52 protein-coding genes and 3 tRNA genes (1 of these 55 running past the window's edge) are annotated in these 57671 nt (G+C 59.7%); 28 read left to right on the top strand and 27 right to left on the bottom strand.

Annotated features, from left to right (window positions below):
• The 4 genes from Q0J85_RS07475 to Q0J85_RS07460 form a co-directional block, all read left to right on the top strand.
• Positions 1-370 carry part of the coding region annotated (locus Q0J85_RS07475; protein WP_294479836.1) for a hypothetical protein on the top strand (this coding region is incomplete at its 5' end). Its footprint begins 62 nt before the window's first position, so 370 of the 432 annotated nt are shown.
• Positions 371-385: 15 nt separating this feature from the next.
• On the top strand, positions 386-1150 hold the full coding sequence (locus tag Q0J85_RS07470; RefSeq protein WP_294479834.1) for a type II secretion system protein: 765 nt from the start codon (positions 386-388) through the stop codon (positions 1148-1150).
• A gap of 10 nt (positions 1151-1160) precedes the next feature.
• Positions 1161-1922 (top strand): type II secretion system protein, encoded by a 762-nt coding sequence (locus tag Q0J85_RS07465; RefSeq protein WP_294479830.1) that lies wholly within the window; start codon positions 1161-1163, stop codon positions 1920-1922.
• 15 nt (positions 1923-1937) lie between these two features.
• Complete coding sequence (locus tag Q0J85_RS07460) at positions 1938-3110, top strand: SGNH/GDSL hydrolase family protein (RefSeq protein WP_294479827.1); 1173 nt, start codon at positions 1938-1940, stop codon at positions 3108-3110.
• 26 nt (positions 3111-3136) lie between these two features.
• Here the strand turns inward: Q0J85_RS07460 and Q0J85_RS07455 are convergent, their stop codons facing one another.
• From Q0J85_RS07455 to Q0J85_RS07395, 13 genes are all read right to left on the bottom strand, one after another.
• The gene (locus tag Q0J85_RS07455) at positions 3137-4144 is read right to left on the bottom strand and encodes an ABC transporter permease (RefSeq protein WP_294479824.1); all 1008 of its coding nucleotides are present in this window, start codon (positions 4142-4144) and stop codon (positions 3137-3139) included.
• Between the two features lie 60 nt (positions 4145-4204).
• The gene (locus tag Q0J85_RS07450) at positions 4205-5689 is read right to left on the bottom strand and encodes a sugar ABC transporter ATP-binding protein (protein WP_294479821.1); all 1485 of its coding nucleotides are present in this window, start codon (positions 5687-5689) and stop codon (positions 4205-4207) included.
• A 16-nt stretch (positions 5690-5705) separates the two neighbouring features.
• Positions 5706-6686, bottom strand: a complete 981-nt coding sequence (locus tag Q0J85_RS07445) for a substrate-binding domain-containing protein (protein ID WP_294479819.1) — start codon at positions 6684-6686, stop codon at positions 5706-5708.
• A 129-nt stretch (positions 6687-6815) separates the two neighbouring features.
• Positions 6816-7139, bottom strand: coding sequence for a 50S ribosome-binding protein YggL (locus Q0J85_RS07440; RefSeq protein WP_294479817.1), 324 nt, complete (start codon positions 7137-7139; stop codon positions 6816-6818).
• Positions 7140-7160: 21 nt separating this feature from the next.
• Positions 7161-8939 (bottom strand): ABC transporter ATP-binding protein, encoded by a 1779-nt coding sequence (locus Q0J85_RS07435; RefSeq protein WP_294479815.1) that lies wholly within the window; start codon positions 8937-8939, stop codon positions 7161-7163.
• Between the two features lie 184 nt (positions 8940-9123).
• The gene (locus Q0J85_RS07430) at positions 9124-10224 is read right to left on the bottom strand and encodes an ABC transporter ATP-binding protein (RefSeq protein WP_294479813.1); all 1101 of its coding nucleotides are present in this window, start codon (positions 10222-10224) and stop codon (positions 9124-9126) included.
• Between the two features lie 221 nt (positions 10225-10445).
• On the bottom strand, positions 10446-10736 hold the full coding sequence (locus tag Q0J85_RS07425) for a hypothetical protein (protein ID WP_294479810.1): 291 nt from the start codon (positions 10734-10736) through the stop codon (positions 10446-10448).
• Between the two features lie 110 nt (positions 10737-10846).
• Complete coding sequence (locus Q0J85_RS07420) at positions 10847-12697, bottom strand: glycosyltransferase family 39 protein (protein ID WP_294479808.1); 1851 nt, start codon at positions 12695-12697, stop codon at positions 10847-10849.
• A complete protein-coding gene (gene frr, locus Q0J85_RS07415; RefSeq protein WP_294479804.1) occupies positions 12697-13263 on the bottom strand; it encodes a ribosome recycling factor in 567 nt (188 codons plus the stop codon). The genes Q0J85_RS07420 and frr overlap by 1 nt, the downstream gene beginning before the upstream one ends.
• A gap of 160 nt (positions 13264-13423) precedes the next feature.
• The gene (locus Q0J85_RS07410; protein WP_294479802.1) at positions 13424-13552 is read right to left on the bottom strand and encodes a hypothetical protein; all 129 of its coding nucleotides are present in this window, start codon (positions 13550-13552) and stop codon (positions 13424-13426) included.
• Positions 13546-13839, bottom strand: a complete 294-nt coding sequence (locus tag Q0J85_RS07405) for a hypothetical protein (RefSeq protein WP_294479800.1) — start codon at positions 13837-13839, stop codon at positions 13546-13548. Before Q0J85_RS07405 ends, Q0J85_RS07410 begins: the two co-directional genes overlap by 7 nt.
• Positions 13840-13901: 62 nt before the next feature.
• Complete coding sequence (locus tag Q0J85_RS07400) at positions 13902-15602, bottom strand: hypothetical protein (RefSeq protein WP_294479798.1); 1701 nt, start codon at positions 15600-15602, stop codon at positions 13902-13904.
• Positions 15563-16132, bottom strand: coding sequence for a cupin domain-containing protein (locus Q0J85_RS07395; RefSeq protein WP_294479796.1), 570 nt, complete (start codon positions 16130-16132; stop codon positions 15563-15565). The genes Q0J85_RS07400 and Q0J85_RS07395 overlap by 40 nt, the downstream gene beginning before the upstream one ends.
• Before the next feature lie 100 nt (positions 16133-16232).
• Between Q0J85_RS07395 and Q0J85_RS07390 the strand changes: the two genes are divergently transcribed.
• Entirely contained in the window at positions 16233-17315 is a 1083-nt protein-coding gene (locus tag Q0J85_RS07390) for a Gfo/Idh/MocA family oxidoreductase (RefSeq protein WP_294479793.1), read from the top strand.
• 28 nt (positions 17316-17343) lie between these two features.
• Positions 17344-18327, top strand: coding sequence for an alcohol dehydrogenase catalytic domain-containing protein (locus Q0J85_RS07385; RefSeq protein ID WP_294479791.1), 984 nt, complete (start codon positions 17344-17346; stop codon positions 18325-18327).
• 30 nt (positions 18328-18357) lie between these two features.
• Here the strand turns inward: Q0J85_RS07385 and Q0J85_RS07380 are convergent, their stop codons facing one another.
• Positions 18358-18975 (bottom strand): hypothetical protein, encoded by a 618-nt coding sequence (locus Q0J85_RS07380; RefSeq protein WP_294479788.1) that lies wholly within the window; start codon positions 18973-18975, stop codon positions 18358-18360.
• A 189-nt stretch (positions 18976-19164) separates the two neighbouring features.
• Between Q0J85_RS07380 and Q0J85_RS07375 the strand changes: the two genes are divergently transcribed.
• The 5 genes from Q0J85_RS07375 (at position 19165) to Q0J85_RS07355 (ending at position 24936) form a co-directional block, all read left to right on the top strand.
• Positions 19165-19827, top strand: a complete 663-nt coding sequence (locus tag Q0J85_RS07375) for a FadR/GntR family transcriptional regulator (RefSeq protein ID WP_294479786.1) — start codon at positions 19165-19167, stop codon at positions 19825-19827.
• A 4-nt stretch (positions 19828-19831) separates the two neighbouring features.
• Positions 19832-20587 (top strand): aldolase/citrate lyase family protein, encoded by a 756-nt coding sequence (locus tag Q0J85_RS07370; RefSeq protein WP_294479784.1) that lies wholly within the window; start codon positions 19832-19834, stop codon positions 20585-20587.
• Positions 20588-20615: 28 nt separating this feature from the next.
• Positions 20616-22403: an exo-alpha-sialidase gene (locus Q0J85_RS07365; protein WP_294479782.1), complete on the top strand. Its 1788-nt coding sequence runs from the start codon at positions 20616-20618 to the stop codon at positions 22401-22403.
• 178 nt (positions 22404-22581) lie between these two features.
• Positions 22582-23544, top strand: coding sequence for a hypothetical protein (locus Q0J85_RS07360; protein WP_294479780.1), 963 nt, complete (start codon positions 22582-22584; stop codon positions 23542-23544).
• Between the two features lie 294 nt (positions 23545-23838).
• Positions 23839-24936 (top strand): ADP-ribosylglycohydrolase family protein, encoded by a 1098-nt coding sequence (locus Q0J85_RS07355; RefSeq protein ID WP_294479777.1) that lies wholly within the window; start codon positions 23839-23841, stop codon positions 24934-24936.
• Between the two features lie 55 nt (positions 24937-24991).
• Here Q0J85_RS07355 and Q0J85_RS07350 read toward each other — a convergent pair whose 3' ends face one another.
• Both Q0J85_RS07350 and Q0J85_RS07345 read right to left on the bottom strand, forming a co-directional pair.
• A complete protein-coding gene (locus tag Q0J85_RS07350; RefSeq protein ID WP_294479775.1) occupies positions 24992-26140 on the bottom strand; it encodes a hypothetical protein in 1149 nt (382 codons plus the stop codon).
• A gap of 14 nt (positions 26141-26154) precedes the next feature.
• Positions 26155-26514 (bottom strand): hypothetical protein, encoded by a 360-nt coding sequence (locus tag Q0J85_RS07345; RefSeq protein ID WP_294479773.1) that lies wholly within the window; start codon positions 26512-26514, stop codon positions 26155-26157.
• 358 nt (positions 26515-26872) lie between these two features.
• Between Q0J85_RS07345 and Q0J85_RS07340 the strand changes: the two genes are divergently transcribed.
• The 6 genes from Q0J85_RS07340 to Q0J85_RS07315 all read left to right on the top strand — a co-directional run bounded on the left by Q0J85_RS07340 (position 26873) and on the right by Q0J85_RS07315 (position 33362).
• Positions 26873-29065 (top strand): AAA family ATPase, encoded by a 2193-nt coding sequence (locus tag Q0J85_RS07340; RefSeq protein ID WP_294479771.1) that lies wholly within the window; start codon positions 26873-26875, stop codon positions 29063-29065.
• A 68-nt stretch (positions 29066-29133) separates the two neighbouring features.
• Positions 29134-29358 carry a hypothetical protein gene (locus tag Q0J85_RS07335; protein ID WP_294479769.1) on the top strand — a complete coding sequence of 75 codons (225 nt, stop codon included), beginning with the start codon at positions 29134-29136 and terminating at the stop codon, positions 29356-29358.
• 163 nt (positions 29359-29521) lie between these two features.
• Entirely contained in the window at positions 29522-30556 is a 1035-nt protein-coding gene (locus Q0J85_RS07330; protein WP_294479765.1) for a CpXC domain-containing protein, read from the top strand.
• A gap of 181 nt (positions 30557-30737) precedes the next feature.
• Positions 30738-32579, top strand: a complete 1842-nt coding sequence (locus tag Q0J85_RS07325; protein ID WP_294479763.1) for a polysaccharide deacetylase family protein — start codon at positions 30738-30740, stop codon at positions 32577-32579.
• A 27-nt stretch (positions 32580-32606) separates the two neighbouring features.
• The gene (locus Q0J85_RS07320; RefSeq protein WP_294479759.1) at positions 32607-32966 is read left to right on the top strand and encodes a zinc-ribbon domain-containing protein; all 360 of its coding nucleotides are present in this window, start codon (positions 32607-32609) and stop codon (positions 32964-32966) included.
• A 42-nt stretch (positions 32967-33008) separates the two neighbouring features.
• Complete coding sequence (locus Q0J85_RS07315) at positions 33009-33362, top strand: CD225/dispanin family protein (protein ID WP_294479756.1); 354 nt, start codon at positions 33009-33011, stop codon at positions 33360-33362.
• A 62-nt stretch (positions 33363-33424) separates the two neighbouring features.
• Here the strand turns inward: Q0J85_RS07315 and Q0J85_RS07310 are convergent, their stop codons facing one another.
• Together Q0J85_RS07310 and Q0J85_RS07305 are read right to left on the bottom strand one after the other, a co-directional pair.
• Positions 33425-33916 (bottom strand): pyridoxamine 5'-phosphate oxidase family protein, encoded by a 492-nt coding sequence (locus Q0J85_RS07310; protein WP_294479749.1) that lies wholly within the window; start codon positions 33914-33916, stop codon positions 33425-33427.
• Positions 33916-35079, bottom strand: coding sequence for a Gfo/Idh/MocA family oxidoreductase (locus tag Q0J85_RS07305; protein ID WP_294479747.1), 1164 nt, complete (start codon positions 35077-35079; stop codon positions 33916-33918). The genes Q0J85_RS07310 and Q0J85_RS07305 overlap by 1 nt, the downstream gene beginning before the upstream one ends.
• A gap of 149 nt (positions 35080-35228) precedes the next feature.
• Here Q0J85_RS07305 and bioB point away from each other — a divergent pair, with 149 nt between their 5' ends.
• From bioB to bioA, 6 genes are read left to right on the top strand one after another with little or no spacing between them, the layout of a single operon-like run.
• Positions 35229-36209 (top strand): biotin synthase BioB, encoded by a 981-nt coding sequence (bioB, locus tag Q0J85_RS07300; protein ID WP_294479744.1) that lies wholly within the window; start codon positions 35229-35231, stop codon positions 36207-36209.
• 12 nt (positions 36210-36221) lie between these two features.
• A complete protein-coding gene (locus tag Q0J85_RS07295) occupies positions 36222-37376 on the top strand; it encodes an 8-amino-7-oxononanoate synthase (protein ID WP_294479742.1) in 1155 nt (384 codons plus the stop codon).
• Positions 37373-38032: a pimeloyl-ACP methyl esterase BioG family protein gene (locus tag Q0J85_RS07290; protein ID WP_294479740.1), complete on the top strand. Its 660-nt coding sequence runs from the start codon at positions 37373-37375 to the stop codon at positions 38030-38032. The genes Q0J85_RS07295 and Q0J85_RS07290 overlap by 4 nt, the downstream gene beginning before the upstream one ends.
• Positions 38013-38783 (top strand): malonyl-ACP O-methyltransferase BioC, encoded by a 771-nt coding sequence (bioC, locus tag Q0J85_RS07285; protein ID WP_294479739.1) that lies wholly within the window; start codon positions 38013-38015, stop codon positions 38781-38783. Before Q0J85_RS07290 ends, bioC begins: the two co-directional genes overlap by 20 nt.
• Positions 38780-39469 (top strand): dethiobiotin synthase, encoded by a 690-nt coding sequence (gene bioD, locus Q0J85_RS07280; RefSeq protein WP_294479738.1) that lies wholly within the window; start codon positions 38780-38782, stop codon positions 39467-39469. Before bioC ends, bioD begins: the two co-directional genes overlap by 4 nt.
• Positions 39466-40734 carry an adenosylmethionine--8-amino-7-oxononanoate transaminase gene (gene bioA / locus Q0J85_RS07275; protein WP_294479734.1) on the top strand — a complete coding sequence of 423 codons (1269 nt, stop codon included), beginning with the start codon at positions 39466-39468 and terminating at the stop codon, positions 40732-40734. The genes bioD and bioA overlap by 4 nt, the downstream gene beginning before the upstream one ends.
• Positions 40735-40737: 3 nt before the next feature.
• On the opposite strand, the gene Q0J85_RS07270 is transcribed toward bioA, so the two are convergent.
• From Q0J85_RS07270 to Q0J85_RS07240, 7 genes are all read right to left on the bottom strand, one after another.
• A complete protein-coding gene (locus tag Q0J85_RS07270) occupies positions 40738-41742 on the bottom strand; it encodes a glutamate--tRNA ligase family protein (RefSeq protein WP_294479732.1) in 1005 nt (334 codons plus the stop codon).
• Positions 41743-41755: 13 nt separating this feature from the next.
• On the bottom strand, positions 41756-43984 hold the full coding sequence (gene priA, locus Q0J85_RS07265) for a primosomal protein N' (RefSeq protein ID WP_294479729.1): 2229 nt from the start codon (positions 43982-43984) through the stop codon (positions 41756-41758).
• Between the two features lie 126 nt (positions 43985-44110).
• Positions 44111-44491 (bottom strand): hypothetical protein, encoded by a 381-nt coding sequence (locus Q0J85_RS07260; protein WP_294479726.1) that lies wholly within the window; start codon positions 44489-44491, stop codon positions 44111-44113.
• A 43-nt stretch (positions 44492-44534) separates the two neighbouring features.
• Entirely contained in the window at positions 44535-44936 is a 402-nt protein-coding gene (locus tag Q0J85_RS07255; protein ID WP_294479723.1) for a hypothetical protein, read from the bottom strand.
• Positions 44937-45091: 155 nt separating this feature from the next.
• On the bottom strand, positions 45092-47962 hold the full coding sequence (uvrA, locus tag Q0J85_RS07250) for an excinuclease ABC subunit UvrA (protein WP_294479721.1): 2871 nt from the start codon (positions 47960-47962) through the stop codon (positions 45092-45094).
• A gap of 83 nt (positions 47963-48045) precedes the next feature.
• A complete protein-coding gene (locus Q0J85_RS07245; RefSeq protein ID WP_294479719.1) occupies positions 48046-49113 on the bottom strand; it encodes a hypothetical protein in 1068 nt (355 codons plus the stop codon).
• A 64-nt stretch (positions 49114-49177) separates the two neighbouring features.
• Positions 49178-50011, bottom strand: coding sequence for an AraC family transcriptional regulator (locus Q0J85_RS07240; protein ID WP_294479716.1), 834 nt, complete (start codon positions 50009-50011; stop codon positions 49178-49180).
• Positions 50012-50120: 109 nt separating this feature from the next.
• Between Q0J85_RS07240 and Q0J85_RS07235 the strand changes: the two genes are divergently transcribed.
• A complete protein-coding gene (locus Q0J85_RS07235) occupies positions 50121-53267 on the top strand; it encodes a glycoside hydrolase family 2 TIM barrel-domain containing protein (RefSeq protein WP_294479713.1) in 3147 nt (1048 codons plus the stop codon).
• A gap of 96 nt (positions 53268-53363) precedes the next feature.
• On the opposite strand, the gene Q0J85_RS07230 is transcribed toward Q0J85_RS07235, so the two are convergent.
• On the bottom strand, positions 53364-54443 hold the full coding sequence (locus Q0J85_RS07230) for a glycoside hydrolase family 172 protein (RefSeq protein WP_294479710.1): 1080 nt from the start codon (positions 54441-54443) through the stop codon (positions 53364-53366).
• Between the two features lie 106 nt (positions 54444-54549).
• On the opposite strand from Q0J85_RS07230, the gene Q0J85_RS07225 reads away from it, so the two are divergent.
• Entirely contained in the window at positions 54550-55377 is an 828-nt protein-coding gene (locus Q0J85_RS07225) for an AraC family transcriptional regulator (protein ID WP_294479707.1), read from the top strand.
• Here Q0J85_RS07225 and recJ read toward each other — a convergent pair.
• A complete protein-coding gene (recJ, locus tag Q0J85_RS07220; RefSeq protein WP_294479704.1) occupies positions 55371-57074 on the bottom strand; it encodes a single-stranded-DNA-specific exonuclease RecJ in 1704 nt (567 codons plus the stop codon). The genes Q0J85_RS07225 and recJ overlap by 7 nt on opposite strands.
• A 185-nt stretch (positions 57075-57259) precedes the next feature.
• Here recJ and Q0J85_RS07215 point away from each other — a divergent pair.
• The 3 genes from Q0J85_RS07215 to Q0J85_RS07205 all read left to right on the top strand — a co-directional run bounded on the left by Q0J85_RS07215 (position 57260) and on the right by Q0J85_RS07205 (position 57542).
• Positions 57260-57345 (top strand) — tRNA-Leu (locus tag Q0J85_RS07215).
• 36 nt (positions 57346-57381) lie between these two features.
• Positions 57382-57455: transfer RNA gene (locus Q0J85_RS07210), tRNA-Gly, on the top strand.
• 2 nt (positions 57456-57457) lie between these two features.
• Positions 57458-57542: transfer RNA gene (locus Q0J85_RS07205), tRNA-Tyr, on the top strand.
• Positions 57543-57671 lie beyond the last annotated feature (129 nt).

Here is a 57671-nt window from a genome sequence, read left to right as displayed (position 1 = left end):
CGTCCGGGCGTTCCCCGGCTATCAGGAGATCCCCAATCAGGAAGTCCCCTGCTGCGTCTACGTCGTCACCGCAGACGGCATCACCGTCGCCCACAACGGCGACAATCAGAACCCGCAACCCTATGAGCTGCTTGAAAAAGCCCGGATCAAACCGGATGTGATGCTGGTCAACAGCTGGTCCGGATTCGCCCCCTGTCTCAAGGCGGGTCAACCGAAGCTCGCTCTCATCGGGCACGAGCACGAACTCAAACACAAGGTCTCGGGACGCGATCCCTGGGCCACGGTTTTCAAACGTATCACCGACGCCGGGCTCGCCACGCCGATCCGCGTGATCGATTGCGGCGAAAGCGTCAGTTACTCCAACAAATAAAGGAAAAGAGATGAAATGAAGAAACGTCGTTTTACATTAGTCGAACTTCTCATTGTCATTGCGATCATCGCAATTCTGGCCGGACTCCTGATGCCGGCACTCGGGATGGCGCGGGAAAAGGCGCGGGACACGGTCTGCAAGAGTCAGCTGCGTCAGCTCCATCAGGCGATGAACTTCTATTCCCGCGACAACGACGGCTGGGCGTGTCCCGCGCGCTTGAACGACAGCTCCGCCAGCGATGTGGTGGACTGGACGCACGCACTTTCCGTCTACGCCCCCGCCCGCGCTCTCTACTTCTGCCCGGTCGAAAAAGAGAGCGGCCCGAACGACTGGGTCGAGGAAAAACTGACCGGAAACCGTTCCGTAAGCTACGGCTTGAATTATTTCGCCTACGGTCTGGGCCCCTCGACCGACAAAAGCAATCTCCGGCAGCCGGCCAGAATGAGCGATCTGGCAGATGCGGCCAGACTCGGCGGCGGCAAAGGCATCATCATGTTCTCCGACTCCGCCCCGAAAACCGAAGCCGATTCCGCCCAATACGGTTACATGCTCAGCCCCTATGAAACGGTCCTCAATCACCACGTCTACACCGGACCCGGATCGGCCATCGCTCTGTTTAAACCCCGGCACCGGGAGGCCGTCAACAACGTCTACCACGACGGCCATGTCGACCAGGTCCCGGCGACGGCATTGATCGACCCCGATGAAAAATACGCGATTCCTTTCTCCATCCGCGGCTACTGGTATGTTTCGGTCAGTCCGCTTGAACTTGCAAAGTAAAGGATTTCCTATGAAACTTCAGAAATTTACATTGATCGAACTCCTTGTTGTTGTAGCGATCATCGCAGTTCTTCTGGCGATGCTGCTGCCGGCGCTGGCGAAAGCGGAAACCCGGGGCAAAGACGCAACCTGCCGCAACAATCTCAAACAACAGGGACTTGCGTTCCACATGTACATCACGGACAACGCCGACTGGGTGGCCCCGGTTCGAGTCAACGCAAACGGCGGCTCCGGCTCCAATGTCCGTGACTGGGCACATCTGATGCAGGAGGCGTATCTGCAGCAGAAACAGCTGTTCTTCTGCCCGCTGGAGAGCCGCTGCGAGTGGACCGAATCAGGCTCGACGGGCAACCGCAGCATCGGTTACGGGCTGAACTACTATTTGTGGGGGCTCACGACCGACCGTTCCAGCGCCAATTTGCGCCATCCCGTGAAATTCACGGTCGCCTCCCGGTACATCCGCGGCAACGGCGGCATCGTTCTGGGAGATTCGGCCGTGCTGAAACGCTGGAACGGAGTTTACGGCGGCGGCGCGGCCCAGTACGGTTACATGATCGACACCTACAACCACGAAAAAGCCATCATCCGCAGAGACGGACGCGACATGAACGGCGGTGCGACCTATGCACTCGTCGACCCCCGACATGACAACGCGGTGAACTATCTGCTTTCCGACGGTCACGTCGTCCGCAAGAGCGTGGCGCAGATCCGGGAAGATGACGGGTTCGCCCTCCCCTATTCGGTGCGCGGAAAATTCTACACCGCATTCTGACCCGGGAGTCACGCGATGAAATTCAATCCGTTGAACGCACTGTTCGGAAGCGTCGTCGCGGCGCTTTTCTGCGGCATAAGTCTGTTCGCGGCGGAGTCCGCGCTCGACCTCGACCCGAATATGAAACTCAAACCGGAAAACACCGACGGCCTGAAATATCTGATCCCGGCGGAAAAGCCGTTGCGTTTAAGCGGCTTCTGCTGGTACGACACGGATCATGTCTACCGGCGACTGCCGCTCAGACCGGACGGGAAACTCAGCCGCGGCGTGGAACTGCTCGCGTGGAACACCGCCGGAGGACAGGTTGCGTTCCGCTCCGATACCGGCCGGATCGTTCTGAAAGTGAAAATGCGTTCCAACAACGTCATGTATCACATGGCCCAGACCGGAACCGCCGGATTCGATCTCTATGCCGGCCCCCCCGGCAGACAGCGTTTTTTCGGGGTCACCCGCTTCCCGGCAGGCGCGAAAGAGTATACGGCCCGGCTCTTTCAGGGGGAACGCCGCATGCGCGACTTCACGATCAACTTCCCCTTGTATGCCGGAGTTGACCAGGTGTTCATCGGTGTCGACGCCGATGCGGAAGTGGAAGCCCCGCCCGCCTGGGAAGACGATCGTCCGATCGTGATCTACGGAACTTCCATCACACAGGGAGGATGTGCCTCCCGCCCCGGCATGGCCTACACCAACCTGCTGAGCCGCCGCCTGAATCGCCCGGTGGTCAATCTCGGATTTTCGGGCAACGGCAAAGGCGAACCGGAAGTCGCCGCCGAAATCGCAAAAATAGAAAATCCTGCCTGCTTCATACTCGATTACGAGGCGAATGTCCACCAGGCAAAACGGATGCGGAATACCCTCACCCCGTTCATCGGCATTCTGCGGAAAAACCATCCGGACGTGCCGATTCTGATTCTGAGCAAGGTGCGTTACGCATACGAGGGGCGCGATCTCGAACGGGGAAACGATCTTCCCCGCCCGAAATCAGTTCAGGCAATCCAGGCGGAGGAACACGCTGCATTTGAAAAGCTCAGTCGAGAAGACGCCAATCTCCACTTCCTGTCCGGGGACGACCTGCTCGGAGCGGATTTCGACGAATGTTCCGTGGACGGTGTTCATCCGACCGATCTGGGATTCTACCGCATGGCGGAAAAGCTCGAACCGGCAATTCGGCAACTTCTGCGGAAATAGTCTCCGGATCTCCCGGGAGAACCCGATCAGTTTCCGGTATTTTCCCGGGCGATGTCGGCGTGCTGCGACTCCCATCGGTCTCCCGCCAGCGCCGCGAGCACCAGAACGCCGACCGTCACCATCTGCCAGTAGATCGAGATGTCCAGCATCGTCATTCCACTGCGCAGTACGCCGACCAGCAGCACCCCGATGAGACTGCCCGCCATCGTGCCGCGTCCGCCCGAGGGAGAGGCTCCGCCGATCAGCACCGCGGCAATCACATCGAGCTCCAGCCCGATCCCCGCCGAAAACGGATACGCTCCGCTCGCGCGGCTCATCCGGATCAGCCCGGCGACACCGACCAGCACGCCGCAGAGCGTGTAAACCACAACCCGCAAACGGGTGATGTCGATCCCGACATGCAGCGCGGTCCTCGGACTCGAGCCGAGCGCCCGGATATACCGCCCGAACGTCGTATACTGCAGCAGGAATCCCCCGGCCAGCAACACGGCGAAAAACAGCACCACAGCCGCGGGAATTCCGAGCACGTTCCCGACATCGAGCCAGTTGCAGTCGGAGGTCATCGCCGGGCGGCCGTCATTGATGAGCAGCGAACCGCCGCGAAACACCACCATCGTCCCGAGAGTTGCGAGGAACGGAGCGATTTTCAGCCGCGCGATCAGCTCCCCGTTCAGAAATCCGCAGAAACCCGCTACGGCAATTCCGCAGAGCGCCCCGCCCAGCATCGGCAGAAGCCCCAGCGAAACATATTCGCCGTTCGCAATCATCGCCATGTCCGCTCCCGAGAAAAGCAACATCGACACGGCCGTCACCATCGCCGACAGCGACAGCATCGCCCCTACCGAGAGATCGATTCCGCCGATGATGATCACGAACGTCATTCCCACTGCGGCGATTCCCGTCACCGACGACACCCGCAGGATGTTCACCAGATTCCGGAGCGCCAGAAAACGCTCCGGCGCCAGCGCACTGAACAGCGCGAACACGAACACCAGCGCGCAAAATGGAAACAGTTGTCTGCTGTAAAATTTCATTCTCCCCTGCCCCGGTTGTATGATTGATCGTTCTGCGTCCTCATCCGTTTTCTCCCTGCCTTACAATCCATCCACTGCGGCGAGTCCCATGACCTCTTCGCGCGAGACCTCTTTCGTTTTCAGATCCCCGACCATCCTGCCGTTGCGCATGACGAGAATCCGGTCAGTCATGCCGAACAGTTCCGACAGATTCGAGGAAATCAGCAGAATCGTCCGTCCACGCCGCACAAAATGGGTCATCAACTCGTAAATCTCCCGGCGCGATTCGACGTCGACCCCGCGCGTCGGCTCATCCAGCACCAGAAGCCGGATATCCGACATCAGCCAGCGCCCGATCAGAATCTTGCGCATCGTACCGGCCGGCAGGCGACCGGCGGGTGTCCGCGGCGACGGCCACTCCAGCCGGAGGTATCTCCCGATCCCCTCCCCCAGACGCAGCTCCCGGCGGCGGGGAATCCAGCAGCGCATTCCGAACCTCCGGTAATTCGGCAGAAGCAGATTCGCCGCCCCCGACAGCGATGGGATGATTCCGCTGTAAGAACGATCGTCCGGAACCAGCGCGATCCGGTGCGCAACGGCACCAACCGGCGAATCGAGCGCCACTTTGTTCCCGTCGAGAAAGAATTCCCCCTCCGCAAGCGGTGTCGCCCCGGTGATCAGCTCCGCGGTTTCACTCCGCCCCGAACCGACCAGACCGGCCAGTCCGACGATTTCGCCGCGATGCAGCCGGAACGACACCTTGCGAACCCGCCCGGCCCGGTCGGAGATCTCCCTCGCCTCGAAAAACACCTCCCCGGGAATGTTGTTCCGCTCCGGGAACAGCTCCTCCGGAGCGCTCCCGGTCATCAACCGGACCACCCGGTCCGCATTCACCGCCGATCGAGCCCCCGAATAGACGTTCACGCCGTCGCGCAGAACCGTCACCTCGTCGGCAATTCTCAGGACTTCGTCGAGCCGGTGCGAGATGTACACGATCGTCATTCCGGAGTTGCGCAATCCCCGGATGATCGCGAACAGCTCCTGCGTCTCGCGCGGGGAGAGCGACGCGGTCGGCTCGTCCATGATCAGGACCTGCGCGCGGCGGTTCAGGGCTTTCAGCACTTCAACCTGCTGCCGTTTCGCCGGCGTCAGCTCCGCGACGATCGTATCGGGCTTGAGCATGAAGCCGTGACTGTCGATCATGTCATCGGTCTCATGGCGCATCCGCTCCGAGTCGAGCATCCGGGGAATTTTCCCGCCGAGCAGCCGCTCCGCCCCGAGAAAGATGTTTTCCGCAACCGTCAGATCCGGCGCGAGATCGGACTCCTGATACAGCATCGAAATCCCCGCGCGAACCGCCTCCGCCGGTGACGAAAACGCGACCTCCCTCCCCTGCACCTCGATCCGTCCGGAATCGGGGCGGTAGACCCCCGCGAGAATTTTCGAGAGCACCGATTTGCCGGCGCCGTTCTCCCCGCAGAGCGCATGCACCGTTCCGGGGCGCGCGGCAAACGAAACGTCGCGCAGCGCACAGACCGCACCGAACCGTTTCGATATGTCAACCATCTCAAATCCGTACATCTCACAACCCCAGTGCCGCCGGAAATTTTCGTTTCATCCGCTCGAGATTCCTCCGGGTCACGACAAACACCGGAATCGCCGTAAACACCTCGCCCTGGCGATTTTCGAGTGCATCGAGCGCGCGGCGGACACCGCGGCGGCCGATCTCGAACGGATTCTGCACGATCAGCGCCTCAATCCCGCCGTCAGCCAGACTCCCGACCAGCAATGCGGAAGAATCAAATCCGACGAATTTCACTTTCCGGGCATGGTACTCTCTCTGCAAGGCCCGGCAGACCCCCTCCGAAGTCTCGAGATTGACCGCAAATACGGCTGCGGTATCCGGATGGCGGGCCAGAAGTTCGGCCGTCTGCGCCCGGTAATCCATCAGAGAGGTTTCGGCATAGGGCGACTGCACAACCCGGATTTCCGGATAGTCGTCCGCCATGGCCGCGGCGAATCCCCGCGCCCGTTCCTCGGTCGACTCGGAATTTCTCAGATGATTGATGACCAGAACCTTTCCTCTGCCGTCGATCGCCGTGGCCAGAAGCCGGGCCGCAAGCTCCCCCGCCCGATAGTTGTCCGTCGCGACCAGCGGGAGCTGCCCCGTTTCCGCAAGCGGAGAATCGATCAATACACATGGAATCCGGGCAGCCGCCTCTTCGACCGGACGGCTCAATGCCAGAGAGTCGTTCGGCGCAATCACGACCGCGGCGGAACGACGCGCGAGCGCATGCTCGAGAAAGATGATCTGGCTGATATGATCACTCTCCAGGGCCGGACCGTTCCATACCACCCGGTACGGCGTTCCCTGGGCCCCCGCGAGCGCGCCGAGACGAACCTGATTCCACCAGGAGTTCTCCACCGCTTTCGGAATCACCGCGATGATGCGTTCCGACGACGGCTCACTCCCCCGCAGACTCGCGAGTTTGCGCACGAGCCCCGCGGAAAACAGCGCCGCGGATAAAAGCAGAATTCCGATGGCAATCCAACCGCGTCTCATCTTTTCCGCCCCCCCCTCCCGTCCATACAGTAACGCCGTACCGGGGAAATAGCAAATCCATTCGGCAGGATTTTCGGTCAAAAAAAAAGCCGGAGCCATTTTCAGCCCCGGCGGAAATCTCGATTCCGGTTACAGATTGTTGTGCCAGGCGTCGACGAGTTCCCCCGCCTCGACGTTCCGGATTCCCGGCAGCCCCTTGACGAACTCGACCGCCTGATTCCGGCGATTCTCCTCATCCGTACCCGGACGCCCGGTGTTGAGCAGCACATCGAAATCACTGAAATCAAAATATCCCGACACATCCATCCCGAGCTCTTCAAACTTGTCCATCAACTGATCGGCAAAGTTGCAGAGCGACTCCATATCCGGCTTCTCCTCGTACTCGGCGGTCAGGACAAATCCAAGTTCCCGGAACTCCCCGCGGTGGGTTTTCTTACGCAGACGTTTTTTCATGATTTCTTCTCCATTCTGCCGCTATTGAGCGGCGGTAAATTTGCGGTTCATCTCCGCATAAATTCCATTGAGTGCAACAAGCTCCCGATGATTTCCGATCTCGGCGATCCGGCCGTTCTGCATCACCACAATGCGATCCGCGTCGCGGACGGTCGAAAGACGGTGCGCCACGATGAAGGTCGTACGCCCCTTGACCAGATGATCGAGAGCACTCTTGATCTGGCTCTCGGATTCGACGTCGAGCGCGCTGGTCGCCTCGTCGAGAATCAGCACACGCGGATTGCGCAGCAGCGCCCGCGCAATCGCAATCCTCTGTTTCTGGCCGCCGGAGAGACGCGCCCCGTTCTCCCGCACCTGCGTATCGAGCCCCTCCGGCAGCGTATCGATGAAGTCCATCAAATCCGCACTGCGGACCGCGTCCATAAGCTCGAACTCCGTCGGCTGAACCCCGTAGCAGATGTTCTCGCGGATCGTCCCGTCAAAGAGCAGCGTCTCCTGCGTCACAACCGAGATGAACGTCCGGTAACTGCGCAAATCAAGCGTATTCATATCCCGCCCGTCCAGCAGCAGCCGCCCGCTCGTGGGACGCACAAACCCGATCACGAGATGTGCCATCGTCGACTTCCCGGCACCGGAAGAGCCGACCAGCGCGATGGTCTCCCCCTCCCGCACATGCAGATTGATGTTTTCCAGCGCATGCTTGTCGTTGCCGGGGTATGAAAAACAGACGTTCTCGAAAACGAAATCGCCTTTCACCTCCGTCACCTGCGGCTTGTTTTCGTTGAGCTCGATATCCGGACACTCCAGCACTTCGCCGACAGAACGGACCGACTCGAGCCCTTTCGTGATCGCCGGAATGCAGTTCATCGCCTGCATCACCATCGTCGTGATCGAGCTGAAGTAGCCGGTCAGCAGCACAATGTCGCCGACCCCGATCTTGAGCCACTCTTTCTGATAGAGGAATGCGATGAAGATCAGCGTGCACAGATTGAACAGCATCAGCAGCACCCAGTTCACCGACCCGAAGATCGAGTTGATGAGGTCAACCTGCAGTCCCGTGTGGCGGATCTGATCGAGTTTCCGGTTGACCCGGTCGATCTCGATGTCTTCGACGTGGTGCGCGCGCGTGATCGGAATCAGCCGGATCATCTCGGTCACGCGGCCGGACATGTCCTCGATGCTCTGCCGGAAAGCCCGGTTGCTGTCCCGGATTCGTTTGCGGATCGCCACGAAGAGCACCACCGCCAGCGGCACCGCCGCCAGATAGAACAGCACGAAGATCGGCGCCTTGAACAGCGTGACGATCACCGCGATCACCACCGTACAGATGATGTGCGGCGCCGTGTCGAGCAGCATCCGGGTCATGTTCTCGATGCTCTCGACATCGCGCGTGACCTTGTTCTGCAGCGACCCGATCTTCGTCTGCGTATGGTACGGAATCGACAGATGCTGAAGCCGCGTGCAGAGCGCCGAACGCAGACTCATCTCCACCGCCCGGCACGGCACACTCATCAGCCGCACGTAGAGCATGTGTGTCGGGATATTCTGCACGATCACCACAAAGCCGATCGCCAGGATCTCCCACAACCGTCCGAAAATCTGCTCCTGCGGCAGCGTCCGGTTCGTGATGAGGTTGATCACCTCCGCCGTCAAAATCGGAATCAGAAAGACCGGCGCGGCTTTCACCAGATACATGATCCAGACCAGCACAAAGCGCCCTTTCCATTCGGAATAGAAGCTGATGTAGTTCTGCAGCGGACCGCGGTTGCGGTATTGACGATGAAGCAGTTCTCTTCTCATAATTTTACCGGAAACAGTTTTCAAAAAGAGAGGATACGGCCCGGATGGCCGTATCCGCAGATCATGCACCGGGAGGAAATTCCATTACAATCCCGGTCAGGCCGCGACAGATGTGGAACTCTCTCCGAAAAAGCGAAACCGGAACTCTTTTCTCCGCGAACCGGCTCCGCCCCTCCGGCGATGCTCAGATGATGGCTTTTTCAGTTTCCCCATCGAAAACGTGGGCTTTCGGCAGCAGCACCGCCAGACTTTCGAGCTCTCCAACCCGCAGACGCTTGTGCGGATCGACGCGTGCGATGAACGTATTCTCCCCCGTGTTCAAATAGACGTAGGTTTCCGAGCCCATCGGCTCGACCACTTCGATCTTCGCATTCACACGCGGCATGCCCGGAGTCCGTTCGGCCTCATCGGTGCCGATGTCTTCCGGCCGGACACCGAACGTGACTTTCTTGTCGACGTAAGGCTCGAGTTTGGCTTTCCACTCTTCCGGAATGGCGAATTCAAAACCGGGTTCGACGAAACAGAGTTTGCCGTCTTTCTTCACGATGACGCCGTCGAAGAAGTTCATCGGCGGCGTTCCGATGAATCCGGCCACGAACTTGTTGCACGGATTGTCGTAGAGTTCAATCGGTTCGGCCACCTGCTGAATCACACCGTCTTTCATGACGCAGATGCGGTCGCCCATGGTCATGGCCTCCGTCTGGTCGTGCGTCACGTAGATCATCGTGCTCTCGAGGTGCTGGTGCAGTTTCGAGATCTCGGTGCGCATCTGAACGCGCATCTTCGCGTCGAGGTTCGACAGCGGCTCGTCGAAGAGAAACGCTTTCGGCTTGCGCACGATCGCGCGGCCGACCGCCACGCGCTGGCGCTGACCGCCGGAGAGCTGTTTCGGACGACGGTCGAGATACTCCTCAAGCCCCAGAATCTTCGCCGCTTCCATCACGCGGTACTGGATATCCTCCTTGGAGAAGTTGCGCAGCTTCAGACCGAACGCCATATTGTCGTAAACCGACATGTGCGGATAAAGCGCGTAGTTCTGAAACACCATCGCAATGTCGCGGTCTTTCGGCGCGACGTTGTTGACCACCCGGTCCCCGATTTTGATCGTTCCTTTCGAGATGTCCTCAAGTCCGGCGACCATGCGCAGCGTAGTCGACTTCCCGCAGCCCGAGGGGCCGACGAGAACCATGAACTCGCGGTCGCGGATCTCGAGATTGACATCCCGCACGGCGGTCACCGTGCCGTCGTAGATCTTGTAGACGTGCTCCAGAATCACTTCTGCCATTGTTTTACCTGCTTTCCCTTACGGTCCGCGACGCCGGAGCAGCCTCTGACGACCTGCGGGTGACTCCAGTTCCACTCGAACCGGCCCGTCTCCGGGCACATCCGGACCATTTGCCATTTTCGCAATATAGAACCGCATTCCGGGGATTGCAAGCCGCTCCGCCTTTTTTTCAGCAGAAAAAAAGCCGCCTCCGAAACCGGGGCGGCTCTGAGAGCGGGGAATCAGAACTCCTCCTCTTCCTCGTCGTCGAATTCCTCGTCGTCGAATTCCTCGTCAAGATCCTCATCGTCAAACGCATCGTCATCGAAGTCGCCGCGATCGAAGATATCATCGTCATCATCGAACTCATCATAGAGATCGTCGTTCTCGAGCTCGTCATCATAATCCGGATCCTCTCCGAGGAACGACGAGGACGCGCTGATGACAGAACCGCATTCGGGACAGCAGCCGTCCTCGGCCTCAATCGCGCTCTCGCTAACTTCAATATTGCAATAGGGACAAATTGTAGCCATACCACAGCCTCCTTCTTAGGGTCAGTTCCTCCGGTACTATATTGACTCTTTGTGATTTGTCAAATCCCAAAACGGAAAAAAACGCATTTTCTTTGCCTCCCGGCGGAGAATCAGGTTCCGGAGGTCTCATAAAGACGCATGATCCACTCTCCCGCGAGCGGCGCGCCCCCCAGTTCAGACCGCCCGTAGTCGCGCTGCGCATCGTAAAACAGCCAGTGTTCCCCCGTGAATCCGACGATTTCGATCGAAAATCCGCCATTTCGCGGAGTCACCGGGAAACGCAGCTTTACGAATCCGGGCTTCTCCGCCTGATACGTCCGCAGAACCCCGTTCACCCGATAGCGGATCCGCCCCGGTTTTCCGGTCAGAACGGTCCACTCCACTTCGCCAGGAGCAGTGAAGTTCGCAAACTGTTTATCGAGTTTCAACCCGGGTTTCATCTCGACCATCTCCCAGCCGCCGAACGTCATCGGTCCGTGGTCAAGCCGGTAGGGCGTGCCGCCGAACTTCACCTCAACCCCGTCCGGACGGAACCAGCGCGCGAGCGACGACTCCAGACGGGTCCGATAGAAGTCGTAACTCGAACTCACGATCCAGAACATCGCGATGAACACCCCTCCCCCGTAGAGCAGAAGCTGCCGCCGCTTTTCCGGCGCGTGTCTCCAGCGCCGCAGAAACCATGCGGCGAATCCACCGGCCGCCACCGCGACCAGCGGCAGAATCGGCGCCCGGAATCGCGACAGAATGTAAAAGAGCGCCGTCGCCGCCCAGTAGATCGCCACAAAATAGATGAGCAGCCAGAGTTTGACCTCTCTCCGCCGATACGCCCGCACCACCGCCAGCACGAGACCGGCCAGCCCGAACGGCAGCAGCACGAGACTCCGCCCCGGCAGCAGCCAGCGCAGAATCCGACTCGCCTCGCCCTCCCCGTAGAGCGAAACGTTGTTCGGAATCTCCCGGTAATCCCAGAAGAGCAGCAGCTTCCGGAACTGCAGTTCAAAAAACGCCCCCGGCTCCCGGCACATCATCTCGAACATCTGCTCAGGAACACTCACGCCCTCTCCGGCAAGCGCCATCATCCGACTGTACGCTTCAGGGTACTCCATCGGTCCGGCCGGCAGGCCGGGATTGCGTCCGCCCGCGGGGGCCTCCGGCGAATTCCCGAGCGCGAGCACCGCGTCCGCCGCAGTCGAGGGGCCGGAGAGCTTCCCGGTTTCGCATGTGTTGTGAATGATGAACGGCATCTGCACGAGATATGCAGCCGCCAGCAGCAGCGCGCATCCCGCGGCAACGCGCGGTAACCGGACTTTCCGCCGCAAACCGGACCAGGCCGCCGCAGCGACGATTCCCGGGAGGAACAGCACGATATTCCCGCGCGTGAGAATCGCGATTCCGGCGACGAGACCGACTGCGCTCCACCGCCGGAGAGTCCAGCATTCACACGCGCGCAGCGACAGATAAAAGAGCAGTGTCAGGTTGAACGCCTGCAGCGTCTCATTCTGATGGAACGGCGTGTACAGCAGCAGCGGCGTGGAAATCGCGACGAACCCCGCCGCCACCATTCCCGCCGTCCGGCCGAAAAGCCGCGCCGCGGCAAGTCCTGCAAACCAGCTCGTCCCCGCCCCGAGCAGAGACTGGATGAAAATCACAAACCCGGTCGAGCCGCCCGACAGCCAGTAGCAGACCGGCAGAAACACCGCATAGTAGAACGGCTGATAGTAGAACGGACCGGAATATTCCCCCGCGGCGATCTCCCGCCCGAGCTTCATGTAGGTCGCCAGATCCGTAAATACCGACGGAGTGTAAACGCTGTTGTGCCCGCCGTTCATCGCGCCGAGTTCAGCCCAGACCCCGAGCCGCAGCAGCAGCGCGCACCCCGCGATCCCGCCGAGAATCAGCAAAAAACCGCGGCCGGAACGAATCCCGGCAGCGGCACGCTGGTTGGACGAAGATTCCGCCATCAGACGGTCATGAGCTCCTTTTCCTTGTTCGCAAGCTCTTTGTCGAGAGAAGCGATGTAACGGTCGGTGAGCTTCTGGATATCGTCGAGCATCTTCTTGAGTTCATCTTCGGTAAAGACCCCGTCTTTCTGGGCCTTCTTGGCGACTTCGTTGCCGTCCCGGCGGATGTTGCGCAGCGCGACCTTCGCCTCTTCCACGAATCCTTTCGCCTGTTTCGCGAGCGCGACGCGGCGATCCTGGCTGAGCTCCGGAATCGGCAGTTTGATGTGCGTTCCGTCATTCATCGGCGTGATTCCGATATTCGAAGCGAGAATCGCTTTCTCGACCGCACCCAGCGAACTCTTGTCCCACGGCTGGATCACGAGCAGCCGCGGTTCGGGCGTGGTGATTCCGGCGAGTTCCTTGAGCCGGGTCGGGGTGCCGTAATACTCGACCGTGATGTTTTCAACCAGCGACGGAGACGCTTTCCCCGTGCGGATGGTTTTGAAATTACCGATGAGAGACTCTTCCGTCTTCATCATATGTTCTTCGAGTTCGTCCATAAGGTTGGTCGGATCAAGCTGCATGGTTCCCTCCCAAGTGTTAAATACGCTTTTTCGCTTCCGTCGGGTAAAATAGCAACCCTTTCCGTAAAATGCAAATAAGAAAACGGCCGAATCGGTGAAAATTCGACCGTTTTTTTCATTTGAACTTCCCGCGCGGCGGGGAAACCCTCCCGCCGGGAGCTCAAGGCAGCAGAATCAGACGGTCGACGCTCTGACTGTCGTTTCCGCGCAGATAGAGCCGGTCGAACTGCCTGAACTCCGCATCGCGGGCGGAAACGGCCGTCTTCCCGTCCACGCGGACCGTCAGCACCCCGTCCGCCAGCTGAAACTCGAAACGGGCGGGACATCCGAGAGCGCCGGATGACCGGACGGGCCCTCCGCCAGAACCGTACCGCCGTTCCCCCAGTCGAGGGGTTGATCTCCGTTGAGTTTGACGATCTGCACCATGCCGGTACCGCCGGCCTGATCCGGATTGACCGAATCCCAGGCGACGCCGTACCCCCGTATCCCGGCCTTATCGGTGAGCCAGACGATGATCTTGCGCTGATAGCTGCTGTGACTCACATCGAACGAGAGCCGGAAACGCCCCTGCGTCAACGTCGGAGTCAGATCCCGGTGAATCAGCGTATTGCCCAGCCGCAGCCGTCCGGAGAGCTGTTTCAGCTCGACTTCTCCACTTCGACGCCGCCTCCGCGCCAGGCGTCGGAACGCGCGCAGTTGTCGGCGATGACCGCGCCGGGGATTTCCAGTTCCGGCTCCCGGAGGGCGGCATTGCCTCCCGACCGGTCGAAAAACTCGTAATTCGGAGCGGCGTAAAGCACCGGACTGCCCCAGTTTCCGGCGGCATCGCGGGCGCGCAGCCAGAAGAAATGGGCTCCTGGCGTAGTGATGGTCTCATCCGGAAGAGTGATGTAAAAGCGTTTGATCTTCCCATCGGCGTCGACGTTCTCCGCGCGGGTGATGACCCGCTCCTCCCGGGGAGCTCCGAGCAGCGAGATCTGTCCAAGCCGGGCTCCGCCCGCCTGCAGCTTCAACGGCTGCGAGAGATCAGCCGGACGCGGCACGACTGCGACCGCGGTCTGCCAGCCGTTCCAGTTCTCCGACGGCAGCGCGGAGGAACGGGGGGATGCGGTGAAATCCAGCGTCATCTCCGGCTGAACGTTCCCTTTCGGTTCGCGCAGCAGCACCGGTTCCCGGTTTCTGAGAACGGTTTTCACGCTCTGCAGCGGCTTCTCCGGATTGAAAGCCCAGGCGACGCCGACGGCGAACTGCTCCGGCAGTTCCGTGCCGGCCGGCAACTTGAACTCGACATTCGGCTCCAGCAGCGGAACCGCGTATCCCGGCGTAAAACCGAACACGTTCGCGAGCTGCACGCCCGCCGGAAGCGGCGGAGCCTCAAGCGATCCCGAAGCCTTTTCGCCCGCGCCCCGGGGGGCTTTCCAGAAGAGATCCCCCTCCGGAACGACCTCGAGACCGGTCACCTCTCCGGCGCTGTCCCGCACCGTCACGATCAGCGACCCGCCCCGGACATGCGTACGCTCGATGCGTTCGATCAGCGGGCCGGCGCCGTCGCCGTAACCGAGCTTCTCCCAGATGGTCGGGTGCACCGCCTCTTTCGGCGGGGGCGGCGGCGGCACGAATTCGATTCCTTTGAGATGGGCGATCACTTTGCAATAGGTGTACGGGTCGCCCGCAAACCCGTCGACATCCCAGCCGGGCTCGAAGTTCGCCCCCTCCTCCCAGTCGTTCCAGCTTGAAAGCATGATGAAGTCGGGCTTTGACTTCAGGCTGTCCAGAAGCGTGGTTTCCAGCGTCCGCCCGTCCATGCCGTACTGCGCGACTCCGGTCTGGCGCCAGGGCTGCCCGGTCCCGTCGAATTTCGGATACTGCATATCCGTGATCTTCTTTCCGAATTTGCGGCCGTTTGCAAAAATCACCGCGGGATCCTGCTCCTTGAGCATCCATTCCCGCGTGGTGCGGTTGCGCCGATGAATGTTTGCGCCGTCGATGATCATCGACAGCTGCGGGACAACGCCGAATTTCGCCACCGGCCCGAACATCGCCCAGCAGACCCCGCCCGTGGCACGATCGACTTCCGCGCACATGCGCTCGAGCTCCTGCGCCGAAATCTCCCAGCCGAATGTCTGAAAATAGTAGACCGGCTTGCCGTCGATTTTGTAAAAACCGGGATGAGAACCGTATTTTTTGATGAATTCGGTGATCCGCCGGATCGACACATCGATCTTCTGCGCCGGACTGCCACCGCGGAACGCGACCTCATCCATGAAAAAGATCGGGAACTTCTCCTCGGCCGCGACGTTCAGCGCGGTCTCGATGATGTTGCGACGCTCCTCCTGCACAAAACCGATTCCCGTATTCCATTCCGGATGACCAATGCCCGGATTTCCGAAGCGAATCCCGCCGGCTCGTTCAGACGCGCCTCGACAATCGCCCGGATCAGCGGGGCGACGCCGGGAAAACGCGCCTCGTCGATCACATTCGGAAACGACTCCCCGCAGAACGACGCCGTCTCGAGCCGTTCATCCCGCTCGTTGACGTAACCCGCAAGCAGTGCCGCCGGATCGAGATTCAGAAACATCCAGCGGGTCTTCCCGCCCGGACTGCTCATCATGACATGCACTTCCCGGTTGTTGATGAGAACCGCATTCCCCGCCCGAAACGGCAGGATTTTATCCTCCACAAGAAAAAGCCCCTCCCCCGAATAGCAGAATTCCAGCTCGAGACAGTCGTGAATGTGCGGCGGAACATCCGAAACCTCCCCCCGGATATTCACGTCCACTTCCGAAACCGGAAAGTCCGACGACAGACGAATGGGGGCGAATTTCGATTCCGACTCCGGAATTGCACCGCTTTTTGATTGAAAACGCATAGTTTCTTTCCTGATTTGCGGTTGAATGTTTCTTTTCGATGTAATATAATAATAGCAAGAAAAAAATCAACCGCCGAAATCCGGCAGGGAGGATTCCGCAATGACAGTGAGGGTGGGTCTGGTCGGGGCCGGCAGCATGGCGCAATACCACATTGCCGGCTGCCGGAACGCGGGAGCGGCGATTACCGCCGTCACCGACCGGAACGAAGAGAGCGGGCGCCCTCTGGCGCAAAAGCTCAATGCCCGGTTCTTCCCCGACCTGACCGCAATGCTTGCGTCCGGGCTGGTTGATGCGGTTATCATTCTGACTCCGAACCGTTTTCATGCTCCGATGACGTTGGAGGCGCTCGCGGCCGGAGTCCATGTTTTCTGTGAAAAACCTCCCGCCATCACCGCGGAGGAAACCGTGGCGATGCGCGACGCCGCCCGCAGTGCGGACAGGACGTTAATGTTCAATCTGAACAACCGCGCCCGGGCCGATGTGCGCGCGATCGTCGATTTCCTGAAAGCGGGCAAGGCGGGGCGCGTCAATTCCGCTCAGGCGGTCTGGATCCGGCGAACCGGCATACCGGGATTCGGCGGCTGGTTCACCACCCGGGAGCTCGCGGGCGGCGGGCCGCTGATCGATCTGCTTCACATGCTGGATCTGGCGCTCTGCTTCCTCGGAGAGCCCGAGCCGGACTGCGTGCTGGCCCAAACCTTTGACGACTTCATCTCGAACCCGGATTTCAGGGGGCCGTGGGGTGCGGCCCGGATGGACGGCATCACCGATGTGGAAAACGCCTGCCACGGATTCGTCCGTTTCAAAACCGGACAGGTGCTGACGCTGCGCTGCTCCTGGGCGGAGATGATCCGGGCGGAAGAGATCTCCGTCTCCTTTCAGGGGACCCGGGCCGGGGGAATGCTCCATCGAACGTTCGAGGTCGACGGCGATGAAACAACGACCCGGGATCTGTGCGAACTCTACTGGCAGGATGGAGCCAGACCGGTCAACCGCGAAATCGAATTCGCCAGAGAAGAATCGATGGGGCGAATCGAATCCGCCGAAAATTTCATCCGCGTCCTGAAAGGCGAAGCCGAACCGCTCAATACGCCCGATGACGCGGTCAAACTCATGAAGATCATCGATGCCGCCTACCGCTCCGCCGCAACCGGAGCCCCGGTATTCGTGGAAACTGTCTGACATACCCCCCAGCAATCAGGAGATCAAAATGAAACAAGTCGTCATGGTCGGACCGCGCAAAAGCAAAGTCGTGGACGTTCCGGTTCCGGAAATCAACGACAACCAGCTGCTCGTGAGAGTCACCTACACCGGGATGTGCCATTCGGAGTGGTATCCCTGGACCATCGCCCAGCCGGGGGAACTCTTCGGCCATGAATCGGTCGGCGTGGTCGCCCGCTGCGGCCGGAACGTCACCGGATTCCGGGAGGGAGACCGGGTCACCGGCCTCGGCGGCGGCGGCCTGCGCGAATTCATCGTCATGGAGCCGGAGAAAGTCGTTCACGTGCCGGACAACCTCAAAGACGAGGACGCGATCGTCGAACCGCTCGCCTGCCTCCTGAGCGCGGCGGTCAAGATGCCGCTCACGACGCTGGGGGATTCCGTCGCGGTCGTCGGCTGCGGCTACATGGGGCTCGGGATGATCTCGCTCTTCAAGGCGATGGGATACGGCGACATCATCGGAGTGGATCTCCGCCGGGAGGCGCTGGACAACGCGCTCCGTTTCGGAGCGACGGAGGTCTATCTGCCCGGGGAACTTCCGGAAGAGTACATTCTCGACTGGAAAGCGATCGGCGCGCCCGACCTGAAACGCGACGGCCATAAGACCGACATTTTCGGGATCGGATTTCCGAACGTGATGGAGTTCACAGGAACTGAAAGCGGATTGAAACTCGCGGGCGAAATGGTCTGCGCCCACGGCAGGATGGGAATCGGCGGCTACCACAATGACTCTCTGCGCACGATCGATTACAAGCTCTGGAATTTCAAGGCGATGGATACGATCAACTGCCACGAGCGCCGGATCATGTACGAAGCCGGACTCTGCGGCCGGATCATGAAGCTGCTCTCGCGCGGAATCTGGAAGTTCACGGGCGTGACGAATCACATCTATTCCCTGGAAGAGTTCGACAAAGGCATGGAGGACATGGAGCTGCACCGGAACGGCTTCATCAAAGGCGCCGTCAAGTGCTGACCCGTCTTCCGCCGCTCCCGGGGGAGAACGTCAAAACCGCTCGTCTTCCCCGTCCGCAGCCGCCCGCCGGCGAAGCCCGCGCAGCACCATCCATGCGATTCCGAATATGGAAAGAAAACAGCACAAATAGCCGAAAGACGCCGTGACGGCGGCGATTCCCTCCGCACAACTCAGACAGCCGAAACGGTCGAAGAGCCAGTTCCAGTCGTGAATCGTTTCCCCCTCCCCTGCGAAAGGCGACACGAGAGTCAGTTCCAGTCGTCGCGCGTCCGCCATGTAGACGGAAACATCCAGTACGGAAAACCCGAACCATCCAAGCATCACCGCCAAAGGAGGGTACTCTCCGCGCCAGGCGAACTGAATCGCTCCGACAACCGGGGCAAGAACCTGAAACAACGTCCCGGCAAGCAGATGGATCGTCAGCGGGAAACGGCCCGAAGAAAAAAAGAAGTGGCCGATCTCGTGGATCGGGCCGTGAATCACCCAGAAGAGCGATGTGTAAGCGCCCCCGTCTTCCGCCGTCAGATAACGGATCGTCGCGTAGATGAAATAGCAGCCGATTCCACCATAAAGCATCGCCGCCGGACCGCTCACACTCCACGACGGTTTGCCGTCAAACCGCCCTTTCCCGCCCAAAAAATTCCACATGCCGGAAACTCCGCTCACTCTTTCCCGGCGGCCCCGTTTTCATCCGGTTCCGCTTCTGACCCGGTAACATAACATGCCCCTTGAGCAATTGCAATTCTCTCCCCCCGTGAAAAAAACAAAAAACATTCGAAACAGTGCTTGCAATTTGTTTAACAAAGTATATATTCATGTCGAACAAAGGAGATCATTATGGCCGGAATCGAACTGCTCAGACGTTTTGAAAACTACCTGATCCGGGGGAAATACCGCCCGGGAGACCGGATTCCGGGGGAGCAGGAACTTGCAACGCATTTCGGAGTTTCGCGCGGGACGATGCGGGAAGCGATCGCCTGCTGCGTAAGCCGGGGACTGCTGGAACGACGGACCAGCCGCGGAACGGTTCTGCGGCTGCCGACATCGGAGGAAATCGCCCTGGATTTCTCGTTTCAGCTGCGGCTGCTGAACTGCGGAGTAACGGAGGTCAACTCCTGCCGGAAAATGCTCGAATCGGCGATCGCCCCGGCGGTGGTGCAGTTCGCGACGCCGCAGCGAATCGATGAACTGACCAGTTTGAACCGGCAGATGCTGGCTGCCCGCTCAACGCCGCGCCAGGCGGATGAAATCGATCTGGAGTTTCATCGAATGCTCTTCGATACCGCGGGTAACCGCCTGATCAAACTCTTTGCGGAGATCGTTTCGCTGCAGTTTGAAGAGCGGTTGCGCCCCCCGTTCCGTGACAGTGACGCGGTCGCATTTTCCGCCTCGGAACACCAGCAGATGATCGACGCGATCGTCGCAAAAAAAGCCGAAACCCTCGCCGAAATCCTCTCCCGCCACACCGGGAGAATCACTGCACAGGAACATCAGGAGTAACAACATGAAAATCAACAATCTGGAACACTTTCTTTCCGTCACTGATTCGGGGAAAACCGCGACCGGAATCGTCATCACGTCGCACGACGCGTCGATTTCGGAACTCGCTGCGGACTGCGGCTGCGACTTTGTCTGGATCGACATGGAGCATTCGCCTCTGACCATCGTCGATGCGATGCACCACGTCATGGCACTCCGCGGCACGAATTGCGCCCCTTTCGTACGGGTGGCCTGGAATCTGCCTTATCTGCTCAAACCGGTACTTGATCTGGCTCCAGCAGCGGTGATTGTGCCGATGGTGAACAACGCCCGGGATGCGGAGGCGGCCGTCCGCGCCTGCCGGTATCCGGTCGACGGCGGCGAGCGCGGCTTTGCAACGCGGCGCGCCACCGGTTATGACCGCGATCCGCTCGCCGGATATCTGGAACTTTCCCGGCAAGAACCGCGGGTCTTCGTGCAGATCGAGCACCGTGAAGCCGTTCGCAATATCGACGACATTCTGAAAGTCGAAGGAATCGGAGGAGTCTGCCTCGGTCCCTGTGATCTCTCGGCCTCCTACGGAAAAACCGGTTGTTTCGACGATCCGGAGGTCTCCGATGCAATCGATCTCGTTCGGGAAAAAACGCTCGCAGCCGGAGTGCTGCTCGGAGGATTCTGCGCCGGTCCGTTCTGGAGCGACCGTTTCATGAACTGGAAGGCGATCGGCAGCGACGTGAGCATTCTCGCGGCCGCCACCCGGCGGCTGATCGGAAAAAAGTAACCATCTCAGCACAAAACGAAAAGGAACCATGATGCAGATCACACCGTTTTTCCGCACCATCCACGCACCGGTTGTAACGGGGGTTCCCCCCGCCAATCCTCACCGTGATTTCATGAAGATGCCGGATGGCGAACTGCGCCATTACGGAATGCGCGCTTTCCGTGAAAACGGAAAAATTTCGCTCACCCGTCTGGTTGCCAAAAGCGATGACTGCGGCCTCAACTGGCGCGAGGAGATTTTGACATCTCCGACCGTCGGCGCCATGGTAAAGAGTCCCTGGAGCGGGGAGTATATCACGATCCTGTACTGCAAAAGGCAGGATCCGAACAGCGAGATCATTGATCTGGACGCCTTTTACGATGCGACGGAACAATGTCCGGAAGAGGGAGTCTGGTGTTTCCGTGCAGCCACTCCGGAAGGACCGTTCCGCATGACCAGAATCTGTCCGGAAGTGCTGCATATACAGCGGCAGCCGCTGGCCTTGCGAAACCGGAAACGGTGGGTTCAGACATTCCAGTACTGGTGCGAAGACGGATTTCTGCATCCGGGGGTATTGATCTCCGATGACGACGGAGCCAGCTGGACACGGCAGATTCTGCCGTACCCCCCGCTGCACGAAATCGCCTGGCCGCACAAGGGATACCGCTGGCGGCAACCGGGTTCCGAGCCGGTCGTTGCGGAGACGCCGTCGGGCGAGCTCATCATGCTGCTCCGCACCTCGCAGGACAAACATTACTGGATGTTCTCAAGGGACGCTGGCGACACCTGGAGCGCGCCGGAACCCTCTCCTTTCTACAGTGTGGCGACCATGCCGAATCTGGTGACGCTCTCCGACGGACGCATGGTGGCGGTCTGGAACAACACCACACCGCTGCCGGAAACCGACCACCGTCAGCAGCCGATTCTGCAGCAGCATGAGATCGACGGCCTGAGCGAGGACGTGTTCACGAACCGCGACGCACTGCACGCGGCGATTTCCGAAGACGGCGGACGCAGCTGGATCGGATTCCGTGAAATTCATCTGAACGAATGCCGCAACGACGGCGACTTCCGCAGCAGCGGCGGTTCCTTTGACTCGATCGACAAGAGCGTCCACCAGAACGAGTTGATCGAACTGCCGGAAAACAAGGTGATCATCGCATTCGGTCAGCATGCACGCTGCCGGAAGTTCGTTATTTTCGACCTTGATTTTCTCTATGACCGGGAACGTTCCGACGATTTCGTAAAAGGGCTTGACAACTGGTCGCTGCAGTTGTATTACCGGAGTATATACGGCAATTACAGGGGAATTACGGGTCACTGTTCCTTCAATCGTCGCCAGGGAGCGGCGTTGATTCCGCATCCGGACGGGATTCCTCGCGAGGTGCTCCAGATCGGGCGTCATCCCGACAGCCGTCTGCTGAGTGAAAAAGAGGGGGCGGTCTGGAATTTTCCGGCCGCGCAGCAGGGGGAACTGACGTTGAAACTGCGGCTGGAACGCAACTCCGCCGGAGTCCGCATCCTGTTGACCGACCGCTGGTTCAACCCGTCAGATCCGGTGGCGGAACACTTTGCCGCATTCCGATTCGACCTCGATGACGCGGGACGGCTCAATGAAGTTCCTGCATTCAAGCCCGGCGAATGGGCGGAACTGCGCATCCGCTGGAACCAGGAGGCGGGGAAAGCGATCTGCCTGCTCAACGGAGAGGAGGTACTGCAAACTTCCGCGCAAACCGCGACGGACAACGCCGTCTGCTATCTCCATTTGCAGAGTCTGGCGGAAACCGCCGATCCATTCGGGGTTCTGCTGGAATCCGTCTCCATGCGGGCGGAATAGAGCGTATCCATGACAGGCGATGAGAGAGGGGAGTTGTTGTTTGCCCCCCTCTCTTTTTTTTGCTATATTGCGTCTATGGCTTCCACTGCACTTGCATTTAAAAAAAATGGTGCTATATTTGGAAAAGCTGTATTTTTTTCCTGAAATTCAGGAATCATTATCAAAAAAAGGAGATGCCATGAATAAACTTTTATCCACAACTCTTGTGAGTCTGCTTTGTCTCTGCTGGGCTTCAGCGGATGAGGATTACGATCTGAGAATCAACGGCGACTTCCGCGGCGCTGCGGTGAATGCCCCGCAGGCACCGGGCTGGAGCGTTTCCCCCGGAGAGGGATCGACCCGGATGATCGTCGGAGAGGATTACGATGAGTTCGCCATCGAAGTCACGGCCGGCGCCCGGAACGGTAAAACCGTTGCCTCGGATTTGCAGCCGGTTTTCGGCAATGCCGTCAAGCTGGAAACGGAACTTAAGGGGAATGGAGTCGCGACGATCGGCATCGCCGCGTACGGCGCGGATCGGAAACCTCTTTTCACCAGAACCCGGTCCTACAACGCCACCAACTGGTGGAGCACGGCGAAAACCGTCTTCTCGTTCCCGGAACCAGAAGTGAAGTTCGTTCAGGTCATTCTCTCCGCGAATCCGGGCTCCACGATTGCGTTCGCTGATGTGGAAGCCGAATTCAAGCGTTATGCCACTGTCCCGGCGCAGCCGCAGACGCAGGTTCCGGCTCAACCCGTGGCGCAGGTCCCGGCTCAACCCGTGGCGCCGGTCCCGGCTCAACCCGTGGCACAGGAACTTCCGCAGACGATTCCACCGGCGGTTGCGCTGCCGTCGCTGATCCACGAGAAAACCTACACGCTCGGCGAAATCGGTTCGACCGTCTGCCAGGCGACGATTCCGCTCGGCGGTGATCTCGACTTCAAACTCGAAGAGGATGCCGACCAGGGACGTTACTGGACGATTACGAGTTATGATCCGGCGATCTGCCGCGTCGAGATGGAGCACGACCGGGACGGAGTCTGGCCGTTCCGCCGCGACCAGGCCGAGATCGAGCTCAAAGGCATGGCGCGGGGAACCACGACGGTGCTTTTCTCCTACCCAGATGGAAAGAGCTTCCGGATTCACTTCACCGTTCGCTGAAGCTCCTCCATTCCGCCGCTCCCGGGACGAATAAGCCGCGGGAGCCGGATATTTCGACGGTCCGTTGATTCATGCAACGGGCCGTTTTATTTTTCCGACACTTACAGCGATTTCCCTGATTCGTCCCGCAAGCGGAGCGTCTTTTCCCCGCGATCCCGCGGACCGGATGTCCGCGCCTCCCCAGCCCCCACAGCACCCATCTCGTCGAACCGCACTCTACTGCGGATCAAAACTTGTATTTTTCTGAAACGGAGGTAATGTATAATATAAATAATAGACTAAGGAGCCAAAACAATGAAATCATCGTCCGAAAACTGTGATGGAAACAGGAAGAAGTCCGATCTCCCGCCGAGCGACTCACGCCGGCTCGATGCCATTCGCGGCTGTCTGATCGGCGGAGCGGTCGGCGACGCGCTCGGAGCTCCGGTTGAATTTCTGAACCGGGACGCGATTCTCCGGAATTATGGCGGCGACGGCGTGACCGGATATGTTGAATTCGGCGACGGGACCGGGGCTGTTACCGACGATACACAGATGACGCTCTTCACTGCCGAGGGGCTGCTGCGGGCGATCGTCCGACTCAACGGCAGAGGGATCTGTGATCCGGTCGCAGTCGTGAAAAATGCGTATCAGCGCTGGCTGAAGACGCAGGATGGTATGTTTTTTTCCGACCAGGCCGACCTTGACACGGGGTGGCTCATTCGAGAAAAACAGCTCCATCGGCGACGTGCTCCCGGCATGACCTGCATTCACGCGCTCGAAAATATCCCCTGCGACTGCAGAGCCCGCAACAACAGCAAGGGATGCGGAACAGTCATGCGCATGGCGCCGGTCGGAATCCTGCTCCACCCGGAAGAGGCATACGAGAACGGCTGCAAATTTTCCGCGATCACCCACGGCCACCCGACCGGAATCACCGCCGGAGGGGCGTTCGCCATGCTGATTGCGTATCTTCTGGAGGAGAAAGACCTGGAAGAATCCCTCGCTCTGGTGGAAAAGCATCTGCAAACGCAGGACGGGACGGCCGAAACCCTCGCGGCTCTGCAGACTGCCCGGACGGCACGCACGGTTGCCGAACTTGGCGAAGGATGGGTTGCGGAGGAAGCGCTCGCCATCAGTGTTCACTGTGCCTGGAACCATCAACGAGAGTTTGAAAAGGGAGTGCTCGCTGCCGTGAACATCACGGGAGACAGCGATTCCACCGGCGCAATCACCGGCAATATCCTCGGCCTCATCAACGGCGAAGAGGCCATTCCGGAGTCGTGGCGGCGGAATCTGCAGGAATACGGGATCGTCAGCCGGATGGCCGACGATCTCTTTCAGAGATTTGACGGGGATCCGAGGTATGGCGACGCCACCAGAGAGTGGTGGGAGAAATACCCCGGAATCTGATACCCCTCCCCGCGCCTGAAGAGAGGGGGCGGTCTCATCCGGTTGAAACCTTTGGTCAATCCTGCGAATCGGGATCGACATCGTGAACCGGCTCCTCATATCTGTCCGAATACGATGCCGGCCTGTAGAGAAACCGGGGGTCGTAATAGTAGGAATAAGTGAAGCAGGGGTTCTTCGGATCGTACCCATCGGCGATGGTTCCGCCCATCGGATACCAATCCCCGTCGATCCTCTCCGCATCCTCCGGAGCGATCTTCTGCTGCAGAATATGGATGAGCAGATTCGTGTACATGAGAATCCGCTTGTATCCGAGACTCCGCAGCTTGTCCGGCTGTTCGCTCTCCGCAAACAGAAATTGCAGCGCCCGCGCTTTCGCCAGGTAGTTGAATCCCCCGTAAAAGAGCAGAAAAACGGTTCTTTTCTTCAACTCGGGGAGCAGAAGAAACAGTTCGGTCGGGACCTGGTGAAACGAAAGGGATTCCTCCTGAATCAGACGCTGGAGTTCCACATCGTCCCGAGCCGCAGCGGCGTCGAACAGCTTCCGTTCCTCCCCGGACAACTCGGAGGCCGGCTCTGCCATGATTTCCTGAAGCAGCCAGATTACTTCGGATTCCGGATAATGGGCGTGGAGAAACGCGAACGCACGCTTCCGCAATGGATACGTCATCGCCACCTGAACCACCAGCGCGGCCACCCCAATCGGAGAATCAAAAAACTCCCGGGTGGCAAGGAGATCGGGACGTTCAAGCTGGAAGCCGTCCGCAATGCACTGGACCGCGAAGTCATAATCCTGTGCCAGAATGGCGCTCTCAAGCTTCCCCTCCGGAGTCAGGTTCTCCAGCACGTTCTTGAGCGGCTCGTGGTCGGACTCCGATTCCGAGCTGACCTCGAAGAGTTCCTCGCAGGAGTATTTGACGATGAGATAGTCAATCATGTTGCGGCAGAAAGTGCGGCGGCTGTCCTCATTCCAGACCGTCTCGGCAAAAGCATGAGCATAACGGTAAACCTCGGGAGGAAGTGCCGCCTGCAGGAGTTCCGCAAGGGTTTCGTCGGAAAATTCCGCCGGATGTTCATGCGCCCAGAGAAAAGCCTCATAGCCATTCAGGCGTTTTCCCTGGCCGATCAGAGCATGGATCCGCGGCAGGTCGCAATCAAAAAACGCCTGTTCGAGTTCATTCTTCGGGAGAAAGGTGAAATTGTCCATTGTATGCCCTCCTGTTATAAAAAGCGGGATTCACGAAACTGCAGCCGAACCATGACTTCCCAGACCTCATGCAGCGCCCGATGCCAGAATGAGTCCTGCCCGTCATACTCGAAGCAGGCATTCTTGAAGTTCGGATAATCGACCGACTCCTCCAGAAGAGTCATGACCTTGCGATACTCCTCCTCCGAAACCACGAGCCGGAACTCATAATCCGAATCGCTGGTCCGAATCACCGGCGCGGGGAGTTCCGCCAGACGTTTGAGCGTCTCAAGATGGGTCTGAACTCTCGCGCGGATCATGAAATCCTCGTCGGGATGGCGCTGTTCTCTCGTTCTGACGATCGAAAAGAATCCGTATTTACTGAAGATCCACATTGATTCCTCCTCCTGCTTGCGTTTTTTCGTTTCCGTTCTGCAAACCGCCGTCGGTGACGGCGTCCGGGCTGTTCGACTGACACGGCTCCCCGGTATCGGCACGGCTCGTTCTGCCGCGCGGTTTCAAGGAGCTCTGACGCAGTCGGACAAAAGCCTCGTCTTCGACTGCGCCTGTTCCGTGGCGCTGGTTTTCGTTTTTTAAGATACGACGACGACCGGGACATCTTTTGTCCGACATCATTCGGCCGGGCGCCGCCGAAAACCGGGGAGTCCCGCTTCTGTGCGATCGATGGACATTAGATGTCCCGGACCGGCATGTATCTTGATCAACGTGACAAAAAAATACAGGAGGTGCAGGATGAAACAACGATGGTACAGAGACCCGAAGATTCTCGAAATCTTTGAAAAAGCCGCGGAGATGGCACAGAAAGATAATTGCGACGAAGTGACCGAATGGCATATTCTCCTTTCGCTGCTCCGATTTGATTCGGTCTGGCAACTGTTCTCCTCCCCCGATCGTTTGAAAGAGCGGTTGCACGCCGAGACGCAGGAGCTTTCCCTGCAGCACCGGGGATCGGGAAAGAGGCCCAGGCTGCGACCGCAACTCTTCGCATCTCTGATCCTCAGTGCCAACCGTCTGTTCCGGGAGGAAGAAATCGCCCTGCCGCGGCCCGATCATCTGGTTCAGGCTCTGTATCAGGCGGGTTCGCCGCTGCTCCGGAACATTCTGCAGAGTCATGATTACACGGAACAGGCGTCTGTCCCGGAAGAATCGGTGCAGATCCCGAACCGGCATCTGCCGGAGAGTGCCGATAAAGCATTGAAACAGTTTACGGTTGAACTGGTTTCGCTGGCTGAAAAACATCCGACTCAGGTCGTCTGCGGCCGCCGGGCCGAAACCGATATCCTGCTTCGCTCCCTCGCAAGGCGGAAGAAATGCTGTCCCGTTCTGGTCGGACAGCCCGGTGTCGGCAAAACGGCGGTGGTGGAGGCGCTCGCCTGCCGGATCGCCGCCGGAGATGTTCCTCCGGCTTTCCGCTCGACGAAAATCTACTCCCTCAACACCGGGAATCTGATTGCGGGAGCGAGTTATCGCGGCCAGTACGAGGGGCGGCTCCGGACCGTCATCAATGCGGTCCGGCAGGATCCGGACGCCGTGCTGTTCGTCGATGAACTGCATGCGCTGCTGACCTCCGGGACCAACACCGGGGACGCGCTGACCGCGGGAAACATCCTGAAACCGGAACTCGCCTCGGGAGCATTGCGATTCATCGGAGCGACAACGGCGGATGAGTACCGGAAATTCATTGAGGCAGACGGCGCCATGGAGCGGCGTTTCATCCCGATCACGGTACTCGAACCGACCCGGGAGGCGTGCCTGGAGATGCTGCAGAATAGCCGTCCCGCTCTGGAAGAGCATTATCATGTGGTGTTTCCGGATTCGATTCTCCGCTCCGCGCTGGATCTGGCCTGCGCGTTTCTGCCGCAGCGCCGCCTGCCGGACAAGGTGTTCGACGTACTGGACGAGGCGGGAGCCGAGCTGCTGCTCCGGGGGGAGAATCCGGGAACGGAGCTTACGCAGGAGAATCTCGAATCCGTCGTTGCCCGGATGGCAGGACTTCCGCACCTGCCCCATGCCGCCGCCGATCGCTTTGCGCCGCTGAGACGACTGGAATCTGAGCTCAAAGCGACGATTTTCGGGCAGGATGCCGCCATCGAAGTGCTCTGCCGCGCAGTCAAGCTCGCGGAATCCGGTTTTTCATCGTTCCGTTCCGGAACGCGGGGGGCGTTTTTCTTCAACGGGTCGACCGGCGTGGGCAAGACCGAACTCGCACGGTGCCTCGCCCGAACCCTCGGAATTCCGCTCGTGAAGTTCGACATGACCGAATATGCCGACGAGAGCACCGCGTCGCGGCTGATCGGGGCCGCGCCGGGACTGGTCGGCTGTGAGGATGGCGGATTGCTGGTCAACGCAATCCGGGAGAATCCGCACTGCGTGCTGCTGCTCGACGAGATCGAAAAGGCGCATCGCCGCATTCACCAGCTGCTGCTGCAGGTCATGGACGGCGGAACTCTGACCGACAGCCGCGGCAGGACAGCGGATTGCCGGCAGCTCTATCTGATTATGACCGGCAACGTCAAAACCGGGGGCGTCGCGCCTCTCGGCTTCGGTGGAACAGAGGAGAAACGGCCGGAAAAACCGGATCTCACGAAACAGTTCGCGCCGGAATTTCGTTCCCGCTTGACGGCGGCCGTCTCTTTCGCCCCGCTCTCATCCGAAAATCTCGGGAAAATCGTCGATGCGAAATTTGAACTGCTCCAGCGCAAAGCCCGGGAACACGGCTTTACGGTCACGCTCGATTCCACCGCCCGGCGCGAACTTGTGAGGCGCACGGCGGAGCGGAATGAGGGGGCCCGGCCGATCGCAACGCTGCTTGAGGAGTTCGCGGCGCTGCCGCTGGCGGAGCTGTTGATCGACAACGCCGCGGCGCGGAAGCGGACACTTGTTTTCTCCGGGGGAGAGTTCTCCTGTGCCGAAATCGGCGGGTGAGTCCTGATCCGCGATGAAGTTCGACTCGGACGGTTCCCCGCATCATCAACGAAAAACCGGGAGGTCACATGTTGCTTTTCATTCTGCTCCTCGGGCTCATCTGGGGATTTATCTATCTGCAGTTTCTGAAATTCTGGTACTGGATGCTGCTCGATGTGATTTCCGCATTCCGGAGGAGAGAGTTCACGATCATTCACATCGGCTGGATTCTGCTGCTCTGGGGAGTGGGAGCGTTTCTGGTCTTCTTCCCCATCGCTTTCATCCAGGGGGTTCTCGAATTCTATTCGAGATGAATCGAAAGATCCGGTTGCAGACAAATCCTGCATTGTGATTTGCAATCGGGAAATTCCGGGGTATCATACAATACCCTAAGATTTTTTTTACGAACAGATTGCCGGAAGTAAAAATCCGCAGTTACCATTCAAGGCGATTGAAGCGATGTGCAAGGACGATAAAATGAGAGAGAAAACAGAAAATACCATCCGTTGCTCGAAATGCGGGAAGTTATTCCCGATCACCATCCACGCCCTGGTGGATTGGGAAAACAATCCGGAGGCAGTCAACACCATTGAGAATCTTTCATTCAATCGAGCCGTCTGTCCCCACTGCAAAAACGATGAGGGCGGTTTTACTGCGATATGCTTCAGCGGCAGAGGGAACTGGCTCGTCGTATATGACCCGAAGCATTCCGTAACGGAGTCGATCCTCGAGACCATCCGGAACTGGTTTCCGAACTTCGAGAGCTGCCGGGCCCGGCTCGTTCCGGACAACATATCCCTGCTGGAAAGCTGCATGATCTTTGAACACGACTGGAATGAATCGATGCCGACGGCATTGCGCCTGGCCAAACTCAAAGACGGTTCCTGGGAAAAGCCGATGTACCTTGTCGATGCCATCCCGGAGGGGCATATGTTCTGCTTCATTCCTGCAGACGCCCCCCATGGAATCGTGCTTCCCGAAGATAAAATCAGAGAAACCGTTTCCGGATATAATATTGCGGAATTACCGACCGGGGAATTCCTGACGCCGGAAGATATTTCCGCCATAGTGACAGGAGGCGCCGTTTCCGCCCCGCGCTCACCGAAAAAAAATGCGGAGGTTCCGGCCGCCGACACCCGGAACGCCTACCCGCAGGATGAGCCGAAAGCCGTTGACCATGCGACCGAAACCGGACGAAAAACGCTGACCAGCCTGGAACGGTTTGAAAAAGGCAGAAGTCTGCTCGCCGGAGCGGCCGATTCGAGCGCGAAGAACCGGGCCATGAATCTGTTTACCGAAGCCTTTTATCTGGGTTGCCCGGACGATGCGCTGGCCTGCGAAGCCCCGAAGCTGGGCGCGGAGTTCCAATATCTCCTCGCGCGGCTTTATTTGAACTGGGACTATCGGAGAGTCAACTTGAAACTGGCCATGAAGTTTGCGAAAATGGCCTCGGACAACGGTCGCAAGCACGCGGACGAGCTTTACCGGACTCTGAAAAAACAACTGGGCTGAAAAAACGGAGGCCGGAAACCGGAAGAGAAGTTCCGCAAATGCGTCCGCCGCGCGGATTTCCCGGGATCGTGCAGAAAAAAAAACGAATGTCACGGAAAAAAATCCCCTTGCCTGTCAGAATGAGTCATGCTATCTTATAGGGGCATCATTCCAGTGGAACTTAAGGAAGGAGATCGATTCCATGCGCCTGAAATTTACTCTGCTGTCGTCACTGCTGACCGCGACACTCGCCCTCTCGGCCAATCCGCTCTCTCTGCCGGAGTACGAGCGCGAAGTCAAACTCACATTCCCGAATGAGGAAACGGCGAAAGCGGCGAAACTTGAATTGCTGCCGCTGCCCGAGGGGAAGAGTTTCGCATTCTCGACCCGCTGGGACGACAGCAACCCGAATCACGTCCGCATGGCCGAGCTTCTCGCGAAACATGGATTCAAGGCGACGTTCTATCTCTGCTCGACGAGCCGGAAAGGTTTCTATTCGGACGTGCTGCCGCAGCTGATCCGGAAAGGGCATTCGATCGGCAACCACACGCTGAACCACCGGAATCTCGCGACGCTGATTCCGAACGAAGTCGCCCGGCAGATCCTGCAGAACCGGGTCGAGTATGAAACCCGCAGCAACCAGACGATCAACTCGTTCGTGCTCCCCTACTGCGCCTACAAAAATGCGACCGACTCGCTCTCGCCGCTGCGCATCGGCGAGGCGCTCTACCGCTCCGGCGAACTCGGCTCCCCCGAATATCATCAGAATCTCGAAAAGGAGTACGGCATGCCCGAGGGGAGCTGGGGGACGAGCCGCCTCTTCGGCATCAACGACCGCACCCCCTCGGCTGAGACATTCGACCGCGCCATCGCCGAACGGACGAAAAACATGAAGCCCGGTGAAGTCCGCCACGCCACGCTCGGACTCCACACCTGGCAGGACGATGCCGGATTCGAGACGCTCGACAAGATCTTCGCGAAGTACGCGAACCGTCCCGACTGGTGGTACTGCAATGAAAACGAATACAACGCCTACCGGTATGCGCAGCTTCATACCCGTGTGGAAAAGCGCGTCGAGGGCGCGAACGCCATCTTCAAGCTGACCGGACCGACTCCGGCGGCGCTCGGATCCGATACGCCGCTCTGGGCGAAAGTCACCCCCGCCACGGCCGACGGGCGGACCATGGTAAAACTCCCGCACACACTGCGGATGCCGGAGCAGATCGACATGATCACCAGCGACGGCGCCCGGGTGCTGCCGTCGAAGAAGTTTCCGTTTCTCGAGGCGTCGCTCGTAATGAACGTCGAAGACGAAGAGCCCGGCGTCATTCTCACGATTTCGAACCGGGGGCGGCTGCCGCTGACGAATGTGACCGTGGCGTTCCGCCTGCCGCTGCTCTTCACCTGCGACGAGCGGGTGCCGCGCAACGATCTTGAGATGATCAATCCGGAGGTCACGCGGACGGTTTCGCACTATTTCCCGGAACACCGCCGTACGGCGCTCTACCAGTGCGGGCCGCTCTTCGCCGCGGCCGAGGTGAACTTCGAGATCGACGGGAAACCGCAGCGGCTCTGGGTCTGCACGAAAACCGAGATTCCGCAGTTCGCCGAGGCGGTTCCGCGCGATACGGCGCTCGCGCTCGGTCCGCTTCCGCCGGAACAGTTCACCGAGCAGCTGCTCGCAGCGGCATCGAATCCGGAAGAGACACTCTCGAGCTGGTCGCCGCTCGCTTCGGGCAAATGGGCTCTGCCCTATATCGTGAAGATTCCGAAGAAAGAGAAACAGCAGATCGCCGTCGCGCTGACGTTCCGAGCCGACGCCGTCATCGACACCTGGAAACTCCATGTTCCGAAAAACAACGTGAAAGGTGTCTTTCTGAACGGGAAGAAAGTCGAGGACCGGACACTGCCGACCCCCATCGTCACCCGCAAGGGGCTGAATCGGCTCGTCGTGCTGTACGACACGGATCGCGGCGGTGAGCAGATGATCTCCGTCACCCGCGGCAGCAACCCGAACCTGCCGGTCGAATTCGTCCGCGAATAATCAATCAGACAGGGAGAAACACGAAATATGTTCTGCCAAAAGTGCGGGACCCAGGTACAGGACGGCAGCCGTTTCTGTCCGAAATGCGGCAGCGCGATCGGGTCTCAAACGGTCGTGGTGGTCAACGACGACAGCGGACTGGGGATATTGATCCCGCGCAACACGCTGGCGCTCTGGGCCTATTATCTCGGCATCTTCTCACCGGTCTGCGGAATCACCGCGATTCCGGCTCTCATCACTGGAATTCTCGGGCTGCGCTATGCGAAACAGCACCCGGAGGCCAGAGGCGCCATCCACGCATGGGTCGGAATCATCATGGGCGGCGGGTGTATTCTGCTGATTTTGCTGATGGTGGTGGCTGGCTCCATCGCCACGCTGAACGAATAATCGGCGACCGCCCCGGCGGGCCAAACAGGAAAGGTGTCACACATGTTCTGTACGCAATGCGGGAAAGAGATTCCGGATAATTCCCCACACTGTCCGTTTTGCAAACATTCGCCTGCCGCTCCCGCCGAAGCGCAGGCGCAGACGATCAACTCCTGGCTGGTACCCGCGATTCTCGTGACGATTCTCTGCTGTATGCCTTTCGGCATCGTGGCGCTTATCTACGCGGCCCGGGTCAGCGCCCTGGCGGCCGCCGGTAACGTCGCCGAAGCGCAAAATGTCGCCAGACAGGCCAGAAACTGGACTCTTGCCGGAGCGATCTGCGGCGCGGCCGTTTACCTCATCACCTGGTCTTTCTACATCGTCATGCTCATTTTTGCGCTGGACTCGAGTCGGTAAACACGGTTTTCAGACTCCCGGCAATCAGCCGTCCCGGCGGGGGGCGGCTTTTTCCATTCCGGTCATGCCCGCGGCGCAGGGGAGAAATTGCTCTTGCCGGAGATGGTTTCCGCAACGAGCCGCAGGATCGCGGTACGCTCGAGCATCGGCTCGGGGTAATCGAATGAGCCGGGGGCGCCGCAGTGATTCATGAGGCAGTCGAGCGCGCGTCTCTTCGCTTCCGGCGCGGTGACGAATTCGATCCGCCCGGTCGCGATCACGCTCTCATAGCGGCAGGTCGAGCGGCAAACGGGAGTCCCGAGTTCGATCCGGTTGTCCCCGACGGCACAGAGCGAAACCCGCGAATCCTCGCGCAGACAGTCGATCTTGTGCCCCTCGACCGCCGAGTGGAAGTAGAAGACAAAACGCCCGTCCTCCTCCTGCCGGAATCCGAACGAAACCGGCACCAGAGCGGGCGTTCCGCCGTCGAGAAACGCGAGTACGGCATAACCCGCCCGGCCGAGAATCCCGGCCAGGGCGGCAGCATCCGTGATTTCCCGTTCCGCACGGCGCATCAGAACGAGTTGCCCATATCGACGATGGCCTCTTTGACCTCGCGCTTCTCGTACTTGGAGTTCTTGATGAGTTCGTGCAGCATCGCATCGAACTTCCCGGTATCCATCGGAATGGAAACCTCTTCGCCTTTAAGTCCGGAGTAGAGCATCGCGTTGCCGAATTCGACCGAACGGATTCCCTCTTCGCCGCGAGCGACGAGTTCCGCTTTCGGATCGAGCACCGCTTTCACGAACGCCTCGATCACATCCTGGTGCTCATGGCCGGTATCCTTGCGGGTCGGAACAACGACTTCCCACATATCCATGCTCGGGAACGACTCCGGAGTCGTGCGGCAGAACTCGTTCACATCGACCTCGGTCCGCTTGAACCGGATCACGCCGTCCTCAAACACCATGCGGCCGCGGGTGCCGGAGATCTCAAGCCGGTTGGTGCCGGGGAATTCGCCGGTCGAAGTGATGAAGTTGCCCGTCGAACCATCCGCAAATTCACAATAGGTGTTCACATCGTCCTCGACCTCGATCTCATGGTATTTCCCGATCGAAACCGTGCTGCGCACTTTCACCGGCAACCCGAAAAACCACTGGAACAGATCGAGATGGTGCGGGCACTGATTCAGCAGCACGCCGCCGCCCTCGCCCGCCCAGGTCGCCCGCCACGAGCCGCTGTCGTAATAGCTCTGCGAACGGAACCAGTCCGTCACCGTCCAGTTCACGCGGACGATCCGGCCGAATTCGCCGTTGTCGATCATCTGCTTGATCTTCTTATGCGCCTGTCGCGTACGCTGATTGAACATCAGCGCAAACCGCAGCTCGGGATGTTTCGCATGCGCGTCGATCATCTTCTGCGCAAGACTCTTGGTCACGGCAACCGGCTTCTCGCACAGTACGTGAATCCCTTTCTCGAACGCCTGAATCGCAATCGGCGTATGGTCGTAGTGCGGCACCGAGATGATGACTGCGTCAACCGTGCCGGAGTTCAGCAGATCATCCACCGAATAAAACACCCGGCAATCTTTCGGCGCCTTCTTCGCCATCCGGTCCGCGCGCTCCCGGTCGCGGTCGCAGATGGCGGCCAGAACCGCCTCCGGAACATTCTGTACGTTCGTGATGTGCGCCGAACCCATATTGCCGACGCCGATGATGCCGATCCTGACTTTATCCATAGTTGACGCGCCTCCCGCATTACTTTGTTAAATGGGTTAACATAATATAAAATACACCCGTTCGACCGGATTGCAAGGAATCCGACTCGATTTTTTCGCCGGGCGGTGCTATATTAATCAGAATACCAACAACGATAAAGGTGAATCCAGTGCTGAATCCGATCATAGAAAATGCCTACAAGGTGCTCGACGGCGGCGCGCTGACCCGCGCGGAGGCGCTCGAAATCGCCGAAAAGATCGAGGGGGAAGAGATCCTCGACCTGATTTCACTGGCGAACAAGGTGCGCCGGAAATTCGCGCGCGAGATCACGCCGTGCTCCATTTTGAATGCCAAGTCCGGAGTCTGTTCGCAGAACTGCCGTTTCTGCGCGCAGAGCGGACATCACAACACCGGAATCGAAACCTACGATCTGCTGCCGGCGGAACAGGTGCTCGAGGCCGCGCGCCGCGCGTATGAAAACGGCGTGCGCGCATTCGGGTACGTCACGAGCGGTTTCGGATATAAGACCCCGACGCCGGAATTCCGGAAGATTCTCGATACGCTCGATCTGCTGCACCGGGAGCTGCCGGATCTGAAGATCTGCGTCTCGATCGGCATCCTCTCGCGCGAAACCGCGAAGCTGCTCGCGGAACATCACGCCTGGCGGTACAACATGAACCTGCAGACCAGTCCGAAGCGCTATGCGGAACTGATCTCCGACACGCACACGATTGAGGAGAAGATCGCGACGATCCGCTATCTGCAGGAGTTCGGCGTGACCAACTGCACCGGCGGCATCTTCGGACTCGGGGAGAACTGGGAGGATCGTGTCGATATGGCGTTTGCGATCCGCGAACTCGACGTGGAGGGGTCTCCCCTGAACGTGCTGCTGCCGATCAAGGGAACGCCGCTCGAAGGACGTGAGATCATGGCCCCCGCAGACGTCGCGAAAGCATTTGCGATTTTCCGGATCGTGAACCCGACGAAGATGATCAAGTTCGCCGCTGGACGCGAGACGGTCATGAAGGATTTCCAGGGACTTCTGATGCTCTCCGGACTCAACAGCATGATCACCGGCGGCTACCTCACAACCCGCGGCCGCAGCTTCGAGGATGATGTGAAATTCATCGAACAGCTGAACCGGTTCTGAGGAGGAATGAAGATGGGATTCCGGGAAGAACTCGCCGCCGACGCGGCGCAGCTTGAATCGGGCGGACGTCTGCGCATCCTGCGCGAGATCGCGCCGGAGGGACACGGCCTCTGCCGCTGCGACGGCAGAACGTACTGGAATTTTTCGAGCAACGACTACATGGGCATCGCGGCGGACGCGGAACTGCGGAAGAGATTCTATGCGGAATACCCCGACACCGCGACACCCGAACTCGCACTCTCAAGCGCCTCGAGCCGGCTGCTGACCGGCAACACGCCCGCCTACACGCGGCTCGAAGCGAAACTCTCGGAACGTTACAATCACCGTGCCGCGCTCGTCTTCAACAGCGGCTACCATGCGAACATCGGGATATTGCCAGCGCTCGCGTCGAAAGAGGACCTGATTCTCTCGGACAAGCTGAACCATGCGAGCATCATCGATGGAATGCGTCTCGCGGATGCGGAGTTCCGCCGGTATCCGCATCTCGACTGCGACCGGCTCGAAGCGATTCTCAGGCAGAAGCGGGCGGATTACCGGAGAGTCTTCCTCGTGACCGAATCGGTCTTCAGCATGGACGGCGACACGGCCGATCTGCGCCGCCTCGTCGAACTCAAGAAGCTGTACGACTGCATTCTTGTCGTGGATGAAGCGCACTCGGTCGGAGTGCGCGGTCCGAAAGGGACGGGTCTCGCGGCGGAACTCGGCATCGCGGATGAAATCGATGTGCTCATCGGGACGTTCGGCAAGGCGTTCGGATCGACCGGGGCCTATGCGATCATGGCGCCGGAAACCCGGACATACCTCATCAATCACATGCGGCCGCTCATCTTCACGACGGGACTGCCGCCGGCGGTGCTGAACTGGAGCTGCTTCGTGCTCGACCGCTGCGCGGAGATGGACGCCGAACGCGCGAAACTGCGCCGCATGGGCGAGACGCTGCGTCAGGCTTTCGGGGCGAACACCATCGCGGGCGACTCGCAGATCGTGCCGTTCCGGATCGGGGGCGACCGGGAGGCGGTCGAAAAAGCGAACTACTTCCTCGAGAACGGGTTTCTTGTTTTTGCGATCCGTCCGCCGACGGTTCCGCCGAACGGAGCCAGGCTGCGTTTTTCGCTTTCGGCGGCGCTGCCGGAGGAGTCGATCGAGCAACTCCGGAGGTTGATTTGAAACTCTCGTGGCTTCATCGCACCGGAGACGGCAGAAGAGTCCTGCTCTTCTTCAACGGCTGGAGCATGGACGACACGCTCTTCGAGGGATGGGAGACCTCCGGAGTCGACGTTCTGACCGTCTGCGACTACACCCATCTCGAACCGCTGCCGGAACTCGCGGGTTATGAGGAGCTGCACCTCGCGGCGTGGTCGCTCGGCGTGCGGGTTGCGGCGGAACTGCTCGAAAACAGGCCGTACCGCTTCGAGACGGCGACGGCGTTCAACGGGACGCTGCGTCCGGTCGACGCGGAGTTCGGGATCGATCCGGCCATCTTCGCCGGAACTGCCGAACACTGGGGAGACGAACGCGCGAGGGAACGATTCTACCGGCGGCTCGCCGGCAGCGCACCATTCCGGCAGCCGCGGAGAACGCCGGAGTCGCAGCAGGAGGAACTCGTTTCCCTGCAAAAACATATCGAGTCATCCCCCGTTCCGGTCAATCCGTTCCGGCGGGCGTGGATTTCGGGGCGTGACCGGATCATCCCGGCCGCGGCGCAGCGGAAATTCTGGGCGGGAGAGTCCGTTGCCGTCACGGAAAAACCGGATGCCCCGCACTTTCCGTTCGGGGAGATTCACTCGTTCGAGGAGATCATCGATGCCGGGCGCGATCGATAAAAATGCGGTCCGACAGCGTTTCCAACGCAGTCTCGAGACCTACAACCGCGCCGCGACAGTCCAGCGCGATATGGCCGGAACATTGCTCGACCTCTTCGCAGCCGCCACGCTTGAGCGGCAGTTCGAGATGATCACGGAGCTCGGGTGCGGGGCGGGGATTCTGACCGACCGTATCGCGGAACGGTTCGACTTCGCACACCTCACACTCATCGACCTCGTTCCGGAGTGCGAGGCGTTTCACCGCGGCCGGGCGAATGCGGAATTTCTCTGCGGCGACATCGAAACGATCGAACTGCCGGAGTCGGATCTCTTTCTCTCGAATGCGGTGTTTCAATGGCTCGCCGAACCGGAACAATTCTTCGGCCGGGTCGCGGAAAAGCTGCGCAACGGCGGTTATCTCGCATTCACGACATTCGGGCCGGAGACGCTGCACGAACTCTCGAGCCTGACCGGAAACGGACTGCCGTACCGGACGGCGGCGGAACTCGTCAACATCCTGGAATCGAACGGATTGCATGTCATAGCCTCGCACGAGGAACTCATCGTGCAGGAGTTCGATTCTCCGCTCGCGGCACTGCGGAGTTTGAAAGAGACCGGCGTGACCGCCGTCTCCGCGGGCCGTCCGTGGAGCCGCCGCACCCTGGCGGAATTCTCTGAAACCTACACGGACCGTTTCCGGCTGTCGAACGGAAACGTGCCGCTGACCTATCATCCGATCGCCCTCGTGGCGGGAAAGAAGCTGACAACATGAGCGTATATTTCATCTCAGGAATCGATACCGACATCGGCAAAAGCGTCGCGGTCGGCATGATGGCGCGCGACCTCCATGCCCGCGGGAAGCGGGTCATTACCATGAAACTCGTCCAGACCGGCAACGACGGATTCTCCGAGGATCTCGACAAGCACCGCGCGATGATGAACGTCCCCCGCTTTCCGGAGGACGAGGCGGGGCTGACCGCGCCGCAGATCTTCCGTTTCCCCTCGTCGCCCCACCTCGCGGCGAAACTCGAGGGACGCGAACTTGACCTCGACGCGATCCGCCGCGCCGTCGCGGAGGTGTCGAACCGCTATGAGTTCGTGCTGCTCGAGGGGGCGGGCGGACTCGCGGTTCCGCTGACTGAGGATCTGCTGACCATCGACTTCGCGGCGGAGCTCGGCTGTCCGCTGATTCTCGTCACCTCGGGGCGGCTCGGAAGTCTGAACCACACGATCCTCTCGATCGAGGCGGCGGCGAACCGGAACATGCGCATCGCCGGAGTCGTCTACAACCGCTTTCCGAAAGCCGATCCGATCATCGACGGGGACTCCCCGCGCATGATCCGCAAGTACCTGAAACGGCACGGAATGCCGGAGACGGTCGTCGACCTGCCCGAAGTGCATGAACCGCTGCCGGAGGTCGATTTCTCCGCGATCTTCACCCCGGAGGCGACGAAATGAACCGCGAAGAACTGCTCGCCGTCGATCGCAGTCATCTCTGGCATCCCTATGCGTCGATTTCCGCTCCGCCGCCGGTGAATCTCGCGGTTGCGGCACACGGAACGCACATCCGGCTCGACGACGGGTTGGAACTCATCGACGGAATCTCGAGCTGGTGGTGCATGGCGCACGGCCACAACCATCCGGCCATCGTCGCGGCGATCCGCGCGCAGGCGGAGAAGTTCGCTCAGGTCATGTTCGCGGGTTTCACGCACGAACCGGCCATCGAACTGGCCGCCGAGCTCGTCAAACACACCCCGGCGGGCGTGAACAAGATCTTCTTTGCCGATTCCGGTTCCGTCGCGGTTGAATGCGCCGCCAAGATGGCCGTGCAGTATCAGTTCGCGGCGGGACATCCGCGACGCTGCCGGCTCGCGGCGCTGCGCGGCGGATACCACGGCGACACCGCCGGAGCGATGGCGCTCTGCGACCCGGAGGGAATGCACCAGGTGTTTCACGGCTATCTGCAGCAGAATTTCTTCCTGCCGAAGCCGCGCATTCCGTTCGACGGCGAATGGGATGAGTCGGAGTTCAAGCCGATGGAGGAGCTGCTCGACCGGCATGGTGACGAGATCGCCGCGGTCTTTATCGAACCGGTCTTTCAGGGCGGGAACGCAATGTGGTTCTACCACCCGATGTATATGAAAAAGCTGCGCGAGGCGTGCAGCGAACGCGGAATCCTGCTCGCAATCGACGAAATCGCAACCGGGTTCGGACGGATCGGCCGCTACTTCGCGTGCGAATATGCGGGAGTCACGCCGGACATCATGTGCGTCGGGAAAGGGTTGACCGGCGGATCGATCACGCTCGCGGCGGCGATCGCCTCGGAACAGGTTGCGGAGACCATCTGCGCAACACCGCCCGGAAAATTCATGCACGGACCGACATTCATGGCCAATCCGGTCGCCTGCGCGGCGGGCGTCGCCTCGCTGCGGCTTTTCGATTCGTATGACTGGAAAGCGAAAGTCGATGCGATCGAGTCACAGCTCAAGCGCGAACTCGCACCGTACCGGGAACATCCGAACGTCACGGACGTGCGCGTGCTCGGCGCGATCGGCGTCGTCGAACTCAAGACGCCCCCCTCCCCCGAACGGGTTCAGAAACTCGTGCGGGAAACCGGCGTCTGGCTGCGGCCGTTCGGTCCGTGGCTCTACACGATGCCGCCTTTCGTCACGCCGCCGGAGGAGATCTCCATCATCGTCGACGCGATGGGAAAGATGCTTTAACACTCAGGGGAGCAGAAACTTCAGAGCTTTCTCATCGAGCGTCGGACGGCGATCGGAAAGCGTATCGAGCCGGAAGCGCGGCAGAATCGCGTCGACACTCAACTCCTCGCCGAACTCGGCCCAGCCGCCCCAGTAAGCGAGCAGTCCGAGAATCCGCTCCGGACGCACTCCGGCCGAGAAGAGCGCGTCGAGCGTGAGTCCGCCGGTCCGTTTCGCGAGCCGCTTTCCGTCGGAATCGACCACGACCGGCAGATGGCAGTACTCCGGCAGCGGCCGCTCCGGCGCGAGCGCTTTCCACAGCAGGATCTGCCACGGCGTGCAGGCAAGAAGATCTCCGCCGCGCACGATCTGCGTCACAGCCATGTCGATGTCATCCGCCACGACTGCAAGCTGGTAACCGATGCCGTCCGGATGGCGCGCGATCGGGAAGTCGCCGTAGGTCTCCGCGAGATTCACGCGCTGTTCGCCGCAGAGCCGGTCCCGGAACACGATCTCCCCTGCCGGCACCCGGAATCTCCACGCGGGGAGTCGCCCGCTCCCCTCAAGCACCCGCCTCGCCTCGTCATAAGAGCGGAAGCGCCCGCGGCAGCGTCCGTCGTACGGGTGAAAATCCCCCGCGTGCGGAGCCGCCCCCATGCGCTGCACGTCGCGCCGGGAACAGATGCACGGATAGACGAGCTTCTGTTCGAGCAGCCGGTCGAGCGAAGCGCGGTACAGCGCGCTGCGCCCGCTCTGGCGGTAGGGTTCATGCGGGCCGCCGACGCCGTACCCCTCATCCCAGTCGAGCCCGAGGCGGCGCAGATCGCGGCAGTTGCCGTCGATCACGGCGGGATCGCGCCCGTGTCCCTCGATGTCCTCGATCCGCATGAGAATCCGCCCTCCCCGGCTGCGCACACAGAGCCACGCAACCAGAAACGTCATCGCGTTCCCGAGGTGCAGCGGCCCGGTCGGACTCGGAGCAAACCGTCCGAGGAGGCGGCGTTGAGGAGGAATCGTTACCGTATCCATAATACACTCCCCCTCATAACAGCGACTGGGCGTCGACATCGACGTAGACGTCGATCCCTTTCGGGACGGGCCGGTGCAATGCGAGCACGCGCAGCGCCTGCTTGAGGATCTTCATCCTGCGGCCGCGAATCACGAGCATGTAGCGGAATTTCCCCTTGATCCGCTCGATCGGCGCAGGCGACGGGCCGGCGATCCGGATCTCGTCGTGAACGTAATGATTCACCTCGGCCGTGAACGCGGACGCATACTCCGCGAGCTTCGACTCGTCCTCCCCGCGGAAAAACACCGTGATGAGATGCGTGTAGGGGGGATAGTCCAGCAGCTCGCGGAACTCGAGATCGAACTTGGAAAACCCGTCGTAATCGCGGTTTGCGGCGTAAAGGATCGTCTCGTTTTCCGGATTGTGCGTCTGGATGATGACCTCGCCCCGGATGTCGCCGCGCCCCGCCCGGCCCGCAACCTGCGTAATCAACTGAAACGTCCGCTCGTTCGCCCGGAAGTCCGGCATCGTGAGCCCGAGGTCGGCATTGATGATTCCGACCAGCGTCACGTTCGGGAAGTGCAGCCCCTTGGCGATCATCTGCGTGCCGATGAGAATATCAAGTTCGCCGCGGCGGAACCGCTCGAGCACAATCTCATAGTCATCGGCGCCGCGCATCGTGTCGGAATCCATGCGCGCAATCCGGGCCGGGTGAAATACCGCTCCGGCGACCGCCTCGATCTTCTCCGTTCCGACTCCGGCATAGCGGATCTTCTCCGACCCGCACTGCGGACACACCTTGTAGGCAGGGATCACCCCGCCGCACAAGTGGCAGCTCAGCAGTTCCCGCTGCTTTGAATAGGTGTAACTCACGGAACAGTCCGGGCAGCGCGCTTCAAAGCCGCACTCCCCGCAAATCATGACCCGCGCATAACCGCGCCGGTTCAGAAAGAGGATGCTCTGCTCCCCGCGGTTCATCCGGTCGCGCACCGCCTCGATCAGCATACGCGAGAAGAACGTGCTCTTGCCCGGCTCCGGAGGCCCGTCGAGCCGCTGATCGACGATGCGGATGTGCGGAGGGAGTTTGTTGTCGACCTGTGCGGCCATGCGGGCGAGCAGGAATTTCCCGGTTTCAGCATTGTACATGCTCTCGGCCGAGGGGGTCGCCGAACCGAGGATGACCGCCGCCCCCTCGAGCTTGCCGCGCATGACGGCGACATCGCGCGCGGAGTAGCGCGGCGCCTCGGATTGTTTGTAACTCGACTCGTGCTCCTCGTCGACAATGATGAGCCCGAGGTCGCGGAACGGCGCAAACAACGCCGACCGCGCGCCGACCGCGATCTTCACTTCGCCGTCGTTGATCCGGTTCCACTCGTCGAACCGCTCCCCGTCGGAGAGTCGGCTGTGCAGAATGCTCACCGCATCGCCGAACCGCGCCCGGAATCGGCGAACCGTCTGCGGAGTGAGCGAGATCTCCGGCACAAGCACGATCGAAGATTTCCCGCGCTCCAACGCCATTGCGATCGACTGCAGGTAAACTTCAGTTTTGCCGGAATTGGTCACACCGAGCAGCAGCAGAACATGACCAGCCGTTTCCCTGTCGAGCATCTGCCGGATCGTCGCAAGCGCTTTCGCCTGATCGGGCGACGGCTTGAGCGCAGTGGTCGGAATCACCTGTCCCGCCCCGAACGCATCGCGCCGCACGAGCTCCTCCACCGTCTCGACGAGCCCTTTCCGGACCAGCGTCTGCAAGGAGGAGTTCGAGAATGCCGGAACCGACATTTTCAGCGATTCGATCGTCTGAGCGCCGTCCGAAAGCAGCGATTTGAGCAGATCGACCCGCAGCGCGGCCGATGGTTTCGCGGCGTTGACCGCCACGAAAGTCGAGGCGGCCTCGCGGTCGGCGATCCGGTAAAGTTTCCGTTTTTTCGGCTTGACTTTGCCGCTGCGCACCGCGGCCGGCAGCAGCGTGCGGATCGCCTGTTCCTGGCTGCAGCAATAGTAATCGGCCATCCAGCGGCCGAGCGTCACAAGCTGTTCCGGCACATGCGCCCGGTCGCCGCAGATTCCGAGAATCGGCTTGAGTTTCCCGGCGTAATCGCTCGCATCGGCCAGGCTGAGCACATAACCGTCCCGCCGGGAGCGGCCGAAAGGGACCGACACCATCGTGCCGACCTTGACCCGCCCCTCGAGTTCCGCCGGAATCTCGTAGTCGAACTCCTTGTCCAGTGCAAGGTCGACGATCACTTTCGCCACAGCCATTCCCGTCTCCGTCTCCGTTACCTGAAATCGTGGTAATATACCGGGTCATCCGCCCGAATGCAACAGTTGAAAATAAAAAAAACCGCCCCCCGGAGAGAGCGGCTTTCCATCCGGAATTCCGGAGTCTTACTTCACGGCGTTCGCGGAGACGTTGATCGAACGGGTGTAGAAGATGAACCCGCCGACCGAATACTGCGACGCGAGGTCGAGCGTCCGGCTCGCCTTGAGCTCCCGACTCTTCGCCGTGACCATCGGAATCATCGACTCGACGTTCACCGTATCCTCGAGCACGGCAATGCTGCCCGGGTTCTCGGTCGAACCGGCAAAGAGCGGAATCGAAAAGAGGTAGATTCCCCAGTTCTGCGCGTTCAAATGCGCAACCGGCGTTCCGGAGAGCGAAACCCGCTGACCGTTCAAATTCGGATTCTGAACCGCTTCAACGCTGGCGCAACCCGCAAACAGCAGAGCAACGGCAGCAACAGAAAGGAAAAGTGCAATCTTTTTCATGAGTACATTCCTGTAAATTTAATGTTATGCATGCCGGAAGCGCTTACTTCACCGCGTTGCCGGAGACCGTGACCGTCTTCCAGTAGAGGATAAACGGGAACGGAACCGGAATGTTCGTGCTGCCCGCCGACGAAACGAGATCGACCGTTTCAGATGCACGCATCGCTTTCGCCTGACCCGTAACCATCTCCGTCACCGCGGTCACATTGCAGGAGTCCTCGCCGAACGCGATGGTTCCCGGATTCTCGGTCGAACCGACGATAAGCGGAATCCACAGCAAATAGAGCCCGCTGCTGTAACCGGAGATGTGCGCCACCCCCGTTCCGGAAGCGGTGATCTTCTGCCCGTTGAATTTCGACGAGTCGGCAGTCTGCAGCGACGAACAGCCGGCGAACAGGACGGCCACGCCTGCCAGAGCAAACAGAAACGCGATTTTTTTCTTCATTTCCCTGATCCTTCTTTTACTGATAAAACGGAGACCTGGAGCTACGCCCCACCCGGGTACGGCTCCTGCCGGAATCCACCACTGAGGCTGAATATACCATCGTGAGCTCAAAATGCAAGCCGTCTCCCGGCCGACACCCCGAAAAAAACGCAGAATCACTTCCCGATTCCGAGGTAAGGCTTCAGATACCGCCCGGTGTGAGAGCGTTTTACCCTCGCGACCTCCTCCGGCGTACCGCTGGCGATGACCCGCCCGCCATGGTCTCCTCCCTCCGGTCCCATGTCGATGATGTGGTCCGCCGTTTTGATCACGTCGAGATTATGCTCGATCACGATGACGGTGTTGCCCATGTCGCGCAGACGGCAGAGCACCTTGAGCAGTTGATCGATGTCCGCGAGATGCAGCCCCGTGGTCGGTTCGTCGAGGATGTAGACCGTATGGCCGCGTGGAATCCGTGCAAGTTCCGCAGCGAGTTTAACCCGCTGCGCCTCTCCGCCCGAGAGCGTCGTCGCGGGCTGTCCGAGCGTGATGTAGCCGAGTCCGACCTCCTGCAGCGTCTTGAATTTGCGCGCGAGAGACGGAACCGCGCTGAAGAATTCCACCGCCTGATTCACCGTCATATCAAGAACATCGGCGATGTTCTTCTTCTTGTAGTGGACGCCGAGCGTCTCCTGGTTGAACCGCCGCCCGCCGCAGGCGGAACACTCGACGTAAACGTCCGAGAGAAACTGCATCTCGATCTTCTTGATGCCGTCGCCGCGGCACTCTTCGCAGCGCCCGCCTTTCACGTTGAAACTGAACCGGCCCGGCCCGTAGCCGCGCACTTTCGACTCCGGCAGTTCGGAGAAGAGCTTGCGGATCGCACCGAATGCCTCGGTGTAGGTCGCCGGATTCGAGCGCGGCGTGCGGCCGATCGGGCTCTGGTCGATCACGATCGCCTTGTCCACATATTCCAGCCCCTCGATCGCCGCATGTTTCCCGGGCGGAAGATCCTGAATCCCCTGATGCGCATTCAGTGCCCGCACGAGAATCCCGTTGATGAGCGAACTCTTCCCCGACCCCGAGACGCCGGTCACGCAGGTGAACGTTCCGAGCGGGATCTCCACGTCGATTTTCTTCAGATTGTTGAGCGCGGCTCCAACGATACGCAACTTCTTGCCATTTCCTTTGTTGCGTGTCTCCGGAACTGCGATGGAGCGGCGTCCCGCCAGGAAGTCCCCGGTCAGCGAGCGCGGGAAAGACGGAATCTTCTCCGGCCGACCGCAGGCGACGAGTTCGCCGCCGTGCACCCCCGCCCCCGGCCCGAGGTCGAGCACGTAATCGGCCCGCCGGATCGTGTCGAGATCGTGTTCAACCACGAGCACCGTGTTGCCGATGTCGCGCAGTTTTTCAAGCGTATCGAGCAATCGGTCGTTGTCGCGCTGATGAAGCCCGATCGACGGCTCGTCGAGGATGTAAAGCACCCCGACCAATCCGCATCCGAGCTGCGTCGCAAGCCGGATCCGCTGCGCTTCCCCGCCCGAGAGCGTGCTCGATACCCGGTTCAGCGTCAGATAGTTGAGCCCGACGTCCGAGAGAAAGGTCAGACGGCTCCGGATCTCCTTGAGGATATCACCCGCGATCGCAGCATGCTCTCCCTCGAGTTTCAGATTCGTCACGAAATCGCGCGCGGCTTCGACCGAAAGCGCATTGAACTCGTGCAGCCCGAGACCGCCGACCGTCACGGCCAGACTCACCGGATTGAGTCGCGCCCCGTGGCACACGGGACACTCGCGCGGACTCAGATATTCGCTGAGGCGCTCCCGTACGGAATCGGATTCCGTCTCCTCCATGCGGCGGCGCAGATTCTCGAGCACCCCCTCGAACGGCTTGCTCCAGTGGAACTTGCGACCGTGCATCCAGTAGTCGAATTCGAGCGGATCCTGCCCGCTGCCGTAGAGAATGACATGGCGGACTTTCTCCGGCAGGTCACGGAACGGCGTCGTCAGCATCGCGGGCTCGTTCAACCACTCGGCGAGCTTGCGCAGCAGCAGGTTATAGTAGATGATCAAATGCCGCGGGCCGCGCCGCCACCCCGGAATCGCCCCGTTCTTGATCGAGAGCGACGGATCGGGAATCACTTTGAGCGGATCCATCACCTGTTGAATCCCCAGCCCGTTGCAGTGCGGGCACGCCCCGTAAGGCGAGTTGAACGAGAAGTTCCGCGGCAGCAGCTCCCCGCACGAAATGCCGCAGTGAACACAGGCGAGATTCTCGCTGAACGACTCCTCGGCGAACTCCGGCGCTTCCCCGTCCCGCGGAGCTTCGAGCAGAACGGTCAGCGTGCCGTTCCCGTGGCGCAGCGCCAGTTCAACGGAATCGGTAAGCCGCGAACGGTCGGCCTTTCCGGTGATCAGCCGGTCGACCACCGCTTCAATCGTGTGGCGAAGGTTTTTCTCAAGAGACGGAACCTCTTCCGGATCATCGATTTCCACGATTTTTCCATCGATTCTGACCCGGACGAATCCGGCGGAGCGGATCTTCTCGAGCACATCGCGGTGTTCCCCTTTCCGGCCGCTCACGAACGGAGCGAGAATCATCATCCGGTTTCCTGGGCGCAGCGCAAGAAGTTGTCCGGCAATGGCTTCGGCAGATTGCGAAGCGAGAACCCTCCCGCACTTCGGGCAATGCGGAATCCCGACATGCGCATAGAGCAGCCGAAGATAGTCGTAGATCTCGGTCACGGTCGCGACGGTTGAACGCGGCGTTCCTCCGGCGGTGCGCTGCTCGATCGCGATGGCGGGCGAAAGACCGGCAATGTGCTCAACTTTCGGCTTCTGCATGCGGTCGAGGAACTGCCGCGCATAAGCCGAGAGACTCTCGACATAGCGCCGCTGCCCCTCGGCGTAGAGTGTATCAAATGCAAGTGACGATTTCCCGGAACCGGAGAGCCCGGTGATGACGACCAGTTCATTGCGCGGAATCGTCACATCGACATTCTTCAGATTATGCTGCGACGCACCGCGGATTTCGATTTTTTCGAACATACGTTGCGATCCTTTCCTCGATCTTTATAATATAGTGCAAAATCGAAAAAAGTATATCGCAAACCGCAAAAAAACCGCGGGATTCAGCGCCGGAACGAAGCGGCGAAGCTGCGCAGATCCTCCTCCCGCTCCGCGGGGACCGAGCCGGAAATCACAAAGAGCTCCGGCTTTCCGATCTCGTCGATCAGCTGCGCGGCCGCCTCGAAGTTCCCGCCGGGAGAGATCCAGATCTTCTTCCCCGCCGCGGCGATCTGCCGGTAGACGTCGACCCAGTCGAGCAACTCGCCGCCCCCGGCGCCGCAGACCCATTGAACCCCCTCAAGCTCCTCGATCTTCAGAATCTGCGGCAGATGCGGCAACTCCCCTTTCCCGTCAAGATGGTAGAAACTGCGCGCGATCCGGCGGCAGCTCCGGCGCAGGTCCGGCAGCACGAACTGCCCGAACATCTCCGGTGAGATCATATAACAGAAGTCACACTGCAGCATGTAGTAAGGCTGGGTCGAAAACACCCCGTCCCAGGCGCTGTACCCGTGATTCTCCGGCAGAATCCCGCTGAAACAGTCGAACGCCTCGAACCACGCCTGCTGCACCTCCTCCGAGATGCGCCGGACCTCCTGCGGACAGTCGTACAGCGCATAAAGGAGCTCCTCGCCCGGAATCAGCGAACTGACCACGTCGAGCGTTCCCCCGAGGTCGGTACAGCCGATGTGAAATCTCCCGTGCCGCTCCCGCGCCGCGAAGAGAAACTCCTCGATCCGGCGGAACCACGGCGAATCCCGCTCGAGGCGCGGACGAATCCGGTCCGGCGTCATGCCGCTCCACTTCCCCGGCGTGAACCAGACGGTGTCGATGCCGTTGTGCGCCTCTCCGCCGATCATCGCGGCCAGCACGCCCGGGCCGAAATTGAGCCATACCGACGGATACGACTCCGCAACATAGGTGCAGTGCGCGAGATAATTCTCGATCTCATCGAGAATCTCCGACGCCGGAATCGAAAAATCATATTGCGAAAGATAGTGGTGCGGCCGCTTCACGCTCCCCGCGGGCGGCGCGACCGGGACCTGGAACACCGGCCCCCTGCTCTCTCCGCGATGCCAGGCCTCCCAGCGGGCGGCGACGCTCTTCCAGTCAAACTCTTCCACTTTTCTCATCGTGTCTCCAGTTCTGCAAACAAATGGTATTTCGACAAGTTTCCGTGTCCCGCAGATCCGTCGATCACTGCCGGTAGCCGGACGGGGGGCACCCCATATAACGTTTGAACTGCGCGGAAAATTCATAGGGGGAAGCATATCCGAGCATATCCGAAATCTCGGAAATGGTCAACTCCGGCCGGAGAAGCAATGCACACGCCGCATCAAGCCGTCTGCGGATCCGGTAACGGTGCGGGGAGATTCCGAGCTCCGCCCGGAACAGCTTGCGGAAATTCTCATAACCGCATCCCCGGCGGCGGCAGAATTCGGCAAGATCAGCGGTTTTCCGGAAATCCCGGCCGAGAAATTCGCACGCGGCCGCAATCAGCTCCCGGCGCGACTCTCCGGCGCGGTCCTGCGGCCGCATGCCGCCGCAGAGGCAGCTCCATGCGAGCGCCACAACATCGGGAATCCGGCACAGCAGTTCGGAGTCCGATGCAGTGCGGAAACTGTCACTCAATTCCGAAAAACGTTCCGCAAGAACGGCGGTCACGGCGGTTTTGAGCACCGGTTTCGCGGGATCGGCAACGCCGTATCCGGCAAGGAGATTCGCAACCGACGCTCCAAGTTCCAGAAAACACTCCAGATAGCTGCTCGCCGGGTCGATCTCCGTCGTATGCGGCACCCCGCGGAAACGCTGAAACACCGATCCTGCCGACAACGCATACGACTCGCCTCCGCAGGTACGGTAGACGCCGCGCCCGCGCAGCAGGAGCACGATCACATACTCCGGATGCGCGCGATTTACGTAGTCCGCCGTGATACCGGACTTATCGATCACGCCGATGCCGATCCGCTCGCCGGCCACCCCGACAGAACGGTAAATCGTGAATGGCGCTGGAAAATTACCGGAAAACATATTCAACTTCCCCAAAGATCGTATCCTGTTTTGCTTTCATTCCTCGAAAAGCGTGTTATCTTAAAACAGAAACATGCTCCGGTTTTCACCAAAACATAAGGAATATACCATGAAACTTTTCGATTGCAAGTCGGTCCGGCTCTGGGAAAACCCGCTGTGCACAGGCGTAAACCGCCTTCGCAGCCGTTCGACGCTTTTCCCGTTCTCCTCAGAACGGGAAGCGCGGAAACCGTCGTTCGAGCCGTTCGACTGCCCGCAGATCCTGAACCTGAACGGAGAGTGGAAGTTTCAATACCACACCCGCCCTGAAGAGGTCGATCCCGGGTGCACCGCCGAAACCTGCGACGACGCGAACTGGGACTCGATCACCGTCCCGGGCAACTGGACCATGCAGGGGTATGACAAACCCCACTACACGAATGTCCAGATGCCGTGGCCGCAGCAGCCGCCGTTCGTGCCGCAGGAGAATCCGACCGGCGTCTATCGCCGCACGTTCCGGATTGACGAGTCGCTTGCGGGTCGGCGGTTCGTGCTTCATTTCAGCGGCGTCGAGAGCTGCTTCTTCGTCTTCGTGAACGGCGAGGAGGTCGGCATGGCGAAAGACTCCCGCACCTGCGTGGAATTCGATGTGACGCCGTTCGTCCGAACTGGGGATAACACACTTGCAGTCATCGTTTTGCGCTGGTCTGACGGCAGCGTGCTTGAGGACCAGGATCACTGGTGGATGGCGGGCATCTACCGCGACGTCTATCTTTACCACACCGGGAAAGAGTTCATCCGCGATGTTTTCGCAAAGACGAAACTCGAGAACAACTACACCGACGGCATCCTTGAAGTGACGGTCGACGCGGGATTCTCGACCGACATCCACCCGCAGGGCTACACCGCCGCCGTCCGACTTTACGACGCGAAGAACAAAATGGTCCTCGCGAAGCCTGAGATCATTGAAATCATTGCCAATCAGGGAGTCCCGGTTGGTTTTGCCCGCATCAGCGTTCCCGCGCCCGCGCTCTGGTCGGCCGAGACGCCGAACCTCTACCGGCTGACGGTGACGCTGCTCGATCCGGAGAAGCGGGTCGTCGAATCGACCGGGTGCGATATCGGGTTCAAATCCGTTGAACTCAAGGGGGGAAACATCCTCATCAACGGACAGCCGGTGAAGTTCCTCGGCGTGAACCGCCACGATTTCGATCCGGTCCACGGCAAAACCGTACCGTTCGAGGTGATGCGACGTGATGTGGAACTGATGAAATCGTTCAACTTCAACGCGGTACGCACCTGCCACTACCCGAACGATCCGCGTTTCTGTTCGCTCTGCGACCGGTACGGACTCTATGTCATCGACGAGACGAACATCGAATGCCACGCATTCTACGACTTCGTCACGGACGATCCGGAGTGGCTGCCCGCGATGATGGAGCGTGTGACCCGCATGGTCGTGCGCGACAAGAACCACCCGTGCGTCTTCGAGTGGTCACTCGGCAACGAATCCGGCATCGGCTCGAACTTCGGCGCGATGGCCGGTTGGATCCGCCGTTACGACCCGACCCGTCTCATCCATTATGAGGGAGCGATGCGCAAGCATATCTGGGATAGAAAGGATGGATGGTCCGAATGGGAGACGATCATGGGTCTGAATGCCGACATCTCGGATTCGATCTGTCCGATGTACCCCTCATTTGAATCTGTCGCCAAGTACCTGGCGGGCAACGATCCGCGTCCTTTCATCATGTGTGAATACACGCATGCGATGGGCAACAGCAACGGCTCGCTCGTGCACTACTTTGAACTCTTCCGCCGCGAACGGCGCATTCAGGGCGGTTTCATCTGGGACTGGGTCGACCAGGGGATCGAAAAACACGATGAGAACGGGAAGAAATTCTACGCTTACGGCGGCGACTTCGGAGATTTCCCGAATGACTTCGATTTCTGCTGCAACGGCATGATCTGGCCGAACCGGGTGCCGCACCCGTCGATGTACGAGTTCAAATATCTGGCGAAACCGTTCACGATCCGTGCAGTCGAGCTCTCTTCGGGTCTCTTTGAATTGGTGAACTACCACTATTTCAAGACGCTCGACGACCTCGTATTCTCGTACCGGATCGAGGTTGACGGCAAGGTGACCGACCGCGGCACGCTCGAGATGCCCGAGGTGGCGCCGCAAACCTCCGGACAGTTCCGGATCAACTGGAAGCTGCCGCGACTCGGACGCAATCAGGAGGCATTCGTCATCGTCACGGCGAAACAGAAATCCGCAACACTCTGGGCAAAGGCGAATTACGAGGTTGGCAGCGAACAGTTCAAGCTCGAACTTCCGCCTCCGCTCGGCGCGACCGCGGCGCTCCCGGAACATGAGATCCGTCAGGACGGTTGCATGTTCACCACAGGTGACTCCGAGCTCATGTTCGACGCTGCGGGACTGCCGGTTTCCTGGAAATACCGTGGAGTTGAGCTCATGGAAACCTCTCCGGCGGAACAGTTTATGCGGGGAGCGACCGACAACGACGCCATCCGCTGCTTCATCCATACGGATGAACGCAAGAATGGCTACCGCTGGCTTGAGGTCTACGGTCTCGACATCCTGGAACGGCGCGATACAGCCGCGGATTTCCGCATGAAGAACGGAACGCTCGAGATCAACTCGGAAACGGCCTATGCCGCAAAGAACAAGGCGGTTCTCACGGTTCGGCGCAACCTCGTGCTGCTTCCGACCGGAGCGCTGGCCGTAAATCTGGAATTCGATGTTCCGGCTGAACTCGACGATCTGCCGCGGCTCGGCTGGACCATCGCATTGCCGCAAGGCTTCGAGAACTTCACCTACTTTGGAAACGGCCCGATGGAAAACTACTGCGACCGCCATGCCGGAAGCATCGTATCACTCTACCGGCAAACGATTTCCGAACAGTATACTCCGTACATTCTTCCCCAGGAGTGCGGAAACCACACCGCGGTCCGTTTCGCAGCCGTTGACAACGGTGAAGCGGGACTGCTCGCTGTGGCGCCGCAGTGGATGGAGTGTTCAGCCTTGCACTTTACGCCGGCGGATTTCCTTGCGGCCAATCACACCAGCGAACTTGAGGCGAGATCGGAGACGTTCTTCAATCTCGATCTTGGTCAGCGCGGACTCGGCACCAACAGCTGCGGCGAAGATGCGCTTCCGAAATATCGCATTCACAGTGGATGCCACCGGTTCAGCTTCCTGCTGATGCCGTTCAAAGCCTCCGCCTCGGTTGCGGAACTTGCCCGGCAGCTGTAAATGAAAAAGAGTGCGGGGGAGATACCATCTTTCCCGCACTCTTTTTTATCACCGACTTCACATCAGCGACAGATTAACTCATTCCCATAAAAATATTTAAATAATCTCAAGCCCGTTACGGTCCGGCAGCGCCGGGAACGGCTTGTGCGGCTCACTCTGGTAGAAATACGCAACCGATGAGATGTCATCCTGCAACGGCAGATAGCGGCCGTCCGAACGCCAGCCGATCGCCTGGATCGTGACTTTCAGCTTTTCACGGAAGCGGACCGGATCGAGCAGATGAAACCGGTAAAGGCTGTGACGCGCGCCGGTCCGGTTCTCGCCCCCGAACGGATATCCGAGGAACGGGGAACTGAACGTCTTTTGGAAACACCATGCGCCGCCGAAGTAATCCTCCGTTCCGGTGCCGCAGACGGTCGGGAACTCCGTATCCCCGTCGATGAACATCTTGACCTCGCCCTCACCCCACCAGCCGTCGTTGTTCTGCTGCCAGGTGAGATAACATCCGGCAAAGTTCCCCCTCCCCTCGACGCCGTCGAGAATCACATAATCGTCACCGTAGACGAGCGGATTCGTCCGGTTGAAACGCGCATGAAAACAACAGTCGCCGACCGGGGCGTCGAGCTCCTCGAAGCTGATCGCATAGTAGACCCCCTTAACCTCTTCTTCCGCAAGATTTTCAATCGTGATCCTCGCATGGGTTGCAAACGGCATCGGGAAATAGCAGTTCATGCCGTTGGTCGGATTGACGCTGATCGGAATCGCCCGGACTTCGGTCGTATGTTTGCAGGCGTTGCAGAAGAAGTCACCGACCGGAACTTCCACGCTCGGAACACTTTCCCCATTCCAGTACATGCGCAGCACCAGATCGCGCAGGTATTTTCCGTTGACGGTGATCCAGATATGCCGGATGCAGCCGGGACCATCGACGTCCATCAGCGTGTTGACCGATCCCGGCGCGAGTGTGATGCAGGGACGCACTTTCCACTTCTGCCCGAGTTCGCGGGCGCACCGGTTGTTTTCCCAGAGCTGGCCGATCCGGGCCACCTCGGGCTGCGGGATGTCGCTGACCTCGGCCATGCCGCCCCGGCCGGGTTCGCCGTAGACGTTTTCCGCCGTGATCACGCGGGTGCGGGCGTTCGAGAAGTTCATCAGAGAATCGAATGTGCCGAACATGGAAGACCTCCTGGTTAAATTGGCATTTCCGATGGGAACGGTTATATTATACCACAGAAATGAGCGGTCTCATATGGCAAAAACGATTGAAAGAATGGCAGAAACAATGAATTTCCGCATTCTGCACCAGGAAAATCCGCCGCGGCGCGGCCCCGTGATCGTCTCGGGATGCGCAGTCCGCGAGGAGATGCCGCCGTGCCTGGTGAACCGTCCCGGCGGCACGGGCGACCGCTTGCTGATGCTGTTTTACAGTCCGGTCCGGCTGCGGCTCGGCTCGACGGAATCAATGACCCGCGGTCCGGTCCTGAAACTCTGGCGCGAGGGAGCCGGACACTGGTACGGCAATCCGGGGGAAACCTGGCTTCACAGCTGGATTCACTTCCACGGCAGTGAGATATCGCCTCTCCTTGCCTCGGCCGGATTGGAGGAGGAGTTCTGCCTGGAATGGCACGACTTTCGGCTGTTTGAATCCTATCTGGCGCTCGTGTACCGGGAGATCACGGGAGAATTTCCGCCCGACGCGCGGCTGCTGCACAATCACCTGGGGTCCCTGTTTCTGGAGATCGCCCGGAGAACAGGCGGCGGCACAGAGCGGCGCATCCCGGAACCGTGGCTCGAACTGCGGCGGAGCATCGTCTCAACACCGGAACGGCAGTGGGACCTCGAAACACTCGCTGCCCGCATGAACCTGTCGAAACCGGCATTCGCGGCTCGATTCCGGAAATACTTCGGAACGGCACCGATCCGCTGTCTGATCGACGCGCGGATCGAGCTGGCCCGCCATCTGCTGCGCGACAGCAGTCTGAGCATCAAGGAGATCGGCGCCCGGTGCGGCTATCCGGATCCGCTGCAGTTCTCCCGCATGTTCCGGCGGCGCGCCGGACTCCCGCCCGGCGCCTGCCGCAAATCCCCGCCCGGGGGCGATATTCAGTAGACGTCCCGGATGTCGATAATGTTCAGCTGAGGAGTCTCAACTCCTTGATGGACATTCATCTGCGGCGTGGCAAGAATATCGAGCGTCTTCCCGTGGAACTGAGAACAGTGACGGTTGAACGCGATAAAATCGCTCTGCCCGGTCCGGCTGCGAACAATCCCGCGCGTGTGAGATCCTCCGACCGTCGAGCAGCGAACGACCTGCACCTCGTTGAACCGGTAGATCGGTTTGACGTTGCTGTGGCCGAACGGAGAAAGCATCGCCAGATAGCGGAAAAATTCCGGTGTGAGTTCATGAAGCTGTGCTTCTCCGTCATAGCGGATAAAATCCTCGAGATCAGCTGTGGAGATCTGTTTACGCACCTCGCGGTCCATCGCCTCGAAGAAGTCGGCGATCCGGTCTGCCTTGAGGCCGATGCCGACCGCCATCGGGTGGCCGCCGTACCGATCGAGCAGACCGGCGGTATGGCTGAGCACTTCCACGAGATTCAAACACGCGACGCTGCGGCCCGACCCGTAGGCGACATCTCCCTGAATGGTCAGGACGATGGTGGGGCGGTTGTAATCGCGTGCGAGGCGTGAGGCGACGATTCCGATCACCCCCTGATGCCAGTCACGTCCGGCGACGAGCAGAGAGTATTCGCTCTGCCATGCGAGATTGCGTTCGATCTGCTCGCATGCCTCCTGATAGATCTCCTGCTCTTTCTCCTGCCGGATGCGATTGAACGTCTCGAGCTGAGAGGCGCAGTGATATGCCTCGACGATGTGCTCGGATTCGAGGAGCTGCAGGGCGACATTCGCATCCCCGACCCGGCCGGCGGCATTGATGCGCGGGGCCATGCGGAATGTGATATCAGCAGGGGTCAGTTCAGACCGCAGCCGGGAACTCTCGATCAGAGCGCGGACGCCGGGACGGATCTGGCGTCGGAGCGCTTCGATGCCGTACTTGACCATGATCCGGTTTTCCCCGAGCAGCGGAACGATATCGGCGACGGTGCCGAGGGCAACGTAGTCGAGGACCTCCTCGAGTCGGGTCTGGAATCCGCCGAGATTGTTCTCACGCCCATACTTGATGAAAGCGTGCGAGAGTTTGAATGCGGCACCGGCGCCGGCGAGGAGTTGCAGGTCCTCGAGTTCGGGATAGACTTTCGGATTGACGATCGCAATGGCGTCCGGGAGCTGCGGACCGGCCTCGTGATGGTCGGTAACGATGACATCGATGCCGCGGCGTACCGCTTCATTGACGGCGTCGCAGCTCGTGATGCCGCAGTCGACGGTGACGAGGACGCTGGCGGGGCCGTAGGTATCGAGGGCTTTCTGCAGTGACTCCGGGGTGAACCCGTATCCATCATCGAACCGGTGGGGGATGAACGAGTGGACATTCGCTCCATTCTGCCTGAGCACGAGCGCAAGGAGGGCACTGGCGGTGATGCCGTCGGTGTCATAATCGCCGTGGATCAGGATGGTTTCCTTGTGAGCGATGGCCTCCCAGAGTCGTTTTGCCGCGTCCCGGATACGGGGAAAGCGGTAAGGATCGCTGAGGTTTGACAGGCGCGGATTCAGAAAATCCTGGACGTCTTCGATGCCGCGCGAAGCAAAGAAGAGTGCGATCAGGCGCGGCAGAGCGTATTTTCGCTGAATCGCGTCGATGGTGCTGTCCAGATTATTCCCGGCAAGTTTCCAATTTTTTACACCCATGTTTCTCTTTCCAAAATGAATTCATTTTATACAATAGCGCCGAAAAGGGGATATGTCCAAGCGGAAATGATTTTTTTTTCATTTTTTCTATGAAACGGGGTTTGCATTTTGAAAAAAGGCGTGTACATTAGGCAACATCGAGCGGGACGTGATGAGCGCAAAGTTCGATGAAGTTGATTGGAAAAGCCGTCGTGGCGGAATGGCAGACGCGCTAGGTTCAGGTCCTAGTTCCTTCACCGGAGTGAGGGTTCAACTCCCTCCGACGGCACCAATATTTTCGGTTCGGCGACGGCCGGGTCGATGTTATGCGGGTATGGCATAACGGCTGTGCACCAGCCTTCCAAGCTGGTTATACGGGTTCGACCCCCGTTACCCGCTCCACTGGTGGGATTCCCGAGTGGCCAAAGGGGGCAGACTGTAAATCTGCTAGCACCGCTTTCGATGGTTCGAATCCATCTCCCACCACCATTTTTAAGCTCAAAACGGCAACAATCGTTGCCGTTTTTTACCATATACGCTACCAATTCCCGACAGACGAGTTATTTTAAGTCAAATCAGTCATTCGGGAGCAGATCATGGGAAGGCGCAAAATGGATT

Origin of the sequence: uncultured Victivallis sp. (genome assembly GCA_944389935.1) — a bacterium.
Lineage (GTDB): Bacteria > Verrucomicrobiota > Lentisphaeria > Victivallales > Victivallaceae > Victivallis.
This window is presented reverse-complemented; position numbering and strand designations above follow the sequence as displayed.

What these genes read in the sequence shown, in the direction of transcription:
- Q0J85_RS07470 (WP_294479834.1), top strand. Translation starts at nt 386, where the DNA reads ATGAAGAAACGTCGTTTTACATTAGTCGAACTTCTCATTGTCATTGCG.
- Q0J85_RS07465 (WP_294479830.1), top strand. Translation starts at nt 1,161, where the DNA reads ATGAAACTTCAGAAATTTACATTGATCGAACTCCTTGTTGTTGTAGCG.
- Q0J85_RS07460 (WP_294479827.1), top strand. Translation starts at nt 1,938, where the DNA reads ATGAAATTCAATCCGTTGAACGCACTGTTCGGAAGCGTCGTCGCGGCG.
- Q0J85_RS07455 (WP_294479824.1), bottom strand. Translation starts at nt 4,144, where the DNA reads ATGAAATTTTACAGCAGACAACTGTTTCCATTTTGCGCGCTGGTGTTC.
- Q0J85_RS07450 (WP_294479821.1), bottom strand. Translation starts at nt 5,689, where the DNA reads ATGGTTGACATATCGAAACGGTTCGGTGCGGTCTGTGCGCTGCGCGAC.
- Q0J85_RS07445 (WP_294479819.1), bottom strand. Translation starts at nt 6,686, where the DNA reads ATGAGACGCGGTTGGATTGCCATCGGAATTCTGCTTTTATCCGCGGCG.
- Q0J85_RS07440 (WP_294479817.1), bottom strand. Translation starts at nt 7,139, where the DNA reads ATGAAAAAACGTCTGCGTAAGAAAACCCACCGCGGGGAGTTCCGGGAA.
- Q0J85_RS07435 (WP_294479815.1), bottom strand. Translation starts at nt 8,939, where the DNA reads ATGAGAAGAGAACTGCTTCATCGTCAATACCGCAACCGCGGTCCGCTG.
- Q0J85_RS07430 (WP_294479813.1), bottom strand. Translation starts at nt 10,224, where the DNA reads ATGGCAGAAGTGATTCTGGAGCACGTCTACAAGATCTACGACGGCACG.
- Q0J85_RS07425 (WP_294479810.1), bottom strand. Translation starts at nt 10,736, where the DNA reads ATGGCTACAATTTGTCCCTATTGCAATATTGAAGTTAGCGAGAGCGCG.
- Q0J85_RS07420 (WP_294479808.1), bottom strand. Translation starts at nt 12,697, where the DNA reads ATGGCGGAATCTTCGTCCAACCAGCGTGCCGCTGCCGGGATTCGTTCC.
- frr (WP_294479804.1), bottom strand. Translation starts at nt 13,263, where the DNA reads ATGCAGCTTGATCCGACCAACCTTATGGACGAACTCGAAGAACATATG.
- Q0J85_RS07395 (WP_294479796.1), bottom strand. Translation starts at nt 16,132, where the DNA reads ATGCGTTTTCAATCAAAAAGCGGTGCAATTCCGGAGTCGGAATCGAAA.
- Q0J85_RS07390 (WP_294479793.1), top strand. Translation starts at nt 16,233, where the DNA reads ATGACAGTGAGGGTGGGTCTGGTCGGGGCCGGCAGCATGGCGCAATAC.
- Q0J85_RS07385 (WP_294479791.1), top strand. Translation starts at nt 17,344, where the DNA reads ATGAAACAAGTCGTCATGGTCGGACCGCGCAAAAGCAAAGTCGTGGAC.
- Q0J85_RS07380 (WP_294479788.1), bottom strand. Translation starts at nt 18,975, where the DNA reads ATGTGGAATTTTTTGGGCGGGAAAGGGCGGTTTGACGGCAAACCGTCG.
- Q0J85_RS07375 (WP_294479786.1), top strand. Translation starts at nt 19,165, where the DNA reads ATGGCCGGAATCGAACTGCTCAGACGTTTTGAAAACTACCTGATCCGG.
- Q0J85_RS07370 (WP_294479784.1), top strand. Translation starts at nt 19,832, where the DNA reads ATGAAAATCAACAATCTGGAACACTTTCTTTCCGTCACTGATTCGGGG.
- Q0J85_RS07365 (WP_294479782.1), top strand. Translation starts at nt 20,616, where the DNA reads ATGATGCAGATCACACCGTTTTTCCGCACCATCCACGCACCGGTTGTA.
- Q0J85_RS07360 (WP_294479780.1), top strand. Translation starts at nt 22,582, where the DNA reads ATGAATAAACTTTTATCCACAACTCTTGTGAGTCTGCTTTGTCTCTGC.
- Q0J85_RS07355 (WP_294479777.1), top strand. Translation starts at nt 23,839, where the DNA reads ATGAAATCATCGTCCGAAAACTGTGATGGAAACAGGAAGAAGTCCGAT.
- Q0J85_RS07350 (WP_294479775.1), bottom strand. Translation starts at nt 26,140, where the DNA reads ATGGACAATTTCACCTTTCTCCCGAAGAATGAACTCGAACAGGCGTTT.
- Q0J85_RS07345 (WP_294479773.1), bottom strand. Translation starts at nt 26,514, where the DNA reads ATGTGGATCTTCAGTAAATACGGATTCTTTTCGATCGTCAGAACGAGA.
- Q0J85_RS07340 (WP_294479771.1), top strand. Translation starts at nt 26,873, where the DNA reads ATGAAACAACGATGGTACAGAGACCCGAAGATTCTCGAAATCTTTGAA.
- Q0J85_RS07335 (WP_294479769.1), top strand. Translation starts at nt 29,134, where the DNA reads ATGTTGCTTTTCATTCTGCTCCTCGGGCTCATCTGGGGATTTATCTAT.
- Q0J85_RS07330 (WP_294479765.1), top strand. Translation starts at nt 29,522, where the DNA reads ATGAGAGAGAAAACAGAAAATACCATCCGTTGCTCGAAATGCGGGAAG.
- Q0J85_RS07325 (WP_294479763.1), top strand. Translation starts at nt 30,738, where the DNA reads ATGCGCCTGAAATTTACTCTGCTGTCGTCACTGCTGACCGCGACACTC.
- Q0J85_RS07320 (WP_294479759.1), top strand. Translation starts at nt 32,607, where the DNA reads ATGTTCTGCCAAAAGTGCGGGACCCAGGTACAGGACGGCAGCCGTTTC.
- Q0J85_RS07315 (WP_294479756.1), top strand. Translation starts at nt 33,009, where the DNA reads ATGTTCTGTACGCAATGCGGGAAAGAGATTCCGGATAATTCCCCACAC.
- Q0J85_RS07310 (WP_294479749.1), bottom strand. Translation starts at nt 33,916, where the DNA reads ATGCGCCGTGCGGAACGGGAAATCACGGATGCTGCCGCCCTGGCCGGG.
- Q0J85_RS07305 (WP_294479747.1), bottom strand. Translation starts at nt 35,079, where the DNA reads ATGGATAAAGTCAGGATCGGCATCATCGGCGTCGGCAATATGGGTTCG.
- Q0J85_RS07295 (WP_294479742.1), top strand. Translation starts at nt 36,222, where the DNA reads ATGGGATTCCGGGAAGAACTCGCCGCCGACGCGGCGCAGCTTGAATCG.
- bioC (WP_294479739.1), top strand. Translation starts at nt 38,013, where the DNA reads ATGCCGGGCGCGATCGATAAAAATGCGGTCCGACAGCGTTTCCAACGC.
- bioD (WP_294479738.1), top strand. Translation starts at nt 38,780, where the DNA reads ATGAGCGTATATTTCATCTCAGGAATCGATACCGACATCGGCAAAAGC.
- bioA (WP_294479734.1), top strand. Translation starts at nt 39,466, where the DNA reads ATGAACCGCGAAGAACTGCTCGCCGTCGATCGCAGTCATCTCTGGCAT.
- Q0J85_RS07270 (WP_294479732.1), bottom strand. Translation starts at nt 41,742, where the DNA reads ATGGATACGGTAACGATTCCTCCTCAACGCCGCCTCCTCGGACGGTTT.
- priA (WP_294479729.1), bottom strand. Translation starts at nt 43,984, where the DNA reads ATGGCTGTGGCGAAAGTGATCGTCGACCTTGCACTGGACAAGGAGTTC.
- Q0J85_RS07260 (WP_294479726.1), bottom strand. Translation starts at nt 44,491, where the DNA reads ATGAAAAAGATTGCACTTTTCCTTTCTGTTGCTGCCGTTGCTCTGCTG.
- Q0J85_RS07255 (WP_294479723.1), bottom strand. Translation starts at nt 44,936, where the DNA reads ATGAAGAAAAAAATCGCGTTTCTGTTTGCTCTGGCAGGCGTGGCCGTC.
- uvrA (WP_294479721.1), bottom strand. Translation starts at nt 47,962, where the DNA reads ATGTTCGAAAAAATCGAAATCCGCGGTGCGTCGCAGCATAATCTGAAG.
- Q0J85_RS07245 (WP_294479719.1), bottom strand. Translation starts at nt 49,113, where the DNA reads ATGAGAAAAGTGGAAGAGTTTGACTGGAAGAGCGTCGCCGCCCGCTGG.
- Q0J85_RS07240 (WP_294479716.1), bottom strand. Translation starts at nt 50,011, where the DNA reads ATGTTTTCCGGTAATTTTCCAGCGCCATTCACGATTTACCGTTCTGTC.
- Q0J85_RS07235 (WP_294479713.1), top strand. Translation starts at nt 50,121, where the DNA reads ATGAAACTTTTCGATTGCAAGTCGGTCCGGCTCTGGGAAAACCCGCTG.
- Q0J85_RS07230 (WP_294479710.1), bottom strand. Translation starts at nt 54,443, where the DNA reads ATGTTCGGCACATTCGATTCTCTGATGAACTTCTCGAACGCCCGCACC.
- Q0J85_RS07225 (WP_294479707.1), top strand. Translation starts at nt 54,550, where the DNA reads ATGAATTTCCGCATTCTGCACCAGGAAAATCCGCCGCGGCGCGGCCCC.
- recJ (WP_294479704.1), bottom strand. Translation starts at nt 57,074, where the DNA reads ATGGGTGTAAAAAATTGGAAACTTGCCGGGAATAATCTGGACAGCACC.